The 55,654-nt window shown below is 69.3% G+C and carries 52 protein-coding genes, 1 tRNA gene and 1 pseudogene (2 of these 54 only partly in view); 33 read left to right on the top strand and 21 right to left on the bottom strand.

Translation table 11 applies throughout. The annotated features are described in order from the left end of the window. The 5 genes from AQJ46_RS42445 to AQJ46_RS53105 all read left to right on the top strand — a co-directional run. Positions 1–473, top strand: the 3' portion of a protein-coding gene (locus tag AQJ46_RS42445) for a pyridoxamine 5'-phosphate oxidase family protein (protein WP_059210693.1). Its footprint begins 85 nt before the window's first position; the window shows 473 of its 558 coding nt (coding positions 86–558); its start codon lies beyond the left edge, outside the window; it ends in the stop codon at positions 471–473. A 195-nt stretch (positions 474–668) separates the two neighbouring features. Beyond that, entirely contained in the window at positions 669–896 is a 228-nt protein-coding gene (locus AQJ46_RS42440; protein WP_059210692.1) for a ferredoxin, read from the top strand. Beyond that, complete coding sequence (locus AQJ46_RS42435; protein ID WP_059210691.1) at positions 893–2,065, top strand: NAD(P)/FAD-dependent oxidoreductase; 1,173 nt, start codon at positions 893–895, stop codon at positions 2,063–2,065. The genes AQJ46_RS42440 and AQJ46_RS42435 overlap by 4 nt, the downstream gene beginning before the upstream one ends. 11 nt (positions 2,066–2,076) lie before the next feature. After that, the gene (locus tag AQJ46_RS42430) at positions 2,077–3,258 is read left to right on the top strand and encodes a cytochrome P450 (protein WP_225887540.1); all 1,182 of its coding nucleotides are present in this window, start codon (positions 2,077–2,079) and stop codon (positions 3,256–3,258) included. Between the two features lie 202 nt (positions 3,259–3,460). Continuing rightward, a protein-coding gene (locus tag AQJ46_RS53105) for an IS5 family transposase (protein ID WP_404828518.1) occupies positions 3,461–4,335 on the top strand; the annotation gives its coding sequence in 2 pieces (ribosomal slippage) (positions 3,461–3,850 and positions 3,853–4,335; 873 coding nt in all). Between the two features lie 82 nt (positions 4,336–4,417). On the opposite strand, the gene AQJ46_RS42415 is transcribed toward AQJ46_RS53105, so the two are convergent. Then, the gene (locus tag AQJ46_RS42415) at positions 4,418–5,188 is read right to left on the bottom strand and encodes an IS5/IS1182 family transposase (protein ID WP_059210689.1); all 771 of its coding nucleotides are present in this window, start codon (positions 5,186–5,188) and stop codon (positions 4,418–4,420) included. Between the two features lie 354 nt (positions 5,189–5,542). Between AQJ46_RS42415 and AQJ46_RS42410 the strand changes: the two genes are divergently transcribed. The 3 genes from AQJ46_RS42410 to AQJ46_RS42400 all read left to right on the top strand — a co-directional run bounded on the left by AQJ46_RS42410 (position 5,543) and on the right by AQJ46_RS42400 (position 8,915). Beyond that, a complete protein-coding gene (locus tag AQJ46_RS42410) occupies positions 5,543–5,941 on the top strand; it encodes a hypothetical protein (RefSeq protein ID WP_159064146.1) in 399 nt (132 codons plus the stop codon). A gap of 152 nt (positions 5,942–6,093) precedes the next feature. Continuing rightward, on the top strand, positions 6,094–6,429 hold the full coding sequence (locus tag AQJ46_RS42405; RefSeq protein ID WP_059210687.1) for a hypothetical protein: 336 nt from the start codon (positions 6,094–6,096) through the stop codon (positions 6,427–6,429). Between the two features lie 5 nt (positions 6,430–6,434). Next, positions 6,435–8,915, top strand: a complete 2,481-nt coding sequence (locus AQJ46_RS42400) for a hypothetical protein (RefSeq protein ID WP_159064145.1) — start codon at positions 6,435–6,437, stop codon at positions 8,913–8,915. A 94-nt stretch (positions 8,916–9,009) separates the two neighbouring features. On the opposite strand, the gene AQJ46_RS42395 is transcribed toward AQJ46_RS42400, so the two are convergent. Continuing rightward, entirely contained in the window at positions 9,010–9,543 is a 534-nt protein-coding gene (locus tag AQJ46_RS42395) for an AAA family ATPase (RefSeq protein ID WP_059210685.1), read from the bottom strand. A 717-nt stretch (positions 9,544–10,260) separates the two neighbouring features. Between AQJ46_RS42395 and AQJ46_RS42390 the strand changes: the two genes are divergently transcribed. The 3 genes from AQJ46_RS42390 (at position 10,261) to AQJ46_RS42380 (ending at position 12,192) form a co-directional block, all read left to right on the top strand. After that, a complete protein-coding gene (locus AQJ46_RS42390) occupies positions 10,261–10,530 on the top strand; it encodes a hypothetical protein (protein ID WP_159064144.1) in 270 nt (89 codons plus the stop codon). A 487-nt stretch (positions 10,531–11,017) separates the two neighbouring features. Continuing rightward, positions 11,018–11,539, top strand: coding sequence for a hypothetical protein (locus tag AQJ46_RS42385; RefSeq protein ID WP_159064143.1), 522 nt, complete (start codon positions 11,018–11,020; stop codon positions 11,537–11,539). A 284-nt stretch (positions 11,540–11,823) separates the two neighbouring features. Next, complete coding sequence (locus AQJ46_RS42380; protein WP_059210682.1) at positions 11,824–12,192, top strand: hypothetical protein; 369 nt, start codon at positions 11,824–11,826, stop codon at positions 12,190–12,192. Between the two features lie 139 nt (positions 12,193–12,331). Here the strand turns inward: AQJ46_RS42380 and AQJ46_RS42375 are convergent, their stop codons facing one another. After that, positions 12,332–13,918 (bottom strand): hypothetical protein, encoded by a 1,587-nt coding sequence (locus AQJ46_RS42375; protein ID WP_225887539.1) that lies wholly within the window; start codon positions 13,916–13,918, stop codon positions 12,332–12,334. Positions 13,919–14,186: 268 nt separating this feature from the next. On the opposite strand from AQJ46_RS42375, the gene AQJ46_RS42370 reads away from it, so the two are divergent. Next, a complete protein-coding gene (locus tag AQJ46_RS42370) occupies positions 14,187–15,968 on the top strand; it encodes a hypothetical protein (RefSeq protein ID WP_059210680.1) in 1,782 nt (593 codons plus the stop codon). Between the two features lie 151 nt (positions 15,969–16,119). On the opposite strand, the gene AQJ46_RS42365 is transcribed toward AQJ46_RS42370, so the two are convergent. After that, a complete protein-coding gene (locus tag AQJ46_RS42365; RefSeq protein ID WP_059210679.1) occupies positions 16,120–16,908 on the bottom strand; it encodes a hypothetical protein in 789 nt (262 codons plus the stop codon). A gap of 228 nt (positions 16,909–17,136) precedes the next feature. Then, positions 17,137–19,995: an NACHT domain-containing protein gene (locus tag AQJ46_RS42360; protein WP_059210678.1), complete on the bottom strand. Its 2,859-nt coding sequence runs from the start codon at positions 19,993–19,995 to the stop codon at positions 17,137–17,139. 221 nt (positions 19,996–20,216) lie between these two features. Here AQJ46_RS42360 and AQJ46_RS42355 point away from each other — a divergent pair, with 221 nt between their 5' ends. The 10 genes from AQJ46_RS42355 to AQJ46_RS42310 all read left to right on the top strand — a co-directional run bounded on the left by AQJ46_RS42355 (position 20,217) and on the right by AQJ46_RS42310 (position 26,065). Then, a complete protein-coding gene (locus AQJ46_RS42355) occupies positions 20,217–20,411 on the top strand; it encodes a hypothetical protein (protein ID WP_059210677.1) in 195 nt (64 codons plus the stop codon). 193 nt (positions 20,412–20,604) lie between these two features. Next, positions 20,605–21,432: a hypothetical protein gene (locus AQJ46_RS42350; protein WP_059210676.1), complete on the top strand. Its 828-nt coding sequence runs from the start codon at positions 20,605–20,607 to the stop codon at positions 21,430–21,432. A gap of 62 nt (positions 21,433–21,494) precedes the next feature. Then, a complete protein-coding gene (locus AQJ46_RS42345; RefSeq protein ID WP_059210675.1) occupies positions 21,495–21,998 on the top strand; it encodes a hypothetical protein in 504 nt (167 codons plus the stop codon). Between the two features lie 31 nt (positions 21,999–22,029). Further along, entirely contained in the window at positions 22,030–22,575 is a 546-nt protein-coding gene (locus tag AQJ46_RS42340) for a hypothetical protein (RefSeq protein ID WP_059210674.1), read from the top strand. A 94-nt stretch (positions 22,576–22,669) separates the two neighbouring features. Then, positions 22,670–22,963 (top strand): hypothetical protein, encoded by a 294-nt coding sequence (locus tag AQJ46_RS42335; protein ID WP_059210673.1) that lies wholly within the window; start codon positions 22,670–22,672, stop codon positions 22,961–22,963. A 140-nt stretch (positions 22,964–23,103) separates the two neighbouring features. After that, positions 23,104–23,358 (top strand): hypothetical protein, encoded by a 255-nt coding sequence (locus tag AQJ46_RS42330; protein ID WP_059210672.1) that lies wholly within the window; start codon positions 23,104–23,106, stop codon positions 23,356–23,358. A gap of 118 nt (positions 23,359–23,476) precedes the next feature. After that, positions 23,477–23,839 (top strand): hypothetical protein, encoded by a 363-nt coding sequence (locus tag AQJ46_RS42325; RefSeq protein ID WP_059210671.1) that lies wholly within the window; start codon positions 23,477–23,479, stop codon positions 23,837–23,839. Between the two features lie 112 nt (positions 23,840–23,951). Then, positions 23,952–24,398, top strand: coding sequence for a DUF4262 domain-containing protein (locus tag AQJ46_RS42320; protein ID WP_059210670.1), 447 nt, complete (start codon positions 23,952–23,954; stop codon positions 24,396–24,398). Positions 24,399–24,589: 191 nt separating this feature from the next. Next, entirely contained in the window at positions 24,590–25,210 is a 621-nt protein-coding gene (locus AQJ46_RS42315) for a hypothetical protein (protein WP_059210669.1), read from the top strand. 144 nt (positions 25,211–25,354) lie between these two features. Beyond that, a complete protein-coding gene (locus AQJ46_RS42310; RefSeq protein ID WP_059210668.1) occupies positions 25,355–26,065 on the top strand; it encodes a hypothetical protein in 711 nt (236 codons plus the stop codon). Between the two features lie 126 nt (positions 26,066–26,191). Here AQJ46_RS42310 and AQJ46_RS42305 read toward each other — a convergent pair whose 3' ends face one another. Further along, complete coding sequence (locus AQJ46_RS42305) at positions 26,192–29,791, bottom strand: DEAD/DEAH box helicase (RefSeq protein WP_059210667.1); 3,600 nt, start codon at positions 29,789–29,791, stop codon at positions 26,192–26,194. After that, positions 29,788–30,585 (bottom strand): Hachiman antiphage defense system protein HamA, encoded by a 798-nt coding sequence (locus AQJ46_RS42300; RefSeq protein WP_059210666.1) that lies wholly within the window; start codon positions 30,583–30,585, stop codon positions 29,788–29,790. Before AQJ46_RS42300 ends, AQJ46_RS42305 begins: the two co-directional genes overlap by 4 nt. A 205-nt stretch (positions 30,586–30,790) precedes the next feature. On the opposite strand from AQJ46_RS42300, the gene AQJ46_RS42295 reads away from it, so the two are divergent. Next, on the top strand, positions 30,791–32,329 hold the full coding sequence (locus tag AQJ46_RS42295; RefSeq protein ID WP_059210665.1) for a serine/threonine-protein kinase: 1,539 nt from the start codon (positions 30,791–30,793) through the stop codon (positions 32,327–32,329). 13 nt (positions 32,330–32,342) lie between these two features. Here the strand turns inward: AQJ46_RS42295 and AQJ46_RS42290 are convergent, their stop codons facing one another. Both AQJ46_RS42290 and AQJ46_RS42285 read right to left on the bottom strand, forming a co-directional pair. Further along, positions 32,343–32,726, bottom strand: a complete 384-nt coding sequence (locus AQJ46_RS42290; protein ID WP_059210664.1) for a hypothetical protein — start codon at positions 32,724–32,726, stop codon at positions 32,343–32,345. 61 nt (positions 32,727–32,787) lie between these two features. Further along, entirely contained in the window at positions 32,788–33,897 is a 1,110-nt protein-coding gene (locus tag AQJ46_RS42285) for a hypothetical protein (protein WP_059210663.1), read from the bottom strand. Between the two features lie 98 nt (positions 33,898–33,995). On the opposite strand from AQJ46_RS42285, the gene AQJ46_RS42280 reads away from it, so the two are divergent. After that, positions 33,996–34,235: a hypothetical protein gene (locus tag AQJ46_RS42280; protein WP_059210662.1), complete on the top strand. Its 240-nt coding sequence runs from the start codon at positions 33,996–33,998 to the stop codon at positions 34,233–34,235. 42 nt (positions 34,236–34,277) lie between these two features. Here the strand turns inward: AQJ46_RS42280 and AQJ46_RS54710 are convergent, their stop codons facing one another. After that, a complete protein-coding gene (locus AQJ46_RS54710) occupies positions 34,278–36,182 on the bottom strand; it encodes a bacterial transcriptional activator domain-containing protein (protein WP_059210661.1) in 1,905 nt (634 codons plus the stop codon). Between the two features lie 150 nt (positions 36,183–36,332). Continuing rightward, positions 36,333–36,406: transfer RNA gene (locus tag AQJ46_RS42270), tRNA-Met, on the bottom strand. A 281-nt stretch (positions 36,407–36,687) separates the two neighbouring features. Between AQJ46_RS42270 and AQJ46_RS42265 the strand changes: the two genes are divergently transcribed. Then, positions 36,688–37,065, top strand: a complete 378-nt coding sequence (locus AQJ46_RS42265; protein WP_079072680.1) for a WhiB family transcriptional regulator — start codon at positions 36,688–36,690, stop codon at positions 37,063–37,065. A gap of 36 nt (positions 37,066–37,101) precedes the next feature. Here AQJ46_RS42265 and AQJ46_RS55695 read toward each other — a convergent pair whose 3' ends face one another. From AQJ46_RS55695 to AQJ46_RS42250, 4 genes are all read right to left on the bottom strand, one after another. Next, positions 37,102–38,082, bottom strand: coding sequence for a hypothetical protein (locus AQJ46_RS55695; protein ID WP_059210659.1), 981 nt, complete (start codon positions 38,080–38,082; stop codon positions 37,102–37,104). Further along, positions 38,079–42,161, bottom strand: coding sequence for an SNF2-related protein (locus tag AQJ46_RS42255; protein WP_059210658.1), 4,083 nt, complete (start codon positions 42,159–42,161; stop codon positions 38,079–38,081). Before AQJ46_RS42255 ends, AQJ46_RS55695 begins: the two co-directional genes overlap by 4 nt. 514 nt (positions 42,162–42,675) lie before the next feature. Continuing rightward, positions 42,676–42,846, bottom strand: coding sequence for a hypothetical protein (locus AQJ46_RS55690; RefSeq protein ID WP_159064142.1), 171 nt, complete (start codon positions 42,844–42,846; stop codon positions 42,676–42,678). A gap of 94 nt (positions 42,847–42,940) precedes the next feature. Continuing rightward, positions 42,941–43,642, bottom strand: coding sequence for a zinc finger domain-containing protein (locus tag AQJ46_RS42250; RefSeq protein WP_059210657.1), 702 nt, complete (start codon positions 43,640–43,642; stop codon positions 42,941–42,943). Between the two features lie 243 nt (positions 43,643–43,885). Between AQJ46_RS42250 and AQJ46_RS42245 the strand changes: the two genes are divergently transcribed. Next, positions 43,886–44,386, top strand: a complete 501-nt coding sequence (locus AQJ46_RS42245; protein ID WP_059210656.1) for a hypothetical protein — start codon at positions 43,886–43,888, stop codon at positions 44,384–44,386. Between the two features lie 213 nt (positions 44,387–44,599). On the opposite strand, the gene AQJ46_RS42240 is transcribed toward AQJ46_RS42245, so the two are convergent. After that, complete coding sequence (locus AQJ46_RS42240; RefSeq protein WP_059210655.1) at positions 44,600–45,094, bottom strand: hypothetical protein; 495 nt, start codon at positions 45,092–45,094, stop codon at positions 44,600–44,602. Between the two features lie 428 nt (positions 45,095–45,522). On the opposite strand from AQJ46_RS42240, the gene AQJ46_RS42235 reads away from it, so the two are divergent. The 4 genes from AQJ46_RS42235 to AQJ46_RS42220 all read left to right on the top strand — a co-directional run bounded on the left by AQJ46_RS42235 (position 45,523) and on the right by AQJ46_RS42220 (position 48,930). Next, positions 45,523–46,047 carry an SLOG family protein gene (locus tag AQJ46_RS42235; RefSeq protein ID WP_059210654.1) on the top strand — a complete coding sequence of 175 codons (525 nt, stop codon included), beginning with the start codon at positions 45,523–45,525 and terminating at the stop codon, positions 46,045–46,047. Between the two features lie 229 nt (positions 46,048–46,276). Continuing rightward, positions 46,277–47,254, top strand: a complete 978-nt coding sequence (locus AQJ46_RS42230; protein WP_059210653.1) for a hypothetical protein — start codon at positions 46,277–46,279, stop codon at positions 47,252–47,254. A gap of 260 nt (positions 47,255–47,514) precedes the next feature. Continuing rightward, on the top strand, positions 47,515–48,219 hold the full coding sequence (locus tag AQJ46_RS42225; protein WP_225887538.1) for a hypothetical protein: 705 nt from the start codon (positions 47,515–47,517) through the stop codon (positions 48,217–48,219). 78 nt (positions 48,220–48,297) lie between these two features. After that, a complete protein-coding gene (locus AQJ46_RS42220; RefSeq protein WP_159064140.1) occupies positions 48,298–48,930 on the top strand; it encodes a hypothetical protein in 633 nt (210 codons plus the stop codon). Positions 48,931–49,005: 75 nt separating this feature from the next. Here the strand turns inward: AQJ46_RS42220 and AQJ46_RS42215 are convergent, their stop codons facing one another. Then, positions 49,006–50,037, bottom strand: coding sequence for a hypothetical protein (locus AQJ46_RS42215; protein WP_159064139.1), 1,032 nt, complete (start codon positions 50,035–50,037; stop codon positions 49,006–49,008). Continuing rightward, positions 49,998–50,642 (bottom strand): hypothetical protein, encoded by a 645-nt coding sequence (locus tag AQJ46_RS42210; protein ID WP_059210649.1) that lies wholly within the window; start codon positions 50,640–50,642, stop codon positions 49,998–50,000. Before AQJ46_RS42210 ends, AQJ46_RS42215 begins: the two co-directional genes overlap by 40 nt. 279 nt (positions 50,643–50,921) lie before the next feature. On the opposite strand from AQJ46_RS42210, the gene AQJ46_RS42205 reads away from it, so the two are divergent. Continuing rightward, positions 50,922–51,308 (top strand): hypothetical protein, encoded by a 387-nt coding sequence (locus tag AQJ46_RS42205; RefSeq protein WP_059210648.1) that lies wholly within the window; start codon positions 50,922–50,924, stop codon positions 51,306–51,308. 20 nt (positions 51,309–51,328) lie between these two features. On the opposite strand, the gene AQJ46_RS42200 is transcribed toward AQJ46_RS42205, so the two are convergent. Next, positions 51,329–51,751, bottom strand: a complete 423-nt coding sequence (locus AQJ46_RS42200; RefSeq protein ID WP_208617076.1) for a hypothetical protein — start codon at positions 51,749–51,751, stop codon at positions 51,329–51,331. Between the two features lie 60 nt (positions 51,752–51,811). Then, positions 51,812–51,937: pseudogene (locus AQJ46_RS59505) on the bottom strand (zinc finger domain-containing protein); the annotation flags it as partial. Positions 51,938–52,290: 353 nt separating this feature from the next. On the opposite strand from AQJ46_RS59505, the gene AQJ46_RS42195 reads away from it, so the two are divergent. Together AQJ46_RS42195 and AQJ46_RS42190 are read left to right on the top strand one after the other, a co-directional pair. Continuing rightward, positions 52,291–54,234 carry a hypothetical protein gene (locus tag AQJ46_RS42195; RefSeq protein ID WP_059210646.1) on the top strand — a complete coding sequence of 648 codons (1,944 nt, stop codon included), beginning with the start codon at positions 52,291–52,293 and terminating at the stop codon, positions 54,232–54,234. An 83-nt stretch (positions 54,235–54,317) separates the two neighbouring features. Next, entirely contained in the window at positions 54,318–54,908 is a 591-nt protein-coding gene (locus tag AQJ46_RS42190) for a hypothetical protein (RefSeq protein WP_059210645.1), read from the top strand. Between the two features lie 311 nt (positions 54,909–55,219). Here AQJ46_RS42190 and AQJ46_RS42185 read toward each other — a convergent pair whose 3' ends face one another. Continuing rightward, on the bottom strand, positions 55,220–55,654 hold the 3' portion of the coding sequence (locus AQJ46_RS42185; protein WP_059210644.1) for an SAM-dependent methyltransferase. The gene runs 357 nt beyond the window's last position; 435 of the gene's 792 nt are visible here — the last part of the coding sequence; the start codon falls outside the window, past its right edge; its stop codon occupies positions 55,220–55,222.

Raw genomic sequence — 55,654 nt, 5'->3', positions numbered from 1 at the left:
TGCTGGACGGGACTGGAGCCCCGTCCGTATCCACGATGCACATCGCCGCCGACGGGCTGCGTGTCTACATGCACACCTTCGCCCGGACCCGCAAGCGCTCGGAGATGGTCAAAGACGGGCGGGTCAGCTACGTCGTGAGCCACCTTCCGTCGGGGGGCTACGACGAACGCTTCGAGACCCGTTCCCTCCAGGTCAAGGGGCGGGCGGCCCTGGTCGTCGCGCCGGACGAGATCGCCCTGGCGGCCCGGCTCAGCCGCGAGCAGTTCCCGTGGGCCGCCACGTCGGGAATGTTCGACCAGGTCAAGGGGCCGGAAGAAGGGCAGCAGGCGTTCTTCCGCATCGATCCCGTTCAAGCCGTGTGGGCGGACCACCGGGTGGGGCTGATGTGGCGGACGCTCCTCGACTTCACCGCCGACGGCAGCGGATTGTCCGCCATGCAGCCGTATGCGGAACTCTTCACTTCCCAAGGCTGACATCGAGGACGCCCGTGCCGTCGACGCACAGAGCCCCTCTCTATGGTCCTGTCTAGTCGGACGCATGGCTTGAATATCAGGTCTATCAATTCTCATTTCCCAGTGATCAGGCAGGCGCCGCGGCAGGACGCGGGAGCGATCGGTCCGAATCGTCCCGCTTGCGCGCTGCTGGCCGATAGAGATTCGGGAGTTGCAATGGAGCAACCGGAAAAAACGGGCCACCTGTCGGTCGACAGGGGCCGGTGCGAGGGCTACGGAATGTGCGAGCAGGCCGCCCCAGAGCTGCTGCACCTCGACGAGGACGACGTACCCGTCATCGATGTGGCCGGGATATCGCCGACGCAGAAGCCTCTCGCTGAGGCCGCGGTGCGTGCCTGCCCCGTAGCGGCTCTCAGCGTCCGCACCGCGTCGGCACCGGCATGACCGCTCGGCGCCACATCGTCGTCGTCGGGGCGTCGCAGGCCGGGTGCGCCTGCGCCGCCGCGCTGCGCGGCTTCGGCTTCGACGGTGAGATCACTCTGCTCGGCGACGAGACCCACCGGCCCTACACGCGACCGCCGTTGTCGAAGGATGTACTGGTCGGTGCCGCACCCGACGACAGCGTCTTCCTGCCCGTCCTCGACGACGTCTCGATGCTCCGTGGTGTCGCCGCGGTCGGCCTCGACCGCTCGCGCAACGTCGTCGAACTGGCAGGTGGCGAAAGCCTGCACTACGACGGCCTGGTCATCGCCACCGGCGCCCGCGCCCGGCGTCTGACCACCGCGGGCGCGGACAGCGAGCTCACTGTGCGCACCCTGGACGACGCCATCGGCCTGCGGCAGCGGCTGGACGGAGCGCAGGAAGTCGTGGTGGCAGGTGGCGGCTTCCTGGGCATGGAGGTCGCCTCCTCGGCCGCGAGCCTCGGCAAGTCCGTCACCGTTGTCGACGGGGTCAGTCCGCTGGCCGGCCGTCTCGGCTCCCTGCTGTCCGGCATGGTGCTGGACGCGGCCGCAGAGCAGGGGGCACGGATTCGTGTCGTTCCCGGGGGCGTCACGGTCGGCTTCAAGGACGGCACCCCCGACCGGCTGCTGTCGGCCGACGGCACACTGCTCGCGGAAGCCGACATCGTCGTCACCGCCGTGGGCGACATACCCAACACGGAATGGCTGCACGGCAGCGGTATACGTCTCGACGGCGGAGTCGTGGTCGATGACGAGTGCCGTGTCGCTCCCGGCATCGTCGCTGCCGGGGACGTAGTCTCCGTCCGCCGTGCCGACGGGCGCTGTGTGCGCAGCCCGCACTGGTCGAACGCGCTGTCACAAGCCAGGACCGCCGCCGCCACCCTGCTCGGACGGGAGCCGGCCGGCGCGGCAGCCGCCACCACTCCACCGTTCTTCTGGACCGAGGCGTTCGGCCTGAAGGTCCGGCTGACCGGTCACCTGCCTCCCGTCGGGGAGCCCACGGTGATCGACGGATCCCTCGCCGACCGGCGTGTCCTCCTCGCCTGGCGCGCCGCCGGGCAGGAGCGCGGCTACGACACGGCGGCCGCGGTGAACTACCCCATGTCGGCGCCCAGACTCGCCAAACTCGCCCAGCAGGTGCTGGCTCACTGAAGGAGGCCGCAGTGCCCTCCCCTGTCAATTCCCCCCGGTCGGACGCCGACATCTTCTCCGAGGAGGTCATGGCCGATCCCTACCCGGTCTACCGTGCACTCCGTGATGCGGGACCGGTGGTCTACCTGGAACACTCCGATGTCTTCGCCGTCGCACGCTATGAGGAGGCACGCCGCGTGCTCGGCGACTGGGAAGCCTTCTCGTCCGCCGACGTCGCGCTGAACGAACAGTTCAACCACTACATCGGGGACGGGATCCTGCGCGCGGACCCGCCGCTGCACGACCAGTTGCGAGGTGTTCTGTCCGCCCGCCTGGCTCCTCGCGCGCTGCGCGATCTGGCACCCGACATCACCCGGCGTGCGGAACTCCTGGTCGACCGCCTCGTCGCGAAGGGCTCCTTCGACGCGGTGACCGATCTCGCGCGCTGGTTCCCCGTCGAGGTCGTCGGCGATCTGATCGGTCTGCCGCACGAGGGGCGCGAGCGGTTGCTTCCCCTTCTCGACGCGAACTTCAACTGCTTCGGACCCGACAACGCCCGGACTCAGGCGTCGTTCCCGCGGCTGCCCGAGCTGGCCGAGTACGTGATGGCCGGTGCGACGCGTGCGGCGCTGACCGAGGGCAGCATGGGCAGGGCGGTGTACGACGCCGTCGACGCCGGGGAGATCCCGGAGGCCGTCGCTCCATGGCTGGTCATGACCTACGTCACGGCAGGGATGGACACCACGGTGCACGCGATCGGCCACACCGTCTGGCTGATGGCTCAGCACCCCGACCAGTGGGACGCGCTGCGAGCGGCCCCGTCCCTGGTCCCCCAGGCGTTCCGGGAGGTGGTGCGCTACGAGTCATCGGTCCAGGTGTTCGGACGGACGGCACGTGTCGACTGGTCCGTCGGAGACGTCACCGTGCCGGCCGGTGCCCGGTTGGCGGTTCTCTACGGATCCGCCAACCGCGACGAACGTAAATGGGCGGACGCCGACCGCTTCGACATCACCCGTGACAACCTCGACCACCTCGGCTTCGGCTACGGCCTGCACGGCTGCGCGGGGCAGGCGCTGGCCCGCCTGGAGGGCGAGGCGATCCTGCGGGCGCTGCTGCGCAGCGTGTCCCACATCGAGGCCGGCGAGCCGGTCCGCCACTTCAACAACATCCTGCGTGGCCTGGATTCGCTGCCAGTAACCGTCATCACTGACTGATGTCGGCGTACACCTGAGTTCATGTGCATGCCGGGCACCGCGCTACCGGCACCGGGCGGGAGCGAGGACCTGGTCAGGATTACGGTGCGGACTGCGGAGGCGGCGCCGGTGGACTGTCCCGGCTGCGGGCAGTCATCGGACGGGGACCACAGCTGCTAGGGTGCGTTTCAGAAGTGGATCTTGATGTGTCAAGATCCACTTCGTGGGGCGGCATGATCTGACGAATGCACAGTGGGCGAAGCTGGAGCCCTTGCTCCCGGTCGGCAAGAAGCCTGGACGGCCACCGGTGCACACCAAGCGGCAGTTGATAGACGGCATACGCTGGCGCACCCGCGCCGGTGCTCCCTGTCGGGACGTGCCTGAGCGGTACGGTCCGTGGGAGACGGTCTACGGCCTGTTCCGGCGCTGGCAGCGGGACGGCACCTGGCACCGCATCTTCGAACAGCTGCAGGCACAGGCCGACGCCGAGGGGCTGATCACCTGGGACGTCTCGGTGGACTCGACCATCGCCCGTGCCCACCAGCATGCGGCAGGTGCCCGCAAAAAGGGGATCTGCAGATCGAGCCGCCAGGTGGTGTGTTCACCGAGCCCGACGATCACGGGCTCGGACGTTCCCGGGGCGGGCTGACCACCAAGCTTCACCTGGCGGTCGAGCAGGCCCAGAAGCCGATGTCACTGGTCATCACGGCCGGACAGCGCGGCGACTCGCCGCAGTTCCGGGTGGTCCTGGGTCGTATCCGGGTGCCCCGGCTCGGGCCGGGCCGCCCGCGCACCCGGCCGGACAAGGTCCGTGCCGACAAGGCGTACGGCTCCCGCGCGAACCGCGACTACCTGCGCAAACGTGGCATCCGCTGCACGATCCCGGAGAAGCGCGACCAGATCGCCAACCGAAAGAAACGCGGTTCCCACGGCGGCCGGCCACCGAAGTTCGACAAGGACGACTACAAGCAGCGCCACGCGGTGGAGTGCGGAATCAACCGCCTGAAACGGCACCGTGCGGTCGCCACGAGATACGACAAGCTCGCCGTCCGCTACGAAGCGACCGTGCTGGTCGCAGCCATCAACGAGTGGCTGTGACCAGCACTTTCGAAACGCACCCTAAAGCGTGTTGCAGATGGCCGTGACTTTTCAGGTCAAAGCCCGGTCACGGCTGTTCTGATCACGAGGCGAGGACGAGGTTGTGCATGTGGGCGACGGCCTGGACCGCGTGGTGGAGGCCGTCGCCGTGCTGTCGGCAGTCGCGGAGGATCTTGTAGTTCTTCAGTCGGCCGATCGCATGCTCGACCCGCGCACGGACCCGGCGATGTTCCGCGTTGTCGGCTTCTTCGCCGGCCAGCAGGGGCCGGCCGGGTCGTTTGCGGTGCGGGACGACCAGGCCGGTGTTGATGTAGGCGCCGTCGCCGAGCACGGTGATGCCCTGGCACTGCTGCGGCAGGCCGGAGTTGCGCCACACGTGGGCGTCGGCCTTGTTGCCCGGGGCCGGACGGGCGGTGGCCACGACCAGGCGCGTGTCAGCATCGATGATGACCTGCACGTTCGCGGAGAACCGGTAGTTGCGGCTCGACGCACCGACCGTGCGGTCACGGACCGGGACAAGCGTGCCGTCCACGATCCACAGCCGGTCCGCGGCATCGACCGGACGGGAGACCGGCTCGAGCGCGAGGAGGGGCCCGAGCCGCTGGATCACCCTGCACACCGTCGCCGGCGAGACTGAGAACAGTGGCGCGAGCTGGCGCATGGTCAGGTTCGTCCGGTAGTAGACCGCTACCACCAGCACCCGGTCGGCGAGCGGCAGACACCACGGGCGACCGAGCCGCGGCCCGTCGCCACCCCGCTCCCGCACCACCTTCAGCAACCGCTCGAACTGCTTCATCCGCAACCCCGTGAACGTCTCCACCCACAACGAATCAGCCCTCAACACCCCACGCATACAAGGGAAATGCCCTGATCGCAGCCTTCTGCAACACGCTTTAGGTCAGGCGCCGGACCGCGATGTCCTCCGCCTGGAAGTAGCTCGGCTCCCACCTCGCCATGCCTCCACCGCACGCCCGGGCCCGCGAGTCGGGGCTCGGTGCGGCGCGGGGCTCCGCCCCGGGAGCGGAAGGTTGCCCCGGTGTCCTGGAGCAGGCCCTGTGAGCGTCGGCGAAGCGCCGGTACGTCACTTCCCGCTCAACCGCGAGTCTCACAGATGTCCTTGAGGGCGGGCGGAGCATCCCCGGATGTCGAGCCACCCAGCGGACACCTTTCGTCGATGTCCCACCGAGCCGGTTGGTACGTTCGCGCGGTGAGACACCCACACGTGCGCCGAACCCATGTCACGCTTCCTGAGGGCGAATTCACGATCACGTCGGACGCGAGGGCCCGGGAGGCCGCGACCCGGATGTTCTTCCAGGCGGCACCACGCATCGGGCGACGGCTCGACGCTGACGGCGGCGGTACGCCGCGGAACACCCTCAACTCCCTCTACGCCCTCTTCGCCATGTACCGGGACCAGCCGACGGCCGACCCACCGCCCCCGGCGGATGGGCTGCCCGTCCACTGGCTGGCCATGGCCATCCTCACCCGTGGCCTTCGCCCGGTCCTGTCCGTGTGGCATCCGCGCCTGGCCGCGTACGAGCGGGCGCACCCCGGCCACGCCCCGGCGGAGTGGGAGGAGTACGCGGCGTTCGCGGCCGGCCCGTAGGGCGACTCTCAGTTGCGACAAACACTCCGCCTGGTCAGGGCGTTGAGCCTGTTCATGCTCTGCTGTGGTCCGACGCGGGACATGATGGTGCGATGAGTCGCGACACGGGGAAGGGGCCAGCCAGACGGCCGCGGCCGCTCGATCGAGCGCGGGTGGGATGGCCGCGTCCGCTGCGGGAGTTGAAGGGTCTGCTCTACGAGATGTATCTCGCGGCAGGTGCCCCGAGCCTGGACGAGATCGCTGCGACCGTCGCAGCCGACGACGATCTGCCGGGGGCGCCGAGCAGGGATACGGTCCGCCGCATCATCTGCGATTCGGTGCAGCCGCCCCACCAGGCCGATGCGGTCTCCGTCATGGTGGCCCTGGCCCGCCGAGCCGCTGCGGACGAGCAGGAGATGGCCGCCCGAGTTCGCCGTCTGTGGATCGAGACAGGGATGGCCCGGGGGCGGGTCGGCCGATCGGGGACTTCGACGGTCAGCTCGTCGTAGACGACTTGGAGGTCCACCCGGCACTCGACACTGGTGCCGCCCGTGACCGGCTCGGTGTGCTACCGGCCTATATCGAGCGGAAGTTCGACGCGTCGCTGCGGTCGGTGGTTGATGCCGCAGCGAGCGGGCGCAGTGGTATCGCGGTGCTGGTCGGCGGGTCCTCCACCGGCAAGACCCGGGCGCTGTGGGAAGCGGTCCGACCGCTCACCGTCAAGGGCGCATGGCGGCTGTGGCATCCCATCTATCCCACCCGCCCCGACGCCGTTTTGGCCGAACTGGACGACGTGGCCCCGCACACCGTGGTGTGGCTGAACGAGGCCCAGAACTACCTGGGGGCAGATTCGGGTGGCGAACAGGTCGCCGCCGGTTTGCGGAACCTGCTGAACGACCCTGCGCGTGCGCCGGTCTTGGTGCTGGCCACCCTCTGGTCACCGCACTGGGACGCCCTGACCACCCGCGGTGCGCATGCCCAGGCCGCTGAACTACTCGACGGACACAAGATCGATGTACCGGAGGCGTTCACCAGCGCCGACCTTGCCGCGGTGGCTCACGCAGCCGACACCGACCCGCGACTCGCGGAGGCCGCCGAATGTGCCCGCGACGGTCAGATTACGCAGTACCTGGCTGGTGTCCCGTTCCTCATGGACCGCTATCGGGCGGCGCCACCGGCAACCAGGGCTCTGGTGCACGCTGCGATGGACGCCCGCCGCCTCGGCGCCGGACCGCACATCCCACTGGCGTGGCTGGCCGAAGCCGCGCCCAGCTACCTCTCCGACACGGAGTGGGCGCAGACACACGACGACTGGTTGCAGACGGCCCTTGCCTATGGCACCGCGCCGGCTAAAGGCATCCCCGGCATCTTCGTCCCCGTCAAAACCAGGGCTTCTCGCGGCCAGCGGACCCGCGCCGCTCCCCGGCCTGCTGCTGGACAGTCCATCCAGGCCGCGCACGAACCGCGATACCAACTTGCTGACTATCTCGACCAGCATGGCCGCCGGGTTCGCGCCGACCAGATCCCTCCCGTCGATTTCTGGACCGCGGCCGCCGTCCATGCCCACGGCGGCAACCTGACTGCACTCGGTTACGCCGCCTGGACCCGCGGCTTGTACCGCGATGCCGCGCAACTGTACAAACGCGCCACCGCCCAGGGAGACGCCCAGGCAGCCATCCGCCTGGTCGAAGCGCTCCACGCCCTCCACCCACGTGACGACCAGGCTGCCAACTGGGCGGCAGCCCACATTGCCCTCCACCAGCCGTCGGACGCAGCCAGACTGCTCGGCGCGCTCCGGGCGGCCGGGGCACACCAGGTGGCCGCCGCGCTGGCACGGCGCGCCGTCGCCGACTGCACCCTCGACAATCCGGTGGCTGTAAGCCGACTCCTAAAGGAGCTTCGGGAGGCCGGGGCGGAAGACGAAACCGTTGTCTTGCTGGGCCGTGACCCCGCATCCCACGTCGCCGTCGACTATCCCTACAACGTGCACTGGCTGGTGGAGGAGTTCCTGATGGCCGCTGCGCATGAGCAAATCGACGCGCTGGCGGAACGCGCCATTGCCCAGTGCTCTTTCAGGCCTCCCATCGGAGTGATCAAGCTGATGGATGCGTTGTTGAGAGCCGGGGCAGACGAGCAGGCCCTCGCGCTGGCCAAACGGGCCGCTTCTCACATGGCGCTCTACGATTCGTCGGCCGTCAGGCGGCTGCTGAGGGAACTCCAGGATGCTGGTGCCCATGAGCAGGCCGCTGTGCTGGCGAATCGTGCCGATGCTTACGCGGCCCTCCAACCCTCAGCCGCCTCCTCGTCTGAGGCTGGAGTGAACGAGCCACCCTCCGCCCGGACAGAACCCGATCTTCGTGACCCGGCCCAATTGGCCATGCAGCTGATGTCGTTTCGCGGAGCCGGAGAGAAGGAGCACGCCCTGGCATCGGCCGAACAGCACGTCCCGCTTGCCGACCTCGGGAATCCGCGGGCAGTGGCCCGCCTGCTCGGTGTACTGCTGACGGCTGGGATGGAGGATCAAGTCGCCGTCCTACTCGATCGTGATCCCGCTGTCCACGTCACCCTCGATGAGCCGGTCGGCGTGGCCGACCTGCTGGAGGAGTTGCGCAAGGCTGAAGCCCGTCAGCAGGCCGCTGCGCTGGCGAAGCGCGCCGCCGCGCACACCGCTGATACCGCCCTGGCCGACCCGTGGGTCGCAGCCCGTCTGCTGAAAGCACTGGAGCGGGCCGGGGCTCACCAGCAGGCCGCCGTGCTAGCAGAGCGCGCCGCCGCCCACGCCTCCTTGGAGGCCATGTGGGCCGTCGCGCTCCTGCAGCGGGAACTACTGAAGACCGGCGCGCGGAAGCAGTCCGCCGCGCTGGTCGAGCGGCTTACCGCTGCGGGGCGCTTCGAAGTGTTCATCGCATCCGGTGACCGACGGGAGCGCTATCGGTTCGGGCGGGAGCCTGATGGGACGCCTGCACCCCGGTGGACATGGGAGGACCTGGAGTGATCGGGGAACATCCCTGCCCTCAGGACCTGATGGCAGGCCTCCGCTGGCCCTGTGCCGCCACAAGCGACTCGCCCGCTTCAGGGCGCCGGACGGGTCAGGGTTCGAGTGGGGGAAGACTGACCAGGCCCGTGTCGAGCATGATGCGCTCGACCGTCTCGGCGAGCTTGCTGTTGGCGTCGATGATGGCCTCGACTGCGCCGGGCAACAGATCGAGTTCCCGGTACCAGTCGCGCAGCTGTGCCTCGTTGACGTCGTTGGCGATCGGCTTGGTGGCGTGGCGGGCGAGGGTTTCGCGGAACGGCACGTGCAAGTAGTAGCTGTGGGTCGGGCCGCGGTGGTCGGCACGCAGCCGGGCGAGCATGTCGCCGTAGCGGTCGGCGTACAGGATGCCTTCAACCACGACGTGATATCCGGCGTCCAAGGCGTAGCGGGCCGTCAGGTCGATCAGGCCGATGTTCGCCGCCCCGGGGCGGTCCCGCTCGCGGAGCACAATCCGGCGGAGGTTGTCCTGACCGACGAGGGCCAGGCCACGGCCGAATTTTCCGCGGAGGCCGTCCGCGACGGAGCTCTTCCCTGAGGCGCTGTTGCCGCGTAGTACTACCAGCCGCGTTTCGTCGGTGCCCACCATCACAGCGATCACGCTATCGGTAGCCACCGACATCGCCTGGGGAGATCCCGGAGATCTTCGACCTCGCCCCGGATGTGTGACCGTGTTGGTGGCGCGCAAGCCCACACCCTAACTATATTGCATAACTCTTTTTTATCGGGTACGCTGGACGTGTTGGAACGGCGGGGAGCAGCTCGTCCACCCAAGCTCCTGGCCGGGCGACTCCCCCCTCGCTCCGGCCAGGCCCCTCCCCCACCGACTCCCGGCCGGGCTGTGTGACAGACGCATTCCGCGTACAGCCCGGCCGGGGTCCCTGCCCCTCCCCCTTGCGGGGGGAGGCCTGCCGCGCCCCTATTCGAAAGGGGCGCGGCACCCGCGGACGCTGTAGCTCAACCGCAGAGAGCACCGCCGAAAGGCGGGGACACAGGATGGAGACCTGTCGGCGTCAGCCTCCTGGTCGAGGCCACCCCCGGCCTCGACCAGGGGTACGAATTACTACTGGCTCAGCGGTGACGCCCGAGCCGGGCAGGTGTTGTAGCGCTACGACACGGGGCCCGCTGACGCGTCGAGCCGACTCAGCCACTGCGGGACACCTGCCGCAAAGGAAACTCACGGCTCCTGACGTTCACCGCCTCCGCGAAGGGTACGGCACCGGGCCCGATGGTCCGGCCGGAGCACACGACACCTTCCGAGGCGAAACCACCTAGTCCATTGGAGGCAGGAGACATGCGACGGACCGTGATTGGTACGCGCTTCACGACGGGTTGCGGTCACTCCTGGAAGCGGCGGTACCCCAAGTGGACGGCGGGCGAACTTCGGTACGCGGAGACCGACTGCATCGTGTGCGGCGAGTTGCTGATGATCTTGGTACCGGACGACGTTCCTCCCGACAGCTTCCCCGCGCACGTCCACTGCCCTCTCTTCCACGTCCACCTCTCCATCATGACCGGCGGGGACTGGCCTGCCGACGGCCACGACACCTTCACCGCCACATTCGCAGCGGAATAAGCGACTTCGCCCCCAACAGACGTGCTTGCCGTCCAAAAAGACCCGATCTCTGCAAGCCTCGGAGACGAAGACGACGCTGAGGCCGAAGCCAGCTGGTCATGCCCTTCTGCGCTCCCGGCCCGTTGGCCGTGGGCCATCGCATTGCCGAGGGGCAGCCGCACACCGTACGCGCCCTCTCCCCATGCGGATCTCACAGTCCGCGCCCGCCTGGGCAGCGACGGCATGGCGATGATCGTGGGCTTCCGTCGTGGCGGTGCAGTCGCCGAGCGGCTGCCGCTGGCCGGTAGGCTCCTCGTGGCCCACGGGGAGCACCTCTGCCAACGTCGGCTGTGGCGGTTGGAGTCCCCGTCATACGTACACGGCGCCGGGTCGGGCTTGAGAAGGAGAGAAGCCGATGCCGAGAGTCGGCCGGTTGTTCCGGTCTTGCCGACGAAGCGAGGTCTCGTTTCTACGTGTCATCGGCCCGAGCACCGACCAGGGTGTCCCGGTGGTCGATGCACGCACGAGCGGCCCGCCCCGCTTCATACCTCCCACGCGTCTGCACGACGTGGCGGTCACCGAAAGCGGGAGCCCTCTGCCAGCGGTTACCACGTCGGGCCGACCACGCCGGTCGGGCTACGCGCCGTACGCCGAGGGCGACTTCGTCCATCACCTCCTCGACGAGGCGATCGGGGAGCACCTCGGCTGCGACGAACCGCACGCGGTGGTCTTCGTCCGGGCCAACGAGGACTGGTCAAGCGGTGGAGTCGCCCGCCTGGCGTTCGAGTCGCACGAGATCGGCCCCGTATGCGAGCGGGCGCTGCAGCAGGCTGGCTACGGCTGCGAGCCAGCTCCCGCGTTGGTCTCGGGCTACGGGTTCGCCCTGAGGTTCAGGAGGGCCGACCGCCAGCGCCTGTGCCCCGCCCTGGAGGTTCACCCGCCCGTATCCGAGTGGGATCCCTGGTCGTGTGATCTGGAGCGTGGGCACGACGGCGTCCCGCATCACCACCACGCCATGGACTACCGCTGAGTCGACGACACTGAGCCCCCGCGTTGCGGCGCATGGGCACAGCGGCCCGCCGGCCACGGGTTGGGGAGCTGCGGCCTGCCCGCCGGGCACCCTCCGCAGCAGGTCCACCGCGACCTCCTGTGGGAAGCGCTGATGGGGCTGAGCAGGCCTTCGTCATCACTGCAGTGATCAAGCGGCGGGGCCGGTGACCGGCACGGCGGTTCCTCGTTCACCTGGGGACGGGCGTGCGGGACTCACGACGTCCGTTCCTCGTCCCGGACCCGGCTTCATGAAGGAAGGCCTTGATGCTCCACCTCGACTTCAACGAGTCGGTTCGCGTGGACCCCGACGATCTGCGCCTCGTGCTCCAGACGATCCTGGACGATCCTGACAAGCCGCCACCGGACGTGCAGGCCTCGTTCGACGCCGCCACGCAGGGCGGTCCTCTGACCGCCGAAGAGCTGTGGCGCCTGACGAACTTCGCGGACCCGGCCGCGGTGTACGGCCTGACTGTTTCGGAAGCCGCGCTGAGCGACGTGCGTTTGGCCGCTCACCTCCGTCTGTCGGGTGCCGTTCGTGAGCAAGCCCCTCGCACAACGGCCGCCCTGGAGCTCCTCGTCCGCACGGAGACCGAGCTGGCCATCAGTGCCGCCCGGTCCCGCGGCGAGACCTGACCCCCGGGCCGTGCTCGATCCGGGACCGGGGCCGGCCAAGACCGTCGCGCGAGGCGAGCTCGCGACGTCACGGCCCCCTGGACGCATCTCAACGAGCTCGTCCGAGACGGCTCCCCGGTTCGGAAGCCTTGGTCTCTGCCTACCTCTTCGGCGGGGGTTTGCGGAGACGGGTGTACTCCTTGGCCAATTCGACGCGGGAACGGTGCGGGCCGGACGGGCTCTTGCAAGGCGCGTTGTAACCCCGGCCGCAATCTGGGCAGGTGATGTCGTACACGCGCCACGGGCGCGGAATCGCCTTCTCCCTGGCCTTCCGTTCGTCCACGATCGGCTGCAGCCGCTCATCGTGGGGGAACTCGCGTACCGTGCCGGCGTTGGTCCCCTCGGCGAACACGCAGTCCTTGCCCTTCCCGGCTTGGCAGCGGGGACAGCTGCGTTGGATCCAGTACCGTCGGGCCACCTGCTTGTACAGCGGTCTGGGAGGGACTCCGTCGGCCGCGCGCTTCTTCCAGACGTCAACTTCTGCCGCCTGGCGGGCGGTTAGCCGGTCACCCGACGCTGCCGCCGACCGCAGGAGAATCTCCACTTGAGGGCGCAGGTCGTACGTGTAGGCATCATGGCGGCGTAGGCTCTTGAGAGTGCTACGCACGCGGGCAGCAGCCTCCCCCGCGGCTCGCTCGGCTGCGGCCTCCGCCTCGATCTGCTCATGGGCGGCGTGGGCGAGGCCGGCGAAGAACTCGGTGGCCTTCTCCACGATGGCGTCCTCGGCCTCGGTACGGTCAGCTGCGGCGGTCGCGTTGACGAGGATCAGGAGATCCCGCACCTGCTTGGCGTCCTCCTCGGTCGCCGCCTGGTCCAGGCGGGCGAACAGGTCATGGCGGGCTTCGGCCTGTTCATCCAGCCAGCGCTGGGCCTCTTCAACCGCGGTCGCCAGTTCCCGGTGTACTTCCTCGCTCACTCCTGTCAGTTCGGCGATCTCGCGGCACACTCGGCGCACCATGATGACGGAGTCGACCTTCAGGGCATCGGCCAACCGGCGCATCAGTCCCCGGGCCCGGGCATCGGCGTCTGGCCCCTTCCGGGGTCTGCTCGGAGACCACCGCGTGGGAGGAGGCGTCGTGCGGGACTGCACGATCCGCTCGACCGCCGGCGTCGACAGCCCTCGCTCCGTCACTTCGCACTGGCCCAGGCCGTACCACTCGATCTCCCTGGCGAAGGCCTCGGTTCCGATACGGACCTGGCGGGTGGTGCCTTCGCTGTCCAGACGGATGCGGTGGACGTACCAGCGGTGGGCCAGGGTGGCGCCGTCCACCGGCACCGACACAGCCAGCACCGGCTCGTACTCTCCGTCCCACACCGGGGGCACCGTCTCATCCAGGTGCACCCGCAGTCCGCGGTTCTTGAAGCGGATGTCCACGACGGAGCCGACCGGTGCGCCATCGGGCTGGGTGAAGTCGAAGCGGGCCTGTTCGCCGCGGTCGCGCAGCCAGGCGGCGGCTGCGGACTTCACATACAGGTGGTCGGCGCTGTTCACGCCGCGGGCGCGGCGCCGGCAGGCGTGGGGTCGGCCGTCCGGGTCTGGGTGGTGCGCGAAGTGACAGGCGCGGTCCGTGTAAAGCTTGGTGGTCAACTGGCCGCCGCAGCCCCCGAGCAGCAGTCCGCACCAGAAGGTGTCGTGTTCGTGAATGCGCCGGAAGGCATCCACTTCGATCGCCTCGAGCGGCAGCATCAGCGGCTCATCGGAGTCCGCGCTGCCCAGCACTGCCGTCTGAATCTGCCGCCTGTCGTCCCGCAAGAACTCCCCGCCTTTCACTCCAACTCATCCTGCCAGTAGCCCTGTTCCCCTCGGCGGGCGACCGAAGAGACGGCCTCCCGGCGCCATTTGACGGCGTATTACACCGTTCCGGACCGGTGGGCGACCTGCGCCGCGTACCGTCGCCTCAGGCAATGCCGTGACCAGCCGGTCACACGGGGTCGCATCCTGGGAGGGGTCGAGCATGGTGAACGTTCGGACGTTCTCGCTGTGGCAGCAGCTTGCCGTCACCGAGGAGCTGCCGGACCAAGCGCTGCCCTCAGTGATCGAGGCGCTGTGCACGCCCGCTCGCGCCCCCTACGGCGTGGACAGCCGCGGGGAGGAGTGGCGCAAGAAGGCCTTCGCCGAGGCGCTGCCCGTTCTGCTGCGACGCGCGGCCGACCCCGCCCTGCGCCGCCAGCTCCTTCACCAGGCTGAGGACAAGCAACTCGCCGACCTCGCCGGCCAGGGCGTGGTCACTGCTGCCGATCTGCCGGCGATCCTGAGCACACACCGCCCGACACCCGAGCTGGTCATCGGCCTGGCCCGCCACGCTGACCAGATCGACCGTGCGATCGAGCTGCTCTGCCACTTCCAGGACACCGATCTTGAACGTGTTGTCACCGAGTGGAATCCCCACCGCTACCGCCCGGATGCCGAGCCGTTCCCGCCCGTGCCACCCGCCCTCCTTGACGCGGTGCTGGAGTACGCCCTCACCCCGTTCGCCCGTCTCCTGCAAAACCCCGGCCGGCACGAGGGCTGGAAGATCCTGGAACGCCCTGACCTGGGGCTACCCCACGATTTCGGCGAAGGTGCCCCCTGGCGCATCCTCTCGACCTGTCCCGAGCGGTGGCCCGCTCTGGTCAAACACCCCACGCTCGGCACGGCCGTCCAGCACCTCCTGCTGGACCACGCCGAGGTGGAGGCCCGCCGCAACCGCCTGATGACGTCGGGCGGCGACCACCTCCGAGGTGCAGAAGACGCTCCGGTCGAACAGCCGGAACCCGGGCCGGCACTCGACACAGCCCTGCTGCGGGCCTGTCTGCCCGCGCTGTGTCTGCCGGAGATGGCCGGCCTGCCCAAGCCGAGCGTGACCGCCCGCCACCGGCTCCACCGCATCGCGGAACGAGTCGGCAACAACCCCGGCCTCGTCGACATCGCAGCCGAGCAGCTGCACGCGGCAGTCGACGAATGCGTGCGCCGCGGACGCCTGCTCACCCGGTCCCGCAACGACAACGCCCGGCACACGGTCCTCCCGGTGGCCGAGGACCTCGCCCGGCTCAGCGTCAACGCCACCCACCTGGCCAAGGCGTGCGCACTCCTCACCTCAGTGGACCAGCCGACCGTCGTCTCCAGCCCGCCCAGCCCCCGCCTGGCCCGCGTCACCGAAGGCACCGACCTGCTCACACCGGTCCGCCTCCTGGAAAGGAACTACCAGCACCGACGGGTCGCCGCGCTGCTCGCCCTGGCCGGCAACCCGCACACACCACGCACCGCGGTCACCGACACCCTTCCTGCGCTGCACCCGCTCGAACTCTCCTGGATCGGCCACCAGAACGACGTCCCCGACTGGCTGCACACGGCCGCGGCCGCGCTCGCCCCGGCCGACGACACCGAGGCCGTGCTGCGCCTGCTGACCGACGAGGAACTCGACAGCCACCCCGACCCGGGCGCCGTACTGCAGTCCTGGCTGGACGCGCCCGAGACCGACGGCCTGTGGACGGACCGCGAGGTGTACCGGGCGATCCTCGAATCCCGCCACCACACGCTTCACCACCTACGCCAACTGCCCGCCGACGAAGTCCTCACCCGCACCGAGCCCAACATCGCGCTCCCCCACCTGCTGGCCCAGTGCGGCACTCAGCCGGAACGCTGGAAGGCCCTGCTCGAGGCTCTCGACTACGGCCCCGCAGACGAAATGATGACCTACGGTCAGCTCCTCGACCGCCTCCAAGTCCCGTCCCCCGCCCCAGCCACCACGGTCTGATGCCGACGGACACTTCAGGCCGGGCGGCTACGGGGCGTGTCGGCTCCAGCAACGCCTCCGCCTGGTCAGCTGAACACGGCGGCCAAATGGGCAGAGCGGCGCTCCCACCCACGTGGATCCCCTCACGGTGTGGTGCGGCTTCCTCGGATTCCTAGCGGGGACCCGGTGCCTCACCGCGTCGGATCGGGTCCGGGAAGTCGTCGACAGGGCCGTCCATCTCCCCTCGGTAGAAGTCCTGGAACGCCGGAAGGTTGTGCAGCGGCGGCCGGCCGGCGGCCACGCTCGCGTACCACGCCGCGGCCACCATCAACTGGGCAGCCTCGTACCACTCCTCATCGGCGCTCTTCTTGACCCGAGACGCAGCGGCCATGGCACGAGCAGCCTTCCGGGCTGCGAGTGCTGACGCCGTATCGGGGCCGGTCAGCTCACTCGCGGTCTGGTATGTGAAGGGGCGACGGCCCCTGGACCGGACGATGTCGGAGCACATCAGGGGTTCTCGGTCGAACACGCCGAGCGCGGCACGTGCCAGCGCTTCCCCGTCCGAGACGGTTCCCGCCTGGCACAGCGCGAGGAACGCAGCGTGAAGGACCTCCGCCTCCGGTTCGAAGTCGACCTCCGGGAAGCCCGCTCGGCGCATCACCGCCTCCGCCGCCCCCCTGCACGCCTCGCCTACCCGCTTGACCTTGTGTGGGTCGGTCTCGTAGTAGAGGCTCTCGACCTCGCCGAAGGCGTCGTACCAGGCGGTGCTCTCCGCGCAGACGAACGTGACGCCGGTCAGGACGGCGGCGGCATCCCCGAGTCCGGCCGTGCGCAGCGCCTCGGCCAGGACCAGTTCGTCGCGGTCGAGTTCGAACAGCTTCAGGGCGTCGGTGTACCTGATGTCGGCAGTGGCCTGGATCTGACGCGCAACGCCGGCGAATCGGTTCTGGAACTTGGGCATCGTGGTCTCGGCTTCCGGCGGTTCCGCCCACGCTCGACCGCCCTGTCGCTCGATACACGATGGACTTCGGGAGGCGCGGGCCCGCTGGGACCTTGACCCGTTTTCGCCTGCTGCGTGGGAGCTGGCGTGGGCGGCAGTACGCGTCTAGCCACCCGGAGGCTACCAGCCGTCGTCCGGCGGATGGGCCGTGATGCTTCATGACGGGCTGGCATGGCCTGTCCGGCAGGCTCAGAGTCCTCCGGGCGACTGCGGCGCTTTTGCGAGGTGGAGACGGGCGAGGTCGTCCTGGAGCCAGAGGTAGGCGTAGTCGATGGCTGGGGTGTCTCCGTAGAGCTCGGGGTGGGAGATGGGCGCATCGGTAGTGCGGGGCCTTGCCCAGCCCGTAGCCGTGGTCGGTTCCTCGGGGACGGGTAGCAAGTCATCGGGGTTGATGCCGGAGTTGCCTCCTGCGTACAGGCGAAGATCAACGGGGTCCGCGCCGGGGGCGCGGGTGGCCAGGCGCAGGACGAGCGCCGGCGTCTCGTCGGCGCCGTGCGTGTAGAGGGAGCCGGCGATCCGTATTGGCCTGGCGGTGAGTCCAAGGGTGTCGTGCAGGGTGGGAAACCACGTGGTCACGAGGGCGGTGTAGATCTCGAACGCGGCCGTGAGTACCTGTTGGGCGAGTCGGTGGAGTTGCTGGGGTGAGTAGTCGCCCCAGATCCACATCCCTTCGTCGGCATCGGGTTCTGCGTAGGGGCGGTGGAGCATGCCGTCGCTGCTCATCCCCGTGCCCTGTTCCAGGGTGTGCTGAAGGTGGCGGAGTTCGGCGGGGTTGGTGCGGAGCCGGTTGTTGTAGCCGATCCTCACGGCGTTGGGGTGCTTGCCCAGGGCGGAACGGATTGCCGTGAGAACGTCGTCGGCGGGCAGCGGGGCGTGGTCGTGGTTGTGGCGGTCGAGCAGTGTCTTGGCGGTCAGCCAGAGGCGCTCGGCGGTGTGCGGTCGGCTGTCGGGAAGGGCGAACTCCTGAAAGGAGCAGAGGCCGGTGAGCCGGTCGGCGATGACGTCGAGGGCCCAGTGCCAGGGCCAGGCTCCGTGGTCGGCCGCCACCGGCCCGTGCCAGCCCTGCAGGGGCCGGTGCCGGCGGTCTGCTTCGATCCAGCGGTGCTCGGCGGGAATGCGCAGCGCGGGGGTGTCGTCGCCGTCACGGCGCAGCAGGTGCGCGCTGAGTCGGCCGCCGTCCAGGCGGGCGTCGATGGTCAGTGGGCCTTGGTAGGGCCCGTACAGCAGGCGGGAGGCGGGTGCCAGGCGCGCCGTCCAGGTGTCCAATGCCTGCTGCATGCGGCGGGTCACCTCGGTGTCGGGCAGGAAGGGTGCCGTCGTGCCGGCGTCGTCCGTGAGGTCGGAGTGCCCGGGGACGGCGTGGTGGACGATCCAGGCGGCGGCGCCGGGCTGTCTCGCGGCGAGTCGCTCAACGAGATCGGTGCCCTGGTCCCAGTCGCCCGCGGCGATGGCGAGGGCGAGCCCGCCCCGCCACAGGGCCGTGAGGTGGGGGTCGGTCAGGACGGTGTCCGGGAGCAGGCCGGCCAGGACTGCTTGTCCGGCGAAGTACTGCTCCAGGACGGGGAGGGCGAACTGCAGCGTACGTCCGCGCAGGACGACCAGGCGCGTGGCGAGTACGGTGTCGGTGTCGCCGGTGTCGCCCAACTGGGCTGCGGCTGCCCGGCCGCCGCCTGCGACGGTCGCTGCGGCGAGGCGGGTCAGCAGCCGCCGGGCGTGTGACTCAGGCCTGCCGGACAGACGGATGCCGCGCTCGGCGAGCGCCTCCAGGAACGCCAGTGGCCGGCCTGGAAGGCGGCGGTCCTCGCGCTGCAGGGCCGCCCCGATGACCGTGAACAGGGGGCGCCGCAGGGCTTGTCGTACCTCGGCGGAGACGCCGTCGAGTGCTCCCGGATGTCCTCCCAGCCGCTCGACCAGGGCGTCCACGGCCTCCGGTGACAGCGGCTCGCAGATGCGCTGCTCCTTGTCGGTGAGGCGGAGGCCGGGACGGGCGGAGGCGATGATGCTCCAGGTCGGGTGCATGGCGGTCAGCGCCCGGGCCTGGGCCAGCAGGTCCTCGGAGCGTTCCGGGCCTGGCTCGTCCAGCCCGTCCAGTACGGCCCGGACCGGCCGGGCGGCCGGGGTGCCAACAAGGGCCGCGGCTTCTCTGACGGCGCGTCCGAGGTCGGCGCGTACGTCCCTCGCGGACAGGAATACCGGGATCGGGGCTGCGGGATCCTTTCGGGCGGCGGCGATGTCGGCGGCGTGCAGGCGCTCCACGGCCAGCGACTTGCCCGAGCCGAAGTCCCCTTCGATCACGGTGAGGCCGGTCGGCGGGATGTCGTTCCACCGCTGGTGGGGATCGCCCAGGGAGGGGTCCTGGGCGCACTTGACCGCGGTCGCGGGTTCGGTTCCGGCGGCGATCCAGCGGGCCACCATGCGTTCCATGCCTGCTGCGGCAAGCTGCTCCAGGGCCTCGGGGGTCTGCCCGGTGGAGGCGGCTGGTCGGCAGAAGGCGTCGGCTGATGCAGGGCCGAAGAACTTCGTCACGGTGCGCGGGTGGTCGTAGAGCATGTCCGAGAGCTCTTGGCGCCCCCACAGGTCGATCGACAGGTCGGCGTGCTTCTTCCTCAATTCCGAGAGCACACGGAGCAGTTCCGTGTCGCTGGTGTCGTCGGACGTGGCGATGACCAGTTCGCGGGCATCGTAGGGTCGGCTGCCCGAGGCGTACTTCTCCACCGCCCGCTGAAGAACGCCGGCGGTGAACCTCGCGTAGTTCTTCGCCTGGTAGACGCGGGTCGGGGCATCGGGATGGAAGCCGACGATGTCGATGCCCTCTTGCGACTGGCCCGGGCGGCCGTGGCGTCGGGCCTCACGGCCTTCGACCTTGCGCACGATCTCGGTGACCAGTTTTTCGAAGTTGTCCCACCCGAGCTCGTGGATGTTGAGCTGTAGCGGGGCGGTGGTCACCAGCGGCGGAGCGATCCTGTCGGGCGGCGTTGAAAGGGAGTGCGCGTCGTCGATGGCCTCCCATTGCGCCACGGGGCTCTTGCCGCCGACCGCTTCCCCCATCGGTCACCTCTCGCACGCCGGTCCCGGTCGGATGGTTCCGTCCCATTGTGCCGGGCGGCACCGACAACACCTGCAAGTTGATTGCTTACTTCTTTTTCAGGGGGTAGAATGGTTCCTGTTGGGGCGGAGACGCAGACCGTCTCCCCGATCCCGCCGCCGCATCGACGCGAAACGCCCTACGCGCGGTCCGCGTTCGCCCGGCCCTGAAGGAAGAACCCGCGATGTCCGATCTCTCGGCCGTCTGGACAGCCCATCGGGCCGCCGATGATCTGAGCAACAGCCTCGCCTCCTACTACGAGGAGGGAACCTCCAACGGCCAGACCCAACTGACCGTCGCTCAGCGACAGCTCCTGGCCGTCCAGCACGACAAGCTGCGCCAACTGCTCGCAGCGCTGGGGGTAACCGCAGGCCCCTGACGACCGGCGTCCCTGCCTCCATCGTCAGCCCGTGACCCGCGAGATCCACCGACCACGAAGGATTCACCCGCATGATCACCAACATCCACGATGCCCGGCTCGCCCCTCTCACCGACCTCGACGAGGCCGAGGAGGCTGTACGGCCCGTCGCGCGCTCCATGGTCAGATTGATCGGCGCCACGGTCCGTCTCCAGTGCGCCCCGACGCCGCGCATCTGGTGCTGCACCGCTCGGCGGACGACGAGGAGGTGTACCTCATGGCAGTCCGCGACGCGGAGGGCACTGACCTGATCACCTTCTCCCCCTACGCCGACTACGAGCCGTTCCCCAAGCCAGTACCCCAGGAGTTGGCCGAACTCTGGGGCGACCTGGACCCGCAGCTCCCGGGCAGCGTGGAGAGCCTCGCACAGCGCATCGACGCCGCCCTCGGCATCGACTACCTTGCGACGCCCGCGATGCACCCGGGCGAGGAGAACCTGAATCGCACGCCGCTGGGCATCCCCCTCCTGGACGCCGAGGTGCCGAGCTGGCCGATCACGTGGCCCCGCTTCGTCGACACGACACAGCGGCTTCGCAACCAGGGCCGTGCACTTGCCCGCCTGATCGCCGACACCCTCAGTGCCCAGTACTGTGGCAGCGCCGCGTACCTGGTGCTCAACGAGAACGACACCCGCGACTTCATGGGGATCATCAGCATCCACGACGGCGACGGCAAGATCCTGTTCGAGTTCGGCGACGACGATGCGCTCCTTCCCGCCCTTCCGGATGACTCCCCGCTGATGGATGCCTGGGGGCAGGTGGATCCGGCGGACCCGCGAACGCTGTCGCGGGCTATCCAGGGCCTGTACCAGACGGGACACACCTTCGACTGGACGCCGGACGGTCTCCCCAACGAGGACGCGCCGTCCGAGGAACAGTGTCTGCTCCTGTCAGCCGCCGCGCGCCCCGACTGGTGGGGGCTGATCGACGAGGAATCGCCGACGCTGGTTCGCCCCTACAGCGCGCCGCGTCCGCGTTCGTGATGCCCGTTCCTCCGCGCCCTGGTGCCCGGCCGGCGGGGCGCGGCTCAGAGAAGGTCCTGCTGATGACCACCACTCCCGCGCCCGAAGGCGGGCTGCGCGTGGCCCTGCCCGGGCTGAACGGTGCCCGGCACACGGTCACGCTCGGTCTCCTGGACCGGGCCGCTGAGCTCGCGTTCTCGTACGGTCAGTGCCACGCCTTCGCCCGTGCACTGTCCGAGGAGACCGGCTGGCCGATGGCCGTCTTCATCGACCCGGCGTGTTGCGAGGACGCGGACGCCTGCGACGACGTGATGTTCGGTGAGGTCTGCTCGTGCCAGCTTGAACACCTCGTGGTGGTACGGCCCGACGGCTTCCGCGTCGACATCACCGGCGCGTTCGAGCCCGGCAAGGTCAAGGGCTGCGAGGGCAAGGCCGACGTCCCCGTGACGGAGGCCATGTGGCACTACCTCGCCCACTCCCCTTACTGGAGCCCGCCCGCCCTCGCCGCCGCCCGGACGTTCGTCGCGCCGTTGCTCGCCGCCTTGCGCGCCACTGAGCCGGTCTCCGAACCCGCCGCCACCGCCTGACGGAACGTGGCCCTACGACAAGGAGTCGCCCATGAAGATCCGTCTCACGGAGACACAGCGCAATTGCCTTCGGTTCGGCTACACGATCGGCCATGGCGCGGTCGCCGTGGCACGCGCGGACACGTTGGCCAAGTTCGTCCGCCTTCGCCTGATCGTTGCGGACGAGGACGGCAGGGGAGGCCGTCTCACCGCGCAGGGGACGAGCGTTGCGCTCATCCTCGTTGACGACCCGGACCGGACGACCTTCGACATCATGTCCCCTGCCGAGTTCGACCAGTGGGAGGCAGAGCAGCAGTGCGCCGACGCGGACCTCACGGTCAAGGCTTCGCACTCTCTGAGCTTCCTTGGGGGAAGACCGGCCAAGCGGCACACGGGAGGGGAACGCCATCCCAGCGGCAAGAACCTTCCCGACGACAGCGATCTCACCAAGGCCTCAACCGATGACCTGATCGTCAGCCTCTGCACCGCGTTGGACGGCATGACCCGCACAAGCAACGTGACGTCTCTCGCCGTGCTCGGCAGCTACGCCGGAAGGCTCTGGTGGGAGATGGTCGGTCGCGGCGTCGAGTTCGCCTGATCCAATACCCGCAGCCCATCCGGGCTTCGGACCCTGCCACCGTCCTCCATTCCATCGCCGCGCGCATCCAACTGCCGGCGGATCCATTCACCGCATGACCGCCCGACTGGACAGGACCCATCACGTGCCCCAGCCCATTCCGCCTCTCGCCTCCTACGACGGCCCCGGCTACGGCGACACCGACCGTTCGGCCGCCCTCGTCCTGCGCACCCCCCTCCTGCCGCTGCTGTACGAGATGCCGCCGGCCGACCGCGCGCCATGGCTCGCCGCTCTCGTCGAAGGGCTGCGACAGGGTGTGACGCAAGGTGTCGAGGTCGACCGCACCTCCGAGGCCTACGCGATCGGGCAGCGCATGGCGCTGCTGCTGACCGAGGAGGGACACGCATGAAACTGCGCGGGCGGTTCGAGACGTACGTGACCCAGAAGTGCACTGACGGCTCGTGGTCACGCTGACGCACCACTTCGACGCCTGCCCCGCCCCTGCCGCCCTGACCCGGGTTGTCCGAGCCGAAAGGACCGCAACATCTCATGTCGACGCTACTGCTCGGGCATTGGGACGACCGAGGCCGCCTTGTGGTCACGTCCTCCCACCAGGTCTCGGACGGAGACCAAGCAGCCATCGATGCCCTCGTCGGCGACCAGACCAAATCGACGGCCTGGGCCTGCGACTTCGACGTGGACAGCCACCGCGACGCCGTCCAGCGCGCTTATGAGGAGTACGCCCGCGATGACGATGCCGATCTCGTCGACGAGGTCCAGGGCTTCGAGCCGGTCACCGACTGATGCCTATTCCGTCGCTCGCTAGATTGCCTACTTCTTTTTATCAATGTATCGTGATGATCGGGTCGAGTTCACCTCGCCCGCACACGGAAGCATCACCAACCCCAAGGAGAGAATTCCGATGAAGGTGGCCGTCGCGTTCGACCTCGGCATCCCGGCCGATGAAGTCGAGTACACCGCCGCATTCGAGTGGGACATCGGAGGGCTGCCGCTCCCTCCGCGTCACGCACGGATCGCGCTCGGGGAACTGACCACGGTGGTGGACGACGTGCAGTACATGTGCCCGCCCGCCGACTACATCAACTCCCGTGATCACCACGTTCCGGCCGTGTCCGTGGAGCTGTGGCTGCGGCTCACCGGCCGGACCAAGAAGGGCCGTTATACGCCGTACGAGATCCATCGGATCCTCGCGTCCCTCCCGTGTCTCAGCAGTCTGCACGTCACTGGCGTGGACCCTTCTACGACGGAAGGGACGGGGCGGTGAAGCGCGAAGCCACGGCACCCCGGGTCCGTCCGTGGCTCTTCGAAGACGTCAACGCCTCCGAGGGCCTTGACTCGGACGACTCCGAAACTCTGCACCTGGACGGCTACCTCGCATGACCCGCCACGACCGATACCTCCAGAGACTTGCCGAGCAGGTGGCCGCGCGCGGTTACGCCGTGCCGCACATCTTCCCGGTCCCCGACAGCGGGCAGCCGCCGTACGCCTACACCGTCGGCCTGCATGTCACCCACGGCTACGAGCTCGCGTTCAGCGGGCTGCCCGGAATTGCGAGCGACGTGCTTGGCCTCCTCGCGGAGGCACTGGCGGAGCGCGGCACAACTCCCGCCGAAGGACTAGCCGTTGACGGCCTGCTCCACGACGGCTACAGCATCCGGCTCCGCCCCGTCAGCGACAGCGCGCGCTTCCCCGTGATCGGCGCACTCTTCCCGGACCTTCCCGCCCTCCCCGCGATCTGGCAAGCCCTCTGGCCCGACCCCGGGCACCGCTTCCCCGGGGACGCCGATTGCCGGACCACCGCTGCGGCTCAGGCTCTGCTCTAGCGCCACGCCGTAGGGCGTCGGCCTGCGCTCCCCCCGAATCTCCCACCGCCTCCCGGTCCACCGCAGACGCGTTCCGCCGCACAGGAGTCGTGGCCCGGCGTCCCGCGAATTGCCGATCCCTTCATCAACGCCTCCCTGCTCCCGATGCCGGGCTGGGACTGAGCGCGTCAAGGACCAGAAGCCCGGCTCCGATGGAGGAGGAACGCCATATGTCAGGCGTAACCCCGTACTACACCGACGATCCGCTGATGGACGACATCCGGTCTCAGCACCGGATGCTGAGCGAGCCGGCCGACGATGACGCACGCCAGCTCTACGCAGGATCGTGCTCGGGCTGCGAGTGGACGACCCGCACGCCCCTCGACGCCCGCATGCTCCAGGAGGCGTTCGACGAACACATGACGACCTTGCAGGAGGAGACGCACCGGCTGGCCGCCTCCCCAGACGACATCCCGGATGATCTTGAGGATCTGCGCGGCTACATGGTGGATGGCTACGACGCCGACGATGTAAACCGGGTGTTCGACCGCCTTGCGGAGGCGACCGGCCTGTCACTGGTGTGCGTGTGGGAGTACTTCGACAGCGCTGGAGTCGGGGGGAACTCCCAGTTCTACGTCTCACTGGAGGATGACCGCCTCCACGAAGTCGCGGACGACCTCTGGGAGTGGCTGAACGGCGATCCGGACTGCGATTCCACTCCTGCCACTCCAGGGGCATCCAGTAGCTGGATCGGATCGAAGGCGGACTTCACGGCAGCCTTCGAGTACGACGACGGACGCCACAACTGCGCCATCCGTGACGTTGAAGAGTGAAGGCCGCCGACCGGCAGACACACGGTCGGTCAGCGTGGGCACCCATCAATCGATGGTTTCTTACTTATTTTTTCAGATGTATTGTTTCCCTCGGGTGCGGCGTCACGCTCGCCCACGGATGTCGCATCATCGGAGGTACGGCTCATGCCCAGTTCACCCATCGGCTTCGAAGCGCTCCGCCCGGGTATGTGGGTCCGCTGCGCCACAGCCCTTATCCCGAGCGGAACACGGGACGAGTACGGGCTGACCGCCAGCTCACCGGACCACCAGGGCCTGGTGCTGTGGAAGCTGAACCGCCTGGGAGGCGTCAACGGCCCGCGGAGCCTGACTTCCGGCAGCGCCGACGTGTTCTACCCCGCGGAGCGCGGCCAGGGTCTGACGGCCGAGCAGGCGGACCTCATCGAGCGGTACGCCACGAGGGCCGTGTACGACCCGGTGAGCGGCTCGTGGAAGCTGCCGGAGCCGGAGGACATCACCGCTCCCCCGGCCGGAACGGCGCAGTCGAGGAATCGCATGCCGTCCCCGCAGACCGTCTACGACATCAAGCGGGAGCTGATCTCCTCCCGTCTGGTCAAGCGGGCCGAGGAACTGCGGGTCGATCCGACCGATCTCGACGAACACGTCATCGCGGCACTGCACGCGGTCAGCTCCCAGCAGCACAACAGCGGCGTCCACCCGGATCTGACCGCCCATGGCGCCTTCGACGCCGTGCACGACGACGGGGACGAGCGGGCCACCGCGGTCAACAACAAGGGCCTGGAGGCGCAGCTCTGGCTGCTCGCGCAGTGCTACGGCGAGCAGGCGGTCCATGATCTACTGGCGCAGCAGGCCGGAGCGGCTGCCTCGGACGTGTAGGAGATCAGGCGGGGATGGAGCGTCGGGGGCGGGCACTGTGGGTGCCTGCCCCCGGCGTTCGGCGTTCCGTCGCCGGATCGGAACCGCCCCCGGCCGCGTGCCGCCGGCGTTGGGCGGCGCGGGCGGTTACCGGGGGGCGAGCATGATGGTCAGGGTGACCGCGTTGTGGCTGTGGAGCTGGTCGGCGCCGTTGTGCTGTGCGATCGAGCGGGCGTCGGTGGTGAGCTGTGTGTAGATGTGGGGTGTGGGGTCCTCGTCGAGGGCGAGGGCGAGCGGGCGGGCGATCTCCCGGGCGATCCATCCGAGGAAGACCCCTTGGTGTTGGACCTGGATGGCGTTCGGGTCGGCCTCGTTGCCGGGGTCGCGGACGAGGTCGAGGGGGGTGCCGGCCGGCAGCTGCGCGAGGTGGGTGTCGTTGCCGCTGTGGCGGACGCCGCGCAGAGGGCAGGTGAAGGTCCCGGTGCCGCTGAGGATCGCGGCCTGGGTGGCGCGGGGGCTGCGGCGTTCGGTGCTGCGGATGAGGAGACGGGCGGTGTCGGGGTCGGTGAGGGTGGTGATCTCGTCGGTGGTGAGCTGGCTGAGCCAGTCGAGGAACTGGCGGAAGGTCGGCTCCGGGTAGGGGCAGTTGGTGGCGAGGGTGGTCGCGGTGGCGCGGTCGTGGATGCCGATGCTGGAGGCGTAGCAGGCGGCGGGGCTGCTGACCCCGTATTTGATCATGGCAGGGAGGGCGGCCAGGTGGCCCTCGGCGGGGACGCCGCGCCGGAGTTCGAGGATCTGGAGCAGCGCGGAGACGACCCAGGCGAGGTCCTGGACGATGATCTTGTCGATCGCGCTGGTCGTCGCGGTGATGTCGGGGGTGAGCAGGTTGCCGTGGTGCCTCTGGTGGAGGTCGGCTGCCGGGTGGCCGGCGATCCAGTCGGCGGCCAGGGGGAGGAGTGCGGGGGCGGCGACCTTCTTCTGGCGGATGCCGCGCTGGACTTCGTGCACGTTGGCGGCGAGGGTCAGGATGAGACGTTGCAGGTGGGGCCAGTGCTCGGGGGTGAGCAGTTCGGGGCGTACGTCGAGGACGGTCTGGATCTGTTCGGCGGCGGCGAGTGCGTCGGTGCCGCCCTGGACGCTGAGGCCGGAGCGGACGATCGCGGCGCGTGCGGGCCGGTCGGGCAGGCGCTGGGCGATGGCTGCGACGCGGCGGGCGGAGAAGCGGGCCAGCGGGGCCAGGGACCAGTCCTGGGCTCCGAGTTGGTGTGCGGCGAGGGTGTCGCCGAGGAGGGCCTGGGCGGCCTGCTCGAGGAGGTGCTGGTCGGGGGTGTCGACGACCTCCTCGGCGAGCAGGGCCAGGAGCTGGATGTCCAGTCCCTCGGCCCACTCGGCCAGTTTCCCGCCGGCGGGGTCGGCCAGGTCCAGCGCCGTGAGGTCCTCGCCGGCGCCGGGCCGGTGGCCGAGACGGGCGATGACCAGTTCGTAGTAGAGCCAGCCGATCGTGGAGACGACCGGTTCGATCCTGTCCCGGTCCAGGTAGTGACGGCGTAGTTCCTGGGCGGCGCTGGAGTCCTTGGCGATCAGTACGACGTGGCCCTCGGTCTCCTGGCCGGCGCGGCCGGCCCGTCCGGCGGTGTTCCAGAAGTCGCGGACGCTGACCCGCTCGCCCTGGCCGCGCCAGGTGTCCGGGACGAGGACGGTCTTGGTGGGCAGGTTCATGCCCTGGGACAGGGTGCTGGTCGCGCACAGGACCCGGAGCGCGCCGTTGCGGTAGGCGCGCTCGAGGCAGTTGCGGACGGCCTGGGGGACCTCGGCGTGGTGGTAGGCGTAGCCGCCGAGGACCATGAGGGCCAGCTCGTGGTTGTTGCCGATGTGCCGGCCGATCTCGGCGGAGGCTTCCAGGCGGCGCCGTGCGACCTCGGCGCTGAAGGATCCGTCCGCGGTGCCGAGTTTCGGAGCGCCCTGTTTCTTCAGTGCCTCGCCCAGCGCCTTGGCTGCGGCGCGGGCCTTGACCTTGGTGGGCTGGGCGATGAGGACGGGGCCGAGCCGGTCGAAGTGCAGGGCCAGGGCCGCGGCGACGTCCTTGGGCGCGCTGGGGAAGAGGTTGACGCGCTTCTTGTGCCGGGTCAGGACGCGGGGGAGAAAGAAGTCGCCGTTGCCGCCGTTGCCGTAGTCGATGGCGCCCTGTTGTCCGTCGGCCTCGCGGCCGCGCCAGGAAAAGACCCCCATTCTCAGCCGGGAGGGCGACCAGTTGATCTTGGCCAGGTTGGTGGCGTCGGCGTCGGGGTCGAGCCAGCGGGCGAGGTCCTCGCCGTTGGGCAGGACCGCAGAGAGCAGGAGGAGGCGGGCGGCCGGGGCGGTGCGGCGGATACGGGTCAGCAGCATCTCCAGGCGCAGTCCGCGCTCGGAGCGGTCGATGGCGTGGCCCTCATCGACGAGGACCAGGGCGAGGCGCGAGGAGAGTTCGGGCATGTTGCGCAGCAGCAGGTCGAGTTTTTCGCTGGTGACGACGAGGACGTCGGTGAAGTCCAGGAGTTGCATCTCGTAGCGGACGTGCTCGGCGCCGCCGAAGAGGGAGGAGACCCTCAGGCCGAGCAGTTCGAGGCTCTCGGCCAGGTGTCTCTCGACCTGGGCGGCGAGGGCTCGGGTGGGGACGACGTAGACGGCGAGCCGGGAGACGAGCCACCAGCGGTTCTCGTCGCCGGGCCGGGGGGCGAGGGCGTGCAGGATGGCCCACTCGGCGATGTGGGTCTTGCCCGCCGAGGTGGGCATGGTCACCGCCATGTTCCGTGCTGCGGCGTCGACCAGGCCGGCGTCCAGGGCGGCGCGTTGGGAGGGCCATACCTGGATGACGGGCCGCTCGGCGACGATCAGGGCCTTGAGGTAGTGCTCCCACAGGCGGCCCCAGGTGGCCGCGCGGCGCAGCAGCAGCCAGGGCGAGGTGGCGACGATGTCCTCGGCGACGTGGGCGAGGGAGTCGATCAGGGTCCAGGTGTCGGCCACCGAGGCGTCCAGCAGGATGGAGGCGGCCTTGCGCAGGTCGGCGACGGCCGTGTGGCCGGCGGCCCGGTTGCCGGTGCGCCACAGGGCGGCGAGGTTGCGTGCGGCGCGTCCGGCGAGGCCGTAGGCGGCGAGCACGGCGGCGTCCGCCACATCGGCACGTCCCTCGGCGGTTTCCCCCAGGAGCCGCTGTCCCAGGCCGCGAAGGTCGTCGGCGGTCTGCTGGCCCAGGCGCGAGACCTCGTCGAGGTCACGGCGCAGGACGGCGCCGGTCAGTTCGGCGATCCGGTACGGAGAGGCCGTGGTCGGTGTCTCGAAGACCTCGTTCTCGCCGAGGGCGAACAGGGACCGTGCCTCGCGGGTGAAGGCGACGGCGAGGGTGGCGGCGTTGGCCTGGTAGCCGGCCAGGCTCCACATCGTCGCGGCGATCGCCAGCAGTTCCACGCGCTGGGGGTGCGCGGCCTCGTACCGGTCGGCGAGGTCGGCGTACGCCTCGGCGATCTCGGTCAGCGGGCCGGGATCTGTGCGGCGTTCGCGCGGGGTGCGGGTGAGCTGGCCCAGCCGGGCGAGGGTCAGGCCGTTGCGCATGCCGTCGAGGTCGTAGGTGTAGGCGACGGGGGCGCCTTCGAGGCTGATCTGGTCGCCCAGGACGTGCGAGCGCAGCTGGGCGCGCAGACCCGGGGCGGCGTCGCCGTCGGTGAGCACTTCCTCGCCGAGCCGGTGGAGGGTGCCGTTGTAGTCCTTCACGCCGCGGTGTCCTCGCTGGTCTCGGTACGACGGGGGCCGGCGCCGGTCTCGGCGGCTTCGAAGACTCGGGCGACGAACGCCTGCAGGCCGCTGATCTTGACGACCGTCAGTTCGGTGGGCTGGGTCACCACGCCCGCGAGGATGTCGACGACGTCGTCCTTCCATGCCTGGGCATCGTGCACGAAGACCATGTGCCGCTCCACCACCCGTTCCTTGGGGCGGCGCAGCAGGCCGGCGAGATGGCGTACCAGGAACTGGTGGTCGCGCTCAGCGCAGCGGACCATCGCGAAGTGAATGCTCTCGTCCAAGCGGACGAGGACCTTCTCCAGGCTGTCGTACGCCTCCTTCCCCAGGTCCCGTTTGCGTGTGGCGCGGGTCTTGACCTCGGGCACGGCGATCACCGGAGGCGTCTGGCGGAAGCGGAAGGCGAGTACGTCCGTGCCCTGTACGGCCTGGTTCGGGGTCTGCTTATAGCGGAGCTTGAGAATCGGCACGCACCAGCGGCGCACCCTCCGGTAGAGGGCGGCGGTGACGATCTCTCCGAAGTCGCCGTGCCGCACCGCGACCCGGGTGGGGAACTTGTTGGCGCGCAGGTAGTCGGCGACCTCCGGGGACCCCAGGTCGTCGAAGACGAGCGCGAGCTCGCTGGGGCTGAGGTAGTTGCGGGCCACATCGTGGCCGAGCTGGTCCATCAGTTCCTCGTCACCGAGTTCTCCGGACTCGACGAGGGCTTCGTAGTGCAGCTCGCCCTCCGGCTGCTCCACCGGCTCCTGCTCCAGCCACTTGCCGAACATGCGCACCCCCGAACTCGCTGGTCCTCCCCCGTCCTCATTGTCACGTATGCCACCCGAAGACGAGACCCGCTCGCGTACAGCCGCGCTCCCCGGTACGGCGGATCCGGAGGGGTGGCGGGGCGTTTACGTACGCTGCAGGGCTGAGCACGTGCTGCGCGCCGATCCGGGTGCGGGCCGACAGCGTGCGGGAGATGGGGGAAGGGCGATGGGCACGATCCTGGCCGACCGGTACCGGCTGCTCGAGCTCCTCGGGACCGGCGGCATGGGAGACGTCTGGCGGGCACTCGACGAACGCCTCGGCCGGCTGGTGGCCGTCAAGGTGAGCACACCGGCGAACGGATCCGGCGACCATCTGGCACTGCGGCTCCACCGGGAGGCGCGCGCCGCCGCGCGGCTGAACCATCCGCACATCGTCACCGTGCACGACCACGGCGAGGCCGTGGTGGACGGGCGGCCGGTGGCCTTTCTCGTGATGGAGCTGGTCGACGGGCAGCCGCTGCACCACGCCGTCGCCGACGGCGTCCCGCCACTCGACGACGTGCTGGACTGGGCCGAGCAGATCTGCCGGGGCCTGCAGGCCGCCCACACCGCGGGCGTGATCCACCGCGACATCAAGCCCGGCAACATCCTGCTCACCTCCCCGCACGGCCAGATCAAGATCTGCGACTTCGGTATCGCCCGGGCCGCGGAGCACACCCGCACGCTGACCGCGACGGGGACGGCAATCGGCACCCCGACGTACATGTCGCCCGAGCAGATCCGCGGGGCGAAGGACCTCGACGCCCGCAGCGACCTGTACTCCCTGGGGTGCCTGCTGTACGAGCTCCTCGCGGGCGTGCCACCGTTCACCGGTACGGGCTGGGCGCTGCTGGCCCAGCACCTTGACCGGCAACCGGAGCCGGTCGTCATTCACCGTGGTGACGTTCCTGCCGAGCTGGAGTGCCTGATCGGCGAGTTGCTGAGCAAGCGGCCGGAGGACCGCCCGGGGACGGCGGTGGCGGTCGCCGAGCGGTTGCGTGCGGTGCGTACCCGTCTCCAGGAGCCGGCGTCTGCCGGGGCTGCCGCGGCGCGCACGATCACCGCCCCTGCGCCGGCTCGGCGCAGAGTCCCGGTGGCGCCGGCGATCCCCGTCACCGCAGTCCTGCCCACCAAGCACCACACCCGGCCGGCGTCTCCGGCACGGCCGGCTCCAGGGTCGGTCGTGTGCTCGGCGGGCGCAGTCACGGGCCTGATCGTCGCCGCCCAACTCGCGCTGTTCACCGGCCTTCCCGGCATCGCGCAGGTGGCTCTGGCGGCCGGCCTCGGCGGACTGGTCGCCGTGGGCTACGCGCTGGAGGCGCCCATGGCGCCCGCATCGTCACACCGGCCGGGTCAGCGGGAGGTGGATCTGAGTGCGGTCGGCCTGTTCGCCGCTCTGCTGGTGGCGGCCGGGACGCTCGTCGGGCTCCTTGTGTGGTCCCCGGCGCCCTGGTGGGCAGCGCTGGTGGGCGGAACCGTGGCGGGGCCGGTGCTCGTCGGCTGCTCGATCGCGGTGCGCTCCCTGGTGGAACAGGTGGTTCCGCGGGACTGGTTGCGGTCCGATCTCGCCTCGACCTCCGGCCTGATCAACGGCTGTATCGCCTTCATCCTGCTGTCCAGGGAAGGTCACGTGCCGGCGGTCGGCGCCGTGGCCGGCGGCATGGGCGTGTGGCCCGTGGTCGCTCTGGCCGTGGCCGTTGTGCTGCCGCGTCGCCGGCGTCGCTGACCGCCGTGGGCCTTCAGTCGTCCGGGGCGCTTCCCACCCATGCGATGAGGCGGCCGTCGGCGGTGCGTCCCCAATGCGGCTCCACCGTCATCTCGTGGTCTGCGTCCATGAGGCAGATCCGCCCCCACCGAGCGTGCTTGCCCGGGCAGATCCGGCTGAACAGCTCCACCTCACAGTCGGTGACTGCCCGGTCGTATCGCTCCTGAAAAGGCTGGAGGCGGGTACTGAGCTCCTGGCCGAGCCGGAACTCCTCCTGCTCGATCTCTCCCGCCAGACGCCGGACTTCCGGGTCGGACATCACCGCTGAGAGGGCAGTCTCCACCCACCACGAGGTACGCCAGACTTTGTGCCGTCGCAGGGCGTCCTGCACGCGTTGATCAGCAGAGTCCTTCGTCATGATCGCCCCTGTTTCCTTCCACGCTCCACCAGGAGTGTCACCAGCATGCCCGTCCCCGGGATCACCTGGGACCCACATCCCCGGGAGCCGACGGTGCCGTGGACGCGGCGCTCGGTTGCAGCTGGATGGCGAGCTCGTCGAGTCGCAGGAGGCCGCGCAGGAAGTCCCGGTAGTCGGCCAGGCGGTCGATGAACCCTGGTGTGCGCAGGCCGACGGCGATGGCGAAGGCCTGGCTCGCGTTACTGAAGGCGCCGGCTTGCGAGTTGGACTGGCCCCAGGTGAGCCAGATGGGGTGGCGGAGCATGGTCTTGGCCGCCTCTGGGCTGACGGCCAGGGGAAGGGTGGGCTGGGCCAGGCCAGCCAGACTGCCGAGGGTCGCCATCATCTGGTAGGAGCTGGTCGTGGTCACGGTCTCGGCGGTGTGCAGCAGTTCGGTGTCCGCGCAGTCCTGAACAGCGGCGATCAGGCTGTGGGCGTCGTGGACGGGCGGGAGGTCGTCCCAGGGGTCCTCGCCGCGGCTGCGGGCCTCGATCTCGCTGCGGGCGAGGGAGCGCTGCATCTCCTCAACCGTGTCCTGAGGCCAGTTCCAGGCGGCGCCGAGGGCGTCGGCGATCTCGTCGAGGCCGACTTCGTCGCGGCCGGAGGAGAACAGGCGGAGAGCGAGTTCGAGGAGCGCGGGGCGATCTGTCGGCGGGAGTTCGGGGACATCGTCGACGTCGAGTCCGTGCTCGGCGACGAGGGCGCGCAGCTCGTTGTGCAGGCCGCCGTAGTGCCGTTGCGTGCGGGCGAGTTGAGCGGCGGCGTCGAGGCGGTCCTGGGCGCCGGCTTCGGGCCCGGCTCCGGTCTGGTGGGCGAGGTCGGTTAGCCCGGTGATGCAGGCGGCGCGTACGACGGCGGGGTTCTGGGCGCTCATGCCTTTGACGAGTTCGGTGAGGTCGGCGTTCTTGCGGCCCTGGCGGGAAGTGCGTCCCAGCAGCTCGGCGGTGGCGATGATCTCCGGGGTCAGGTGGGCGGCTCGGCCGCGGCCGCGGCCCAGGGAGCGGTACGGGTTGCGGGGCAGCAGGCCCTGGGCACGCCAGCGCTCGAGCTGGTACCCCGACACCTTCACCCCCCGCGCGGCCAGGAGCGCGATGAGCTCGGCGTCGGCGCCGGTCGGCAGGGTTCGGGGCACGCGACGAATACAACCCCGCGAAGTTCTCCGAGGCAAGGATACGGGCTTGAGATGTCATGGGCCGTGTTGATTCACAACGGATGGAGAGGTCCGCGTCGATGGTGTCTTCCCTGTTCACGGCTGACGCCCATGTGCCTGCCGTGATCCTGGTGCTGGTGTGTCTGACCCGCTGGGTCCGGCCGCTGGTCCTGCTCGCCGGTCTCCTCGCGGCCCTGCGCTCGGCCCGCGGACCGGTACGGGCGCGGATGTTCACGCACTTCGCCTCGTCTCTGGCTCGGCGCTCGCCGAGCCGCCGCGGCCCCGGTGGGGGCAGCGGCGGCGGGCCGGGGGCACCGTGAGCGGCGGGACGACGGCTCGACCGGTGTCAGGCCGGCGTCGTTTCAGGCCGGCTGGTCGACGGCCACGAGGTGCGCGGCGGTGCCGAGGGTGTCCTTCAGGTGGCTCAGGTCCGTGGCGGCCTGGTGTGCTGCGGTGGTCCGGTCGGTGGGGGCGTCGATGCGGAAGGACTCGACGCGGTCGTATGCGGTGCGCGGGGTGGCCAGCAGGCCCTGGCCGGCCGCCCACAGGGCTCCGTCGATGTCGCCGGCAGCCAGGCGGCGGTGGGTGAGGTCGTGCGCGGCGTCGATGATCGCCTTGGACATGTCGTGGGCCAGGCGGGCCGCCCAGGTGAACCCGCCGGGGCTGGTGCCGGCGAAGGGGCGGCCGCGCACGAGCTCGAGCGCCTGCTGCAGGGCGAACTCGGCTTCACCGTCGGGGGCGTTCTGGGCCGCCTGGAGGTGGGCTTGGAACTGGTTCCAGTCGCTGGTGACCGCTGGGGTGAATGCGTATCCGCCTTCGGAGCTGGCGTCGGGGAAGTACTCGGCGCCGATCCACTTCCGCAGGTGGCTCGTGGCCGCGTTGCGGGTGTTGCTGAAGATGTCCTTGCCCGGCCACAGGGCTCGGTCGAGGTCCTGGTAGCGGGAGCCGGGGTGGAGGTGGAGGTAGGCGGCGTACTCCGTCAGGCGCCGAACACGGTTGGAGCCGACCGGTCCTGTGGCGCCGACGAGTTCGACGGCGCCGAAGTAGCGGACAAGGGGCGCCGCGGCGTGCGACGGCGAGGTCGCCGTGCCCGGGGACGGGCTGGCGGGGCCGGGGGTGTGGGCCGCGGGGGTGCCGACGGGGCGGGTGGCGTCGAGGGTGGCCCTCAGCGTCTCCAGGGCCGTACGGGCCGTCTGACCGGCGCCGATCTCGCCGGCGGTGAGGCGGCTCAGTTGGATGCTGAGGTGCAACGCCTCGGGGGCGGGGGTCACGAGCATGGCGCGGCCGCCGGCCCATGCAGCGCCGGTGAGATCACCCGCGGCCAGGCAGCGCTGCATGAGCTGGAGTGCGGCGTCGACGATGAGGATGGTCATCGCGTGGGTGTGCGGTGCGGCCCACCCGTCCGGATCCTTGTGGGGCAGGTCGGTGCAGGGCGGTCCCTGGACCAGGTCGAGGGCCTGGCGCAGAGCCTGGTCTCCGTACGGGCCGGGGGCGTTCTGGGCGTTGCGGACGTGCTGCTGGAACTGGGCCCAGTCGCTCGTCACCGCGTCGGTGAAGGCATATCCGCCCTGGGGGCGCTCGGTGAAGCGGTCGTCGCCGATCCAACCGCGTAGCTGGGCGGCGAGGTGGTCGCGGGTGCGTGTGTTGATCGGGTGCTGTGGCCACAGGGCGCGGTTGAAGCGGCCCGTGTCACCTCCGGGGCACAGGTGGATGAAGGCGGCCGCTTCGACGACCCGGCGGAGGTCGGGGCCGTCGGGGTGGGGCCCGTCGGTGCCGAGGACCTCGGCCGGTCCGAGGAGACGGATGACCGGGCCTGCGGCGGCGAGGGTCTGGAGGGGGTCGTCGTCCTTGCGCAGTGCGGGGCGGTAGAGCCCGGGGCCGGGGGTTGCGGTCGACATCCGTTCCGGGGGTCGAAGGGGCTCCGTCTGGTGGGCGGGCGGCAGAGGGGCGACGAGGCCTTCGAGGACGCCGAGCGTGGTTCCCCACCCTTCCGCGAAGACCTGGTCGCTCGGGGGATAGGGGGTTGCGCTCCCAGCGGTGTCGGGCCGAAGCAGCTTCCAGACAAGGTCGTCGGGTGGGCAGAGCGCCGAGAGCACCACGAGGGCGGTGGCGCGCCACCGGGCGAGGTCGTACGGCGGGCTGTCGGCGGTGAGCGATTCGGCGCGGCTGATCAGCTGCCGGATCGCTGTGATCGTCTCGGCGGGGTGTGCCAGGCAGCCGCGGTGGAACGGCCATACCCGGTCGGCCCGGACAGGGTGGTGGGACACGTGTGCTCCATGGAGTCGGTGGTTGTCGCCTCCATAGGGGTGCCGAATCCCAGACGCGTGTGACATCTAGGGGTGATTTCGGCGGTGGACCGACGCGCCCGAGAAAGACGTCGGCCTCCGCCGCTCACTGCGGCGGAGGCCGAACTCCAGTAGCGGGGACAGGATTTGAACCTGCGACCTCTGGGTTATGAGCCCAGCGAGCTACCGAGCTGCTCCACCCCGCGTCGGTTGGCCCACCGTACAACATCTTCCGGGCCAGGCGCGGGCGCGATGAGGCCAGTCGATGCTTCGTGGCCGTCGTTAAGCACGCCCCCGAACGCCCGGAGCCGCAGCGCCTCGCGATGTCCGGACAGCGAGCGAGGGGTTCGCCGACGACATCCCCGCTTCAATCGCCGTTACAGCCCCGGCTCACTCTGTGGCAAGCCCGCGTCACTCGAAGGAGTTGGGCGCTCTTCCGCTGCTGAACGCGCAGCACCGGTCTCGCGTACTGTCACATGCCTGCCGCATAGCCGGGCGTAGCTGCTGGCCGAATCGGGGAGGGGACGGTGCCGAGGTGATAACGGATACCGACTGGAGCGGCCGCGGGCTGTGCAAGAGCGCCGACCCGGACGAACTGTTCGTTGAGGGAGCTGCGCAAAACCGGGCGAAGGCCGTGTGTACCGGCTGCCCCGTGCGCACCGAATGCCTGGCCTACGCCCTGGACCAGCGCATCGAGCACGGCATCTGGGGCGGAATGACCGAGCGCGAGCGACGGGCGCTCCTTCGCCGTCGGCCGACTGTTACGTCATGGCAGCGCCTGCTGGAAACAGCCCGCTTGGAGCACGAGCGCTTTGTCGGCGACCGTCCCGCTGACGCGGCCCGGGTGTTGTACGAGGCCTGCTGATCTCTTGTTACCGCTGGCCGTTGGTGGAGCCGCCGCTCACGTTGGAGGAAACGCCGCGGTGCCCGGGCCTTCGGCCGGCGCCTCGACCCGTACACGAAGGTGGCCGGTCAGTGCCGCCGAGTAGGTCGGTGTGTACGCCGAGATCTGTTCTCGTAGATCGGCCACATCGATGGCCAGACGCTCGGCCGTCTCGGGTAGCCGGACGCCTGGCAGCACTGCCGCCAGGCGGAGTGCGTCCTCATGTAGTGCGCACTCCAGCTGAGTCGCGTTCCGTAGGTGCGCCCGCGCCTGTGCCGCGGCGTCGCTGATGAGTGCGTGGATCTGCTCCGGCTCTGGTGCAGGTGCGGGAGGAGCCGTTGGTGCCGGGAGGTTTGGGACCGGTTCGTCGGTCAGGTCGGGGGTGTAGGTGGGCAGCAGTGGCGGTTCGGAGCACTCGCGATACCAGGCCCATGCGTGGTGGGCGGGGATGTGGACCTTTCCGCCGGGTGTCGTGCGGGTGGTGGTGACCGGCTGGTCCGTGCTGGTGGCGGGGCGGTGTTGCGGGGGGTGTTCGGGGAGTCCGCGCAGCGTGGCGAAGTCGGCTGGGCGGGTGGTCAGGCGTGCGGTGACGGCGTGGGTGAGGGCGGCGATGTGGCGGCACGGTGCGATTCCGCAGTCACAGCTGAAGGTGATCTCTTCGGGCGCGGGCTGGGTGGGTACGCCGCCGGTGTGAGCCGGATTTGTCAGGCATTCGGGGAGCTTGCCGGTGAGGATGGCCTGGTGGTGGCCGCAGGCGGGGGAGGCAGATTGCCAGGCCGTGGTCTGGTCGTCGGTGAGGACCGGCATGGTGATCGTCGGGTGTGCTGGTGTGGTGTGGTGCCGGTCGGTGGCGGTGGCGGTGACTCGGCCGGGTTCGAGGGTGAGGTGGGTGAGGCCGCCCGCAGACAGGTCGTTGTGGCCGGCGAGCCAGAGGGCTTCGTCGTTGAGGGAGGCCCGCAGGATGGTCTCCCAGGTGTGGGCCCATGCGTTCGGGGTCATCGCTGTGCTCCCAGGGCGATCAGGTCGATGATCTGGTCGTCGGTCAGTTCGGTGAGGGCGGAGTAGCCGTCGGCGAGCACGGCGTCGGCGAGGGCCCGTTTGTGCTTGAGGAGTTCGTCGACGCGGTCCTCCAGGGTGTTCTCCGTGATGAGCGGGTGCACGGTGACGGTGCGCTGCTGGCCCAGGCGATGGGCGCGGTCGATGGCCTGGTTCTCCTTGGCCGGATTCCAGGGGCGGTCGAAGAGCACGACGTGGTTGGCCTGGGTGAGGGTGAGGCCGGTGCCGCCGGCTTTGACGGTCATCACCATGAGCTGGCCGGAGCGGGCCTGGAAGGTGTCGATGATGCGCTGGCGTTCGCGTACGGAGGGGATGTCGCCGCTGTAGTAGAGCGGGTCGTGGCCGTGGCTGCGCAGGTGCAGTAGGAGGAGCTTGGCCATGGTTCGGTACCGGGTGAAGATCAGGGCGGATTCGCCGGGGGCCGTCAAGACGGGCAGTAGGTCGTCGAGCGCGCCGATCTTGCCGGAACGGGATGCCGCCTGCTCGGGGTCGTAGTCGTCGTCCAGGGGGTCTTTGCGGTACTGGGCGGGTGAGTTGCAGATCTGCTGCAGTTTGTTGAACAACTCCAGCAACAGGCCTTTGCGGTGTACTCCTTGGGCGTCGCGGATCTCCTGGAACGTGTCGTCTGCTGTCTGTTGGTAGAGCTGGATCTGTTCGGTGCTGAGGCTGACGATGCGTGGCCGGATGTCCTTGGGCGGCAGTTCGGTCAGGATGCCCGGGTCGCTCTTGCGGCGGCGCAGCATGAACGCGCTCATGAGGCCGGACAACCGGGTGGTTCGCTCGGTGTCGGCGATGTTGTCCTCGATGGGGCGGGCGAACTGGTCGCGGAAGACGCGCTGTGTTCCGAACAGGCCGGGGTTGAGCCAGTCCATGAGGGCCCACGCCTCGGTGAGGTTGTTCTCCACCGGGGTGCCGGTCAGGGCCACCCGGACGGTGGTCTTGATGCGGCGCAGGGCGTGGGCGGTGGCGGTGCGGTGGTTTTTGACCATCTGGGCTTCGTCGGCGACGACCAGGTCGAAGGCCAGCAGAGCCAGCAGGTCGACGTCGCGGCGGAGCGTCTCATAGCTCGTAATGACGATCGTACGAGAGGTGGCGTCTTCGAGGGTGCGGTCGGCTCCCAGGTAGCGCAGGGTCGGCACGGTCGGGGCGAACCGGTGGACTTCCCGCTCCCAGGTGATGACGACGGAGGCCGGGCAGACGATCAGGGTCGGTCCGGTGGCGCCGGACGTGGATTCCCGCCGGTGCAGGTGCAGCGCCAGAGCGGTCAGGGTTTTACCCAGGCCCATGTCGTCGGCGAGCATCGCGCCGAAGCCCGCGCTGGTGGTGTTCGCCAGCCAGGCCAGGCCCAGATGCTGGTAGTCGCGCATGGTTGCCTGCAAGGCTTCTGGCGCGGGGACGGGGGTCGTGCGGGAGCCGGTGCGCAGGAAGGCAACGAGGTCGGCGAGAGCGGCCGTCGGCTCGCAGGGCATGGCCTGTCCGTCGACGTCGATGTGCCCAATCAGGGAGGCTCGTAGGGCTTGTTCCGGGGAGATCGGGCCGATGCGGCGGTCGGCGGCTCGGCGGGCGGTGTCTTCGTCGACCAACACCCATTGGTCCCGGACCTTGGTCAGCGGCCGCGGTGCCTGGGCGAGGTCGTCCATCTCCTGGTCGGAGAGGTCGGCGTCGCCGAGCGACATCTGCCACCGGCCGTCCAGTACGTCGTCGAGGGAGAACCGCGGCCGGGGTACGGCGGCGGGCGCGTCGGGCCGTCCCCCGACTACTGCGCGGGTGCGCAGCAGGTCGGTCCACTGCTGGTGCCAGTGCACGCTCAGGCCGGCCCGCTCCAGTTGATCCCGTGTGGCGCCCAGGAGCAGGATGGCCTCGCCGGCGAGCAGTGTGAACCGGTCGGGTACCGGGCACTCGAGGAGTCGTCTGGCCGGCTCCCATACCTCGGCGATACGCCGCAGCCGTCGGCGGATGTGTCCCACCAGTGCGTCGTCGCCGGCCACCTGCGTAACCCGACGGAAGAGTTGCTGTTCACGGCTCTCCGCGGTGGGCTGGGCGACCAGCAGTTCGGCCCACAGCAGTTCCGTGTCGTTGGGGCTGCCCTTCTTCGGGGCCTGTACGGACAGCTTCAGGTCCACGGCCGGTGCCTCGGCGCGATTGTCTTCGGCGCGATCGGCCCACTGGTGCAGTGCGCTGCTGCGCTGCTGCTGCGGGATGGGGGCCGTGAACGGGGTGTGTCCCAGGACCGCTGAGGTACCGGGGCCGCGCAGCATCGCCTCGGCGACCGCGTCGAGCCCGGCGCGGATCGCGACGCGCGGCGCCCACAGGAGGTAGGGCCGGGTGTCGGTGGCTGCCCCGCAGTGCGCGGGAGGCACCATGGCCTGGCGCAGTTGCCGTGCGCGCTGGCGCTCGTGTTCGTTGAGCGGGCCCAAGCGCCACACGTCGGCGCCGTTGCTGTCCAGAGTCGGGTACACCCGGCCGTCGGCCACCACGGCCAGCCCCAGCTGGATCACCTGATGCCACAGCTGGACGGACGGGGCGATCTTGTCGTCGTCGGATGTCCGGGCCATGGCGTTGGCCAGCAGCCGCATGGGCACCTGCCAGCATTCCACCGGACGAGGGCCGACCGCGAGGCCCTGGCCAGGCAGGACGAGGTCGGCCGTGCAGCATCTGATCGGCTTGTGGCAGGTGGCCTGCAACGGGATGCCGTCGGCCCGGTAGAGCAGGAAGCGGCCGGCGCCGTCCTGCAGATCGATGGTGATCTCCGTGTCCTGCTGCAGCAGTTCGACGAGTGTGTCCTCGGCGGCTGCCGCCTCATCGCGGTCCGCGAGGGGACCGGCCGGATTGCGGTGGGCGCCGACGGCTCCCGTGCTGGTGGCCGCCGCGGCCGCCGGATCAGGAGCGGTGGGAGCCTTCTGATCGTGGCTTCGCCCCTCCACCGGAGTGGCCAGCAGTTCGATCATGGACTCTGCGGCTTGACGTTGCGCTTCGCGCTTGTTGGGCCCATGGCCGAGGGTCTCCAGCCACTCGGCGTGCACCTTGCAGGTGATCCGTGCGACGAATCCGGCGGAGTCCTCCTCGGGGTCCTCAATGCGCAACTTGCTGATCTTGCCGGTCTGTTTGAGCTCGTTCAGGAGCATCAGCGGGTTCTTGCCGCCGAGCTCCGGCACCGGGATGCGGCCCAGGCGCAGACCGCGGCCTGCCTTCATGGCGCGCTGGACGCTACTCAGCAGTTGACGAGCGGCCGACAACCGCGTGCTGGAACGGCCAAGTCCCCGCACTGTGACGGTGAGCAGCTCACCGCGGTGTACGCAGGCAGCGACGCACACGAACAACGGCTCCAGCCCCGTGATGCCGGGCGCCCCTATGAAGACGATCTCGCTGATCGCACCGGCTTCGGCCAGTACTTTCAACTGCTCCTGCGGATCCGTCTCCGACGCGGGGCTGTTGCCCGGCGTCGCAGGACGTGGCCCCTCACCCTGGACCGGAGGCGGCGCTTGCACCGGCAGGCCGGCCAGCTGGGCCAGCAGCCGGGTTGCGGCTGCTCCGCGTGCCTGCCGCTTGGTGTTGCGCCATGGACCGAGCTCGCTGACCTGCTCTCCGTCGATAACGCAGGTAGCGCGCACACGGAAAAGCGGCGGCTCACTCTTGCGTACCTCCTCCGTATAGGAAGGCGTCGGCCCGTGAAGCAGTGACTGATGCAGGGTCAGCACGGCCACAGCGACGCCGGGATCACAAGCCGCCGCCAGGGCCGCCTCGCGAGCGGGCTGCCATGCCGCGGCCCGGGCGGTGAACAGAACGGCGTGCAGGTCACGCGGGATCAGCTCTCCCGCATTGATCCGCAACACGATCTCGGCCACTTCCGCCGGCGCGATCTGGGGGCGGTCCAGAGCCTGTTGAAGGCGGGTCGGGAAGGACACATCGCGGGCCTGGGCCGGTGGCGAAGCCGACGAGAAGCGGCCGGCCGGCACCCAACCGGTAATGGTGCTGTCCTGCTCGATCGGCTCGGCACCGCAGAGGTGACCGAGCAGGCTCACGGCCGCGCACTGATGGGCAACCTTGCGACTGGGGCGCGTCACCACGGCGCCATGGGCGCTCGAGCCAGGCTGCCGCCACCCGGCTTGAGCGCTGAACAGCTTCGGGTTCGCGCTAGGCACCTCACGGATCACGAAGGCCGACGGAGCGCCGATGTCCTGGCAGTGCGTATGGAGCACAGAGGTGGCCAGCTCAGGGCGTGCCGAGACAATCGCCCACGCCCCGGAGACAGCCGCCTGGGCGGAGGGGAGCGATGAGGCCCGCATCAGCAGCAGACGCAGATCCCTGATGCCGAGGCGTCCAGACCCCCCGCGTGCGGCGGCCTCGGCGGCGACCTCGGGAGGCAAGTACCGGTTTGCCCACGCTGCCTCCAATAGCCGGGAGAAGACCTGCGGATCCACCGACTCGAGAGCAACACGGGAACCGGACGCCGGGTGTGGCACACGGACGGTGGAATTGGGTGGTACAGGGGCCATCTCAACCTTCACGGAGGAACACGGAGAAATAAGGCGATGGTTAGCAAACCATCCCTGTCGTGCGCAGCGTCTGGCGGACAACGCCTGCCACGGTCTGGGACAGGACGCCGTTGACCAGCGCGCTCCTGTGCACGGCGGTCAGCCAGGAGAACCAGAACGCGGCCACGGTGACCACCTCGTTCGGGGGCAGGACCGGGACCGTGCGGTTCACCTGTCAGGAGGACGGGCGCACGCCTGTCCTCTCGCCTGCCCCTGCTCTGGCAGACGTCAGTGCGCGTGGGAGGAAGTGGACGCCGCGGAGCCGCTCACAGGCTCAACCACTCGATCGTGGCGGACAGCTCCTGATGCTCCTGCGAGCCCTGGATGGCGTTGACGCGCTTTTTGTGGAACGCGACAGCTCGGCCGTTCCCATTCCTGCAGCCCGCGCCCGAGGCGGCACCGCAGAAGCTGCAATCCAGTGTCAACGGCAACTGTTCGAGCCGGCTCCTGAAGCCCGCGAGTCTCCCATACCGGTGGTCGCGGCACGCGAAGACTCCCTGGGGGGTCGTACAGGTACCGCCGTCGTCCACGGGGTAGCCGCACAGTTCGCTGTCGCGGGGATCGTGATGTGCGCACCGGTCGCTTCCCGCACGTCGGTTGAACGGGCAGCGCAGCCCGCCGGAGTAGCGCACCCAGCGGGAGTCCTCAAGTTCCTCGTCCAGAGTCACGACGCACCGGTCCGGAAAGGGATCCGGGACGTCGGCGGGCAGCGGCCATTGGTGCTCGACGCAGCGCTCGTTCGGTGCGCCGACAAACGCCCCGCAGTGGCCCCAGGCCGGATAGTTGGAGTGCCGCGCCGTGCGCGACGATGCCCAGAGGCACACGGGCCGGAGAACGGCCCCGAACTTCTCCTGTAGCTGACGGGCCTCAGGACTGGGCACGTACTGCAGGAGCCGGAAGGCTTCCTCGATCTCTTGAGCGGAGATCTCGACGCGCCGAGCGGCACCATTGCGCCTGCGTGCAATCACACGTGCCGGCTGGGGCGGAGTGGGGATGGTCCTCGACATGGAGGCGATTTGTACCGCAACGCGGCGATGCCGACACGATGTACACGCCGACACCGCCCACGCTGCAAAGAATCAGCGCCGAAGCGCTGCACGCGCATCGTAGCCACAACTCGACTGAAAGCAGTGGAAGGCGGGCGTGTCATACCGGCAGACGGACTGCCTTAGCATGTCCGGCTCTGCTGACCGCCGTGTTGTGAAAGGCCCGTGTTGATCACGGAATACTGCCCGTTCCACCAGGTCGAGGACGCCTGCGGGCCCATGGCCCGGCTGCTGGAACAGGCCGGCCTGCTCGCCCTGACGCCGAATGCTCCGGCCCATCCCGGCCAGGAGGCGCCCGCCGCTGACGACTCCGCCTTCGGCATCCCGACGGCGGAGGTCTCGTTGCGGCGGATTGTTCTGCGGATCAACACCTGGGGCCGGACCACCCTCGACCCCACCATTCCCCGTCTGGACGTGGCTCCGGGCGACGTGCGCTCGGTCCGCTACGCGCTGCAGGCCCTGTACGAGACCGTCCAGGAGAAGGCCGGGGTCGACCGGCAGTGGTGGCGGGTGAAGGACCGGCTGGCTCAGGCGCGTGCCATCCTCGCCCGCGATGCAATGGCCGATGCCGAGGACGCCCGGCTGTCCGCGTATCTGGCGGCCCTGCACGTCGACCGCGCCTACACCGTCTGGGAGACGGAGATCAAGACGGTACTCGGCTCCTGACCCCGGCCGGCGCTTCTGCCGCTGTGAGTCCTCGCCAGCGGCGTGGGGGGGTGAGAACGAGGCCGATGTGCCGGCAGGGGCAGTGTGTGCGTCTGAAGTGCTGGGCTGGCCGCAGGCGGTGCGTCGGCCTCATGCCTTCGGCCACCCGCCGAAGCGGCGTCGCTCCCGACGCCCCGTTTCACGACGCCGGGGTAGTCGGGCGGGTGCGAGCGCCTACCGGTCGCCGTCCTCCTCGTCCTCCGAGATGAGGAAGCCCCGCATCGGCGTGGGCGCCTCTGACAGCGCCTCGCCCACGGTGGGCGGCAGGGCCGATGAGGTCGGCTCGGGCATCGGGATGTCGGGCAGGCGTTTGACCAGCACCCCTTGGTCCGCGAGTACGTCGGTCTTCATGTTGCCGTGTGCACGCAGGACCGCGGCGATCGCGTCGTGCATGTGGCTGCGGCCGTCGCGGTGGAGGAGGGCCGCCGGGCCCTGGATGATGGCCTCGCGCTGTTCGGTAGCGGCCGTCTCACGCAGAGTGCGGGAGGTGAACCACTCTACGAACACCGCGCCGTCTTCCGCGTCGGTGACGATGACGCCGTGGGCACGGTCACGCTCGGCGGTATCCGATCCGGGCAGACCGATGCTGGCCAGAACCCGCCGTACCTCCTCGGCCAGCGGCTTGGGGCGCGGGGGCTTGCGGCGCAGGGGTGCAGTCTCATCGGTCATGCGCGAGGACCCTACCTCCCTCCGCTGACAGCGCAAGCCGGACAAGCTGGCGCGAAGGGCACCCAGGGCAGAAATGGACTGGTCAGGCAGCAGACCGGGGGCAGCTGGGAGCCGCTGCAGGGGTCGCCGGGGACCAGATCGACACGGCAGGTGGCCCGGGGCGCGTGTACCGGCGCTTGGCGTCCGGATCCCACCGGCCCCGGCGGCCTCGCCTTCGCCTGGGCCTGGGCCTCTCCAGGGGACATCCAGCCAGATGCGCTCGACCGCCACTCTCCCCTCCCCCGTCCTTCGGGGAGGCGATACTCGGGCTGCCCTTCTGCGCAGGACGACGCCATCGGCCGGCCGCGGACGTCACCGGACGATCACTGCGCTCCTGGCGCGTCCTGTCCGGGTCTGATGGCACGCTGACGGGGAAGGGTGGTGCAGCAATGCTGGAGCTGGTCGAGCCGAGGGTGCTGGTGTGCGGAAGCCGCCGCTGGCCGTGGCCACAAACGGTCGAAGCCGTCCTCGACCGGTTCACCAACCGCTACGGCCAGGACCTGGTCGTCATTGAAGGGGCCGCGACCGGCGCGGACCGGGCCGCCCACGAGTGGTGTCGCCACAACGGCCTCGGCAGAGACCGGCACCGTTGCTATCCGGTGGACTGGGCGGCCGAGAAGGAGGCTCGCCCCGACCGGTGGCGGATGGCCGGCCCTGAGCGCAACACACGGATGCTGCTGAACGAGCGCCCCCGGCTCGTCGTCGCTTTTCACGACCACTTTGCCCCGGCGAGCGGAGGCACCTCGGATATGGCGCTGCGTGCGGTGCTCAGCGAGGTGCCGGTATGGCTGGTCCCGAGCGAGAACGTCATGGTCGGGACTTGGCTGCGGCCCGGGATATTCCCGGCCGACCGGATCCGCAGGGTCACCGCCGAACTGCGGGCGGTAGAAGGGCGACAGCACGAGGCCTGCTGATCCTTGTTTCGACTCCCACTTCGGGGGGCCGCGGCCTGTTCGTTCCCCGCGGTCCATGGCCCACAGCCAGCGCCTCACACCCAGGCTCGCTGGTCCGACGGCGGCTACGACCTCACTGCGCCAACTGGGTGACTTCTGTTCCATCGAACGGGTGGCGACGTTCATTGGGGCCCGGGCAGCAGGTGCAGGGTGTGGGCGAAGAGCCCGCGGAGAGAGACGGACCCAAGCGATGACCCTGTTCGGAGTCGAGGAAGTTCTGCCGTGCGGCAACGAGGCGGAACTGGCTGGCACCGAACTGCGACATCACGTGGCCAAGGCCGTCGACGCGCTGTCGGCGACCGTCGGCGAGGATCCACAGGTCCTGCGGCGCCGTCTGCTCAAGCTGGTGAACCTGCCCTGGCTGTCCGACGCCGACGACCACGACTTGCGGGAAGTACTCCGGGAGCTCCGTGTGTGTGAGCAGGAAGGCGGAGGCGCCTACCGTGCACGCCTACGACGCGTCACCAGGGTGGACCGGCCAGCAGGCATCGCCCGGCTTCCCCGGCCTCGCTTGGTCAAGCCGGCCAGCACGGCGGGCACCTGCGGACTTTGCGGCGACGGATACAACGTCGGTGAACTGATCGGCCGACCGCCGTCCCCGGAGGAACTCCCCTACATCCCGATGGGCTGGCTGTGCTGGCACTGCCTCGTGCAGCGGCGCCATCAGCCGCGCCGTCGCGATGTACTGCTGCGGGTCTTCCACGCTCTGTTCGCCGGCGACGGGGTCGGACTGAACGGGATCGAGTGCGGCGTGCTGCTGGAGTGGCTGACCGAGGATCCGGCTCTCGCGAACAGCAAGCCGTGGGCGGCCGATCCGCTGGAGAACACCCTGGTGCGGCTACGGGCTGGCGATATGGACGGAAAGCCGACTACCTGGCTCAGCGCGCAGACCGCACACACCATCGTCGCGGTGCTGCAGGAGGCTGTCGCCTCGCCCACCACAACGGTGCAGGACGGCGAGATGCTCTCCGCCCTGGTCCAGCACCTGGCCGAATGGGCGACCAACCCCGCGAACGTGCGGTCCTCGCGGTATGGAACGGGCTGGCGCTTCCGCCAGCAGGTCCTCGCGCTCACCGAATACCCCACCGTGCTGTCCCAGCGTGGCGGTCCGTTCTTCCTCTACCAGTGCAAGACGACGAAGACGGGGCAGCTCGTCGAGCCCGCGTAGCCCTCAATCGATTCGCTGATCAGTCGGTCGCGCTTCATGTCTCTTGAGGGGGACGCAAGGGAAGAAGGTCGGGATCACTGACGTCCAGGTCGGCCATCCTGACGTTCCTCGCGCAACCGAGCATCCGTAGCCGCAGCCGGCCGAGCCCTGCGGTCGACTCACGTGCATGGGCCAAAAGCGGTAACTGGTCCACATCGCCGAGTCGTCGTTGCTGCAGTCGGCGTTCTCCGGGCATGGAGCTTGGTGTCGAAGAGGCCACCGTGACCATCAAGGTCATGTCCGTCAACGGCAAGCGGATGCCGAAGTCGATCTACAGCCAGTTGCCCCGTCGGAGCATGCTCGCCGAGGACGACTGCTCGGTGCAGGGCAGGGCGTGGGGCATCGTCCTGGAGCAGAAATGCTGCCACAGCGGATATGGGAACGGGCACTGGCACGTATTGCACGAGACGGACGGCAAGTTGGCCGTCTGGAATGCCCCCAAGCGGGTCCAGGACGCCGACTTCAACCTGCGTCCCGGTGCATCGTATGAACCGCGGTCCCGCGCGGGCAGGCACTTCCTGGACGCGTGCGGACTCGAAACACACCTGGGGTGCAACGACTTCTTCCAGGGCAAGGTGTTCGACCTCATCCGGGACGGAGAGGTCGTGACCACCATCGAGGAAACGAAGGTGATCCTGCCCTGTTCCGAAGAACTCCAGAACCTCCGCGAGGCCCGGAAGAACCGGGCCTGGATGGCCGGCGGCCGCTCTTCGGCATATCCGACGGTCGCTTCCCAGCGGTACGACGCCAAGGTTGAGGAGGCCGAGATCAAGCTGCGAGCTCTCTACGAGCAGCGAGGCAAAGAGGCCCGTGAGCTGTACGCGGACCTGGTCGCGGATGTCCGCCTGATCAAACAGGCCCGGGTCAACTACGCGGCAGCCCTGGACATGGTCGGGCAGCTTCCCCAGCTCTTCCTGGGTGCCTGAACACCCCGTCTTCCACAGCACCCAGCACGCCAGGAGGAATACGGCATGCCTGTCTACCGAGCCCGCACCATGCCCGTGGTGACCGTTCACCGCGACACGCTCCTCAACAGCAAACTGAGCAGCATCAGCCGGCTTCTGTATGCCGTCCTGCTGGCATCGGTCGACGACGATGACGTGACCATGAAAGACGTCGCCGCCCTCGTCGGCGTTCAGGACATCGGCGAGTTGCGCCCATACCTGGATGAGCTCATCGAGGCCGGAGTGGTGGAGTACGCCGATCATCACGGTCAGGAACGGGTCGTGACCGTGCACCAGCTGCCGCTGCTGCCCGAGCAGCGCAGCCACGTCTGCGTTCCGTGCGAGGAGTGCGGCGACTGCTCCTGTGGGTACCTCAAGGGCCTGTGCCGTACGTGTGACGGCATTTGCCGTGTCGAAGCCAGCGCCGAGCAGGACATCGCGCGGTGGAAGCAGCAGCTGGAGGGCGGCGCCACTTACGCGATTGGCCAGCACGCGGCGCGGCTGCACCGCTGGGACTGCCCCACGCTCAACTCACCAGAGAAAAGCATGGCGCAACTGGCGGCCGCGCGGCCGCACGCCCGCAACGGCGGGTTCTACTGGCCGCGTCTGCCCTACCTGTTCACGGCCGAGGAACTGCGGCAGAAGAACAGCAAGAAGCGGCGCTGCGCGATCTGCGGCCCCGATCCCCTGTAGAGCGATCAGACCAACGGCGCGACCGTCCCGCTGTACGGCTGCCGGGCACGCATGGACAGTCGCACGACCGGACGGTCAGATGGAGGGCTCGGGCTGGTGGGGGTAGCCGAAGTCACCGTCGCTGAACATGTAGACGCCGTCGTGGTCGTTGACGTCAGAGGGGACCTCGCACAGAGTTCCGATCTCGGCGATTGGCCACGTCCACACACCATTCCACCGAGGATGCCGATTGGTGAGGGGCACCCCGCAACGGGCACATCGGTTCACTGGCACACCGTTGCGTTGAAGTCTGGCGGTCAGCGCGTCCCTCGTGAGTTCGGGGATCTTCTCGTCGAATCCCAGGAACGAGGCGAAGGACAAGGCCATGTTCCAGGTGGCCGGATCGCGTGTCTGCTCCCAGACGGCCACCTCCCGAGCGGCGTACGTCGTGCGAAGGCCGAACCTGGGGAACCTCAGGGGGGTGTCAACTGCTGCTTCCGAGAAGGCATGCAGATGTCTCGCTCGGTACCCAGGCCGGGCGGCGCGGATCTCCGCTTCAAGGACGGGCCGGCAGATGTCGTGCAGCTCGGTGAGGGTGGTGAGGATTCCACGCTCCGCTTCCGCCCTGTCCTCGGCCTGAATCCAACCGCAGCAGGCGGCTGAGGCAAGGAAACCGTCCATGAAGACGGCCTGCTCAACGACCGGGTCCCCGTCGGCGAGTACGCGGTGCCGCATCAGACCGCCCTCGATCCGCCCGTGCCACTCCACCTTCTCCCCCGAGCGTGCTGCTCGCACCGCATCGGCGGGCGTGGGGTAGTCCTGCGTGAAGCAGTGGAAGATGTCGCGATCTTCGTCTGCCTCGGCCTCGTCCCATTCGTCTTCGTCGACGACCCCGTCGGCCTCGGCCGCTGGCGTGACCTGAACCGGCACGCGCCGCTTACACCGCTTCCGGTCCTTCTTCCGCTTTTTTGGCATGACTCTTCCCTCCGATGAATAGCAACCCGATTCCCGCGCCGCGACGCGCGAACTTCTCCCACCGGCGGCCGGACTCTCTGGGCGCGCCCCGCCCCCGTTGCACGCGCCGGTCTTCAGCGTCCCTGGCGCGAACACAGGTGTCCGGCCGGGCACGCTTCACAGCCTCGGTAGTCCGCCAGGCCGCTGGCGGTCACGGTGGCGAATAGCCGTCGGGCTTGGTCCGGGCCGTCCACGGCCCCAAGCTCGGAGTACTCCTGGGGATCGGGCTCGCGCAACTCGGCCCTGCACAGCCGGATGTACATGAGCGCACCCAGCTCGTCGGCGCTGAGTTGGTCACTGGCCTGGGCGGGCATGCAGACACCTGGAACGTTCGCGCTCTCCGGCGAGTCCTGGAACACCCAGCGGTCGCCAGGTGTGCGCGGCCTGCCAGCCACCACGCGCAGTAGAGGGGTGCCCTCGTGTTCTTCGACCAGGAGGGCGCCGGCCGCGTGCAGGCGGTGCACAGAGACTCGAACGTCGTCTTGGGGGTCCGTTTGCGTGGGACCGAGCCGGCCAGCGAGTTCCTCAAGAGGCAACAGCATGCCCTCGTTGTCGCCGACAATGAGTCCGAGCTTGCCCGTGTCCATGGCTTCATCGAGCAGGAGTGCGGCCATCGGCAGCTCGTAACCGTACAACGGCCCGAGCCGGGCCATTCGCGCCATGAGGTCCCTGGCGTCCTCATCCAGCCGGTCATCAGCCACTGCGACGGAGGGATCCATGTCCCGCTCCACATGGACCCACTCTTCGTAGATTGCGCCCGGGGGCTGCAGCTCGCGCAGACGGGGGGCCGCGCCATGGTGGAGGGCGGCGCCACGGCGGGGCCGGCGGGGCTTGCCCGGCTTGTGTCGTCCCATGTCCCGGCAACGATCAGTCGGCGACGGCAGCTATCCGCCAATCAGGTTCACTCTGCCCGTCCAGGCGGCGGTAGGCCGCGAACGCATGGAAATCTCCTGCCAGGCCTGCGGCAAGGGAACCTTGCCTCCTGCCACGATGCCCCTATGCAGTTGCTGCCGATTCCCTGTCCGGCGGACCAGGTTCCGGACGCCACGGGGACCGAGAGGTTCAACGCCGCATATAAAGCTGCCAAGGACGCGGGCGTCACCTACGTCGGCATCGAGCGGCGCGGTCGGTCCTGGACCGTGAAGACCGACAGGGCCCCGGGGCACGTCGTCACGGTGGCCGCGGCCTGCATCATCCGCAAGGCCGTCGTCCGCCTGCTCCTTAACCGTGAGGTGCGCAACCACGCGTCGGCGGGCCCGGACTACGTGCAGCTGAACGGCGTCGCGAGTGAGCAACGAGCCCGCGAACTCGCGGCTGCGCTGCACTCCGCCCTCTACGGAGACCCGGAACCGCTCGCCCGTGCCGTACCCGGTATGTCCTCCTGACGGGCGGGACCACCCGTCCGTCATCCCGCGGATGTCTCCCCATCTGCCTCATCGAGCTGCCCCGGGACTGGTGCGCTGGCCTTCTCCGCGTTCCAGTCCATGCGAAACCGGGCAGACAGCTCTCGCCGGCCGATCACGCGAATCGCGACGGGGTCGATGTAGACGCTGTCCTCGTCTGCACGCTCGAGGAAACCTCGTGCGATGAGCCGCTCGACGGCTTCGCCGACCTCGCCGGCGGTGAGGAAGTAGATCGGCATGAGGATGAGCGCCAGCCCGAAGTTGTTCGTCTTCGGGCCGTCGGGCCGGAACACCTCCGCCTGTTTCAGGGCCAGCCACAGCAGGGCCGCGGCCTCGTACGGGTAGGCCGCCAGAGCCTCCAGGGCATCCTTGTGCCAGGACACCACCAGCGTGTCAGCGTCAGTCGAGTCCAGCTCCATGTACATGCGATCCGAGCGCGGCGGCAGGATCCGGTGGGGCGGCATGGGCTCCAGCGCACGCCGGGCGTCCCAGATCCGCCCGCGATGCAGCTGCGAGCGGCCGGCCCGATCGGGCGCGCACTTCTCCCCCGGCGCGGCGCGGCAGTCCGGACAACTCCGGGCGCGGGCCCGCTCACGGACGGCCGGCGGCACAGCTCGACTCACCACTACCTCCCGACAAGCCCCCAGGGGCGCACTCGGCCTGGCGGGCACGGTGGGACAACGCGCGCGATACGCCGAAGTCACCAGGGGTTCGGCTGACCGGGGACCACGCCGTCCGCACCATCTCGGTCACGACACGACCGGCCCGGACGACGCGCTCACAGCCCGTCGGACACGACCCCGACCGGCCGAACTGGGTTGGGCTGCTGTCCACTCGCCGGTGCAGTCCGTCCCTCAGCAGGGGGAAGAGCTTGGGCTGGAGGGGTGACGAGTGGCCGTGCAACGGGCGGGCTGGGGCCAGGGTGAGCGCTACAGAGCGAGTCCCCTGTCCGGCAGGAGCGCCCATGGCGTACGAGGTGGTTACGGCGAAGTTCCGCACGGAGCTCCATGCGCGGTGGTCGATCTTCTTCGATCACCTGCGGATTCCCTGGGCCTACGAGCCGGTCACCTTCAACGACACGCAGGGCACCCCTCGGACGCCGACGTTCTGGCTGCCTCAGCAGCGGATCTGGTTCAACGCCGAGCCGCAGGCCCCGGCATGGTGGGGCCGCTTCGCGATGGCGGCCGCGGGCAGCGACCACTGGGCCGCTGCTTACTGGGGCAAGAAGGCTGAGCACTGCCTGCCGGTGGAAGTGCCGGAGGAGTGGCATGGGCTGCCTCTGCTGGCCGAGGGCCTGCTGTTCCCGGACGACGAGTACGGGCCGTGGCAGATGTTCGAAGCCTCCGGCATGCGCAGCTATGACGACGAGCCCTACCAGTGGACGATGTGCCCCCAGTGCGGAGTCTTCGGCGCCACGTTCTGGGGATACGCCGAGCGTCTGCCGTGCGGCTGCCTGGACAACCGCGAACACCACAAGGTCGAAGGCAGCAGCGACAGCCGACTGCTGGCCGCCTACCGGGCCGCGCTCACCGAACAGTGGCACCCGGACTCGGCCATCGAGGCGACGCTGCTGCTGCCCACCGTGCGCGAAGCCCTCGTCGACCAGGCCGGCGCCGCCGCGGCACAGGAGTCCTGCACCCGCTCCTGCCAATCCCTTTGGGATCAACGGTGCCAGGAACTTCCCCCCGCCGCCTTCCGAGGGACCTCCGACCCGGACACCGATCGGCTGTGTGCGCATTGCCCGGGCTTCGTCTGCGGACAGTGCGGCGAGCACCCGGCGAGCGCGCTGAACATCCCGTGCCGGGTCTGCGAGCCGCTGACGCTGCTGACCGAGAACCGCGCCCGGCAGCGACTCAACTGGCGGGTGGACCAGCTCGCCACGGCCACGCGCCAGCATGGGCGTACCGTCAACGCCATCCTCAACAGGGCCATCGGCGTGACGACGAGGAAGAACATCTCGCTGGCCCAGCTCGGAGCCGCCCTCACCCACGCCGAGCAGTGGCTGGAGAACCCCGCGTCGATGCCCACAGCCCGAACCGCCATGCCCCGCACCGACCTTGAACAGCTGCACGGGGCCGAGCTGCGAAACCTTCTCAGCACCTACGTGGGCCCGCTCGCCCAGGCGCTACGCGAGCCCATCCCGCTCCTGCAGCACCACCTCAACGACTGGATGGATGCCCCCAGTCGGGCCGCTGCAACCGACGAGCAACTGCGCGATGCCATCGTGCAGGCCGCGGCCTGGCTGGCCGACCCGGCCTCCTACGCCGTGTACGCGTACCCCCCGAAAGTCGAACCCGGCGGCCTGCCCACACCGATCCACACCAAGGCGGCCCTCACGGATACGTCCTGCACCCTGTGCGCCGCCCCCGTCGCGGCCGGCGAGACCATCGGGCGGATGCCTCGCCCACGCCCACCGTTCGTCCCCATGTCCTGGCTGTGCGCCCACTGCCTGTTCGACCGGCGTGTCAAGCCCCGCCTCACGGACGTACTCCTTCGCGTCTTCCACCACGTGTTCAGCGGCAGCGCCACCATTTCGCTCAACACCGCTGAGGCCCGGGTGCTGTCCGACGCGTTGTCGCGACTGCCGTCCGGCCCAGCAGAGGAGCCTCTGCGGGAAGCGGCCGCCGCACTGGACACCAGGATCGACGCCGACACCCCCGTGATCTCAGTCAGCGCCCACCACGCCCATGACGCAGTCCACGGTCTACGGGCCGCGAACCTGAACCTGGAACCCTGGGATGCCTCCACCCTCGCCGCAGTCGCCGAGCACCTGGCCCAGTGGCAGCACAATCCGCACGAAATCAACGAGGCCCAGTTCGCCAGCCCCGTCTTGTGGCGCCACGCCATCCTCACGAGCACACCCACGCCGACCGCTCTGGCCGAGCGGGGCGGCCCCTTCTGGGTGTGACGGAGCGCCCGCCCCGAGCCGTGCCGCCGCATGGCGCGGCCACCGACGCACTTCTATAGACCCTGCTCGTGAGGAGAAGTCCTGTGGCCGTCCAACTTGCGGAGGGCATCATCCTTGAGGGATACAACGCCCTCAGGACGGGCGACGTCACCAGCCTGGAAAGCATGTTCACCAGCTACCTCCTCGACGAGTTCGATCGCGTCGGCGAGATGGCCTTCGGCAATCCGGTAGCCGGGTACCTCTCCACCGCACTCCTGCGATGCGAGGGCGAGGACGCCGGCTTCCTGTCGTTCGACACCGGCCGCCTCGCCGTGGAAGTGATCTACGTGAAGGACTGGTTCCGCGGCCGCGGGCTCGCCACCCTGGCCCTAGCCGACCTCAACCGGCACTGCCCGCAAACACTGGCGCTGAAAACACCCCTGTCGCCCGGCGGCGAGGCGCTCGCCGCCCGGCTGGAGCTAGACCTGGCGGATAACACACCGGCCGAGGCGGCTAGAAACGAGGAAGTCCTCCGAACCATCAAACAGAGAGTCGAAGCAGGATGCCCGCACAAGGCCAGGAAGACGGGTGACCCGCGGAGGCCCTGCAAGCGCTGCTACAGACAAGGGCTTCGCCGCTACGCGAACGTCGCCATCGGGATGCACGCGAAGGCCGCACGCATGCTGGGAGGCTGACACAACTGCACCGCAGAGGGTGTGCCGCGAGCAACGCTCCTGAGAACCAGATATTGAAGGTGTCATGCCAAGTGGCGGATAGTGCGAACGTCGCATGCCCGCATGAGGTAGTCCGCCCTGACCGAGATCGCCGCCTGGACGGTCCTCCCCCGGCGGCTCCCGTCACGAACGCGCCGAGGTGCTCTGGCCCGACCAGCGGACACTGGTCGGGCGAGGACGACGACACGGCCGGGCAACAACCGGACGGTGGCGCGCGGGGCAGTTCGAAGTCCCAGTTTGGACGTCGGCGCGCCGGCGCCAGAAAGTTGACGCTACGGCTTGCGCGCCACAGCGCCGAAGTCGTCGACCTCGGCAGTTGGCTCGCCGGACTGGACGGGACGCCACTGGGAGACGGAGACGACACCAGGGTCCAGCAGCTCCAGGCCCTCGAAGAACCGGGCGAGTTCCTCCGGGCTGCGGTTGATGCGGGGGTTGTCGCTCGCCGCGTTCCACTGCTCGATCATCTCGCGCATCTGCTGCGGGTTGAAGACCTCGGTGTCGTCGCACAGCACGAGGTAGCTGCCGGAGGGCAGAGCATTCAACAGTCGGCCGACGAGGTCATAGACGGTGTCGTCGGTGATGTGGGCCGTGATGCCCAGCAGTATCAGTGCGACCGGCTGCGTGAAGTCCAGTGTTCTGGCGGCCTGCTCCAGGATGGCCTCGGGGTCGCGCAGGTCGGCGTCAATGTAGTCCGTCGCCCCTTCGGG

This window comes from Streptomyces canus, assembly GCF_001514145.1.
GTDB classification, from domain to species: Bacteria; Actinomycetota; Actinomycetes; order Streptomycetales; family Streptomycetaceae; genus Streptomyces; species Streptomyces canus.
The sequence above is the reverse complement of the archived record's forward strand: the minus strand, read 5'-3'. Positions and strand labels throughout refer to the sequence as shown.

What these genes read in the sequence shown, in the direction of transcription:
- AQJ46_RS42440 (WP_059210692.1), top strand. Translation starts at nt 669, where the DNA reads ATGGAGCAACCGGAAAAAACGGGCCACCTGTCGGTCGACAGGGGCCGG.
- AQJ46_RS42435 (WP_059210691.1), top strand. Translation starts at nt 893, where the DNA reads ATGACCGCTCGGCGCCACATCGTCGTCGTCGGGGCGTCGCAGGCCGGG.
- AQJ46_RS42415 (WP_059210689.1), bottom strand. Translation starts at nt 5,188, where the DNA reads ATGCGTGGGGTGTTGAGGGCTGATTCGTTGTGGGTGGAGACGTTCACG.
- AQJ46_RS42395 (WP_059210685.1), bottom strand. Translation starts at nt 9,543, where the DNA reads ATGGTGGGCACCGACGAAACGCGGCTGGTAGTACTACGCGGCAACAGC.
- AQJ46_RS42380 (WP_059210682.1), top strand. Translation starts at nt 11,824, where the DNA reads ATGCTCCACCTCGACTTCAACGAGTCGGTTCGCGTGGACCCCGACGAT.
- AQJ46_RS42375 (WP_225887539.1), bottom strand. Translation starts at nt 13,918, where the DNA reads ATGCTGCCGCTCGAGGCGATCGAAGTGGATGCCTTCCGGCGCATTCAC.
- AQJ46_RS42370 (WP_059210680.1), top strand. Translation starts at nt 14,187, where the DNA reads ATGGTGAACGTTCGGACGTTCTCGCTGTGGCAGCAGCTTGCCGTCACC.
- AQJ46_RS42365 (WP_059210679.1), bottom strand. Translation starts at nt 16,908, where the DNA reads ATGCCCAAGTTCCAGAACCGATTCGCCGGCGTTGCGCGTCAGATCCAG.
- AQJ46_RS42360 (WP_059210678.1), bottom strand. Translation starts at nt 19,995, where the DNA reads ATGGGGGAAGCGGTCGGCGGCAAGAGCCCCGTGGCGCAATGGGAGGCC.
- AQJ46_RS42355 (WP_059210677.1), top strand. Translation starts at nt 20,217, where the DNA reads ATGTCCGATCTCTCGGCCGTCTGGACAGCCCATCGGGCCGCCGATGAT.
- AQJ46_RS42345 (WP_059210675.1), top strand. Translation starts at nt 21,495, where the DNA reads ATGACCACCACTCCCGCGCCCGAAGGCGGGCTGCGCGTGGCCCTGCCC.
- AQJ46_RS42340 (WP_059210674.1), top strand. Translation starts at nt 22,030, where the DNA reads ATGAAGATCCGTCTCACGGAGACACAGCGCAATTGCCTTCGGTTCGGC.
- AQJ46_RS42335 (WP_059210673.1), top strand. Translation starts at nt 22,670, where the DNA reads ATGACCGCCCGACTGGACAGGACCCATCACGTGCCCCAGCCCATTCCG.
- AQJ46_RS42330 (WP_059210672.1), top strand. Translation starts at nt 23,104, where the DNA reads ATGTCGACGCTACTGCTCGGGCATTGGGACGACCGAGGCCGCCTTGTG.
- AQJ46_RS42325 (WP_059210671.1), top strand. Translation starts at nt 23,477, where the DNA reads ATGAAGGTGGCCGTCGCGTTCGACCTCGGCATCCCGGCCGATGAAGTC.
- AQJ46_RS42320 (WP_059210670.1), top strand. Translation starts at nt 23,952, where the DNA reads ATGACCCGCCACGACCGATACCTCCAGAGACTTGCCGAGCAGGTGGCC.
- AQJ46_RS42315 (WP_059210669.1), top strand. Translation starts at nt 24,590, where the DNA reads ATGGAGGAGGAACGCCATATGTCAGGCGTAACCCCGTACTACACCGAC.
- AQJ46_RS42310 (WP_059210668.1), top strand. Translation starts at nt 25,355, where the DNA reads ATGCCCAGTTCACCCATCGGCTTCGAAGCGCTCCGCCCGGGTATGTGG.
- AQJ46_RS42300 (WP_059210666.1), bottom strand. Translation starts at nt 30,585, where the DNA reads ATGTTCGGCAAGTGGCTGGAGCAGGAGCCGGTGGAGCAGCCGGAGGGC.
- AQJ46_RS42295 (WP_059210665.1), top strand. Translation starts at nt 30,791, where the DNA reads ATGGGCACGATCCTGGCCGACCGGTACCGGCTGCTCGAGCTCCTCGGG.
- AQJ46_RS42290 (WP_059210664.1), bottom strand. Translation starts at nt 32,726, where the DNA reads ATGACGAAGGACTCTGCTGATCAACGCGTGCAGGACGCCCTGCGACGG.
- AQJ46_RS42280 (WP_059210662.1), top strand. Translation starts at nt 33,996, where the DNA reads ATGGTGTCTTCCCTGTTCACGGCTGACGCCCATGTGCCTGCCGTGATC.
- AQJ46_RS55695 (WP_059210659.1), bottom strand. Translation starts at nt 38,082, where the DNA reads ATGACCCCGAACGCATGGGCCCACACCTGGGAGACCATCCTGCGGGCC.
- AQJ46_RS42240 (WP_059210655.1), bottom strand. Translation starts at nt 45,094, where the DNA reads ATGACCGATGAGACTGCACCCCTGCGCCGCAAGCCCCCGCGCCCCAAG.
- AQJ46_RS42235 (WP_059210654.1), top strand. Translation starts at nt 45,523, where the DNA reads ATGCTGGAGCTGGTCGAGCCGAGGGTGCTGGTGTGCGGAAGCCGCCGC.
- AQJ46_RS42230 (WP_059210653.1), top strand. Translation starts at nt 46,277, where the DNA reads ATGACCCTGTTCGGAGTCGAGGAAGTTCTGCCGTGCGGCAACGAGGCG.
- AQJ46_RS42210 (WP_059210649.1), bottom strand. Translation starts at nt 50,642, where the DNA reads ATGGATCCCTCCGTCGCAGTGGCTGATGACCGGCTGGATGAGGACGCC.
- AQJ46_RS42205 (WP_059210648.1), top strand. Translation starts at nt 50,922, where the DNA reads ATGCAGTTGCTGCCGATTCCCTGTCCGGCGGACCAGGTTCCGGACGCC.
- AQJ46_RS42200 (WP_208617076.1), bottom strand. Translation starts at nt 51,751, where the DNA reads ATGTACATGGAGCTGGACTCGACTGACGCTGACACGCTGGTGGTGTCC.
- AQJ46_RS42195 (WP_059210646.1), top strand. Translation starts at nt 52,291, where the DNA reads ATGGCGTACGAGGTGGTTACGGCGAAGTTCCGCACGGAGCTCCATGCG.